64 protein-coding genes, 2 tRNA genes and 1 pseudogene (1 of these 67 cut by a window edge) are annotated in these 55,925 nt (G+C 51.6%); 30 read left to right on the top strand and 37 right to left on the bottom strand.

Going from position 1 to position 55,925, the window contains the following annotated elements:
- Positions 1-417: 417 nt before the first annotated feature.
- Positions 418-642 (top strand): DUF2594 family protein, encoded by a 225-nt coding sequence (locus NMD08_RS10395; protein WP_016153474.1) that lies wholly within the window; start codon positions 418-420, stop codon positions 640-642.
- A gap of 66 nt (positions 643-708) precedes the next feature.
- On the opposite strand, the gene sdiA is transcribed toward NMD08_RS10395, so the two are convergent.
- From sdiA to NMD08_RS10355, 8 genes are all read right to left on the bottom strand, one after another.
- The gene (gene sdiA / locus NMD08_RS10390) at positions 709-1,431 is read right to left on the bottom strand and encodes a transcriptional regulator SdiA (protein ID WP_151218900.1); all 723 of its coding nucleotides are present in this window, start codon (positions 1,429-1,431) and stop codon (positions 709-711) included.
- Between the two features lie 230 nt (positions 1,432-1,661).
- Positions 1,662-2,414, bottom strand: coding sequence for an L-cystine ABC transporter ATP-binding protein TcyN (tcyN, locus tag NMD08_RS10385; RefSeq protein WP_137397256.1), 753 nt, complete (start codon positions 2,412-2,414; stop codon positions 1,662-1,664).
- On the bottom strand, positions 2,411-3,079 hold the full coding sequence (gene tcyL / locus NMD08_RS10380) for a cystine ABC transporter permease (RefSeq protein WP_151218902.1): 669 nt from the start codon (positions 3,077-3,079) through the stop codon (positions 2,411-2,413). The genes tcyN and tcyL overlap by 4 nt, the downstream gene beginning before the upstream one ends.
- A gap of 21 nt (positions 3,080-3,100) precedes the next feature.
- Complete coding sequence (dcyD, locus tag NMD08_RS10375) at positions 3,101-4,087, bottom strand: D-cysteine desulfhydrase (RefSeq protein ID WP_151218903.1); 987 nt, start codon at positions 4,085-4,087, stop codon at positions 3,101-3,103.
- Between the two features lie 107 nt (positions 4,088-4,194).
- Positions 4,195-4,995, bottom strand: coding sequence for a cystine ABC transporter substrate-binding protein (gene tcyJ, locus NMD08_RS10370; protein WP_151218904.1), 801 nt, complete (start codon positions 4,993-4,995; stop codon positions 4,195-4,197).
- A 100-nt stretch (positions 4,996-5,095) separates the two neighbouring features.
- Positions 5,096-5,647 carry a flagella biosynthesis regulatory protein FliZ gene (gene fliZ, locus NMD08_RS10365; protein ID WP_048218004.1) on the bottom strand — a complete coding sequence of 184 codons (552 nt, stop codon included), beginning with the start codon at positions 5,645-5,647 and terminating at the stop codon, positions 5,096-5,098.
- A 57-nt stretch (positions 5,648-5,704) separates the two neighbouring features.
- Complete coding sequence (fliA, locus tag NMD08_RS10360) at positions 5,705-6,424, bottom strand: RNA polymerase sigma factor FliA (RefSeq protein WP_016153479.1); 720 nt, start codon at positions 6,422-6,424, stop codon at positions 5,705-5,707.
- 162 nt (positions 6,425-6,586) lie between these two features.
- On the bottom strand, positions 6,587-8,101 hold the full coding sequence (locus tag NMD08_RS10355) for a flagellin (protein ID WP_370620117.1): 1,515 nt from the start codon (positions 8,099-8,101) through the stop codon (positions 6,587-6,589).
- Positions 8,102-8,356: 255 nt separating this feature from the next.
- On the opposite strand from NMD08_RS10355, the gene fliD reads away from it, so the two are divergent.
- The 4 genes from fliD (at position 8,357) to amyA (ending at position 12,113) form a co-directional block, all read left to right on the top strand.
- Positions 8,357-9,763, top strand: coding sequence for a flagellar filament capping protein FliD (gene fliD / locus NMD08_RS10350; protein WP_210905231.1), 1,407 nt, complete (start codon positions 8,357-8,359; stop codon positions 9,761-9,763).
- Positions 9,764-9,778: 15 nt separating this feature from the next.
- Entirely contained in the window at positions 9,779-10,186 is a 408-nt protein-coding gene (gene fliS, locus NMD08_RS10345) for a flagellar export chaperone FliS (RefSeq protein ID WP_086503972.1), read from the top strand.
- On the top strand, positions 10,186-10,557 hold the full coding sequence (fliT, locus tag NMD08_RS10340; protein ID WP_151218906.1) for a flagella biosynthesis regulatory protein FliT: 372 nt from the start codon (positions 10,186-10,188) through the stop codon (positions 10,555-10,557). Before fliS ends, fliT begins: the two co-directional genes overlap by 1 nt.
- Positions 10,558-10,625: 68 nt before the next feature.
- Positions 10,626-12,113 (top strand): alpha-amylase, encoded by a 1,488-nt coding sequence (amyA, locus tag NMD08_RS10335; RefSeq protein WP_252837692.1) that lies wholly within the window; start codon positions 10,626-10,628, stop codon positions 12,111-12,113.
- A 40-nt stretch (positions 12,114-12,153) separates the two neighbouring features.
- On the opposite strand, the gene yedD is transcribed toward amyA, so the two are convergent.
- Entirely contained in the window at positions 12,154-12,567 is a 414-nt protein-coding gene (gene yedD, locus NMD08_RS10330; protein ID WP_151218908.1) for a lipoprotein YedD, read from the bottom strand.
- Positions 12,568-12,731: 164 nt separating this feature from the next.
- On the opposite strand from yedD, the gene yedE reads away from it, so the two are divergent.
- Together yedE and yedF are read left to right on the top strand one after the other, a co-directional pair.
- Complete coding sequence (gene yedE, locus NMD08_RS10325; protein WP_373276874.1) at positions 12,732-13,958, top strand: selenium metabolism membrane protein YedE/FdhT; 1,227 nt, start codon at positions 12,732-12,734, stop codon at positions 13,956-13,958.
- Positions 13,955-14,188: a sulfurtransferase-like selenium metabolism protein YedF gene (yedF, locus tag NMD08_RS10320; protein ID WP_000790504.1), complete on the top strand. Its 234-nt coding sequence runs from the start codon at positions 13,955-13,957 to the stop codon at positions 14,186-14,188. Before yedE ends, yedF begins: the two co-directional genes overlap by 4 nt.
- A gap of 55 nt (positions 14,189-14,243) precedes the next feature.
- On the opposite strand, the gene fliE is transcribed toward yedF, so the two are convergent.
- A complete protein-coding gene (gene fliE, locus NMD08_RS10315; RefSeq protein WP_370620116.1) occupies positions 14,244-14,558 on the bottom strand; it encodes a flagellar hook-basal body complex protein FliE in 315 nt (104 codons plus the stop codon).
- A 216-nt stretch (positions 14,559-14,774) separates the two neighbouring features.
- Here fliE and fliF point away from each other — a divergent pair, with 216 nt between their 5' ends.
- The 14 genes from fliF to rcsA all read left to right on the top strand — a co-directional run bounded on the left by fliF (position 14,775) and on the right by rcsA (position 26,284).
- Entirely contained in the window at positions 14,775-16,457 is a 1,683-nt protein-coding gene (gene fliF / locus NMD08_RS10310) for a flagellar basal-body MS-ring/collar protein FliF (protein ID WP_151224638.1), read from the top strand.
- Positions 16,450-17,448 carry a flagellar motor switch protein FliG gene (fliG, locus tag NMD08_RS10305; RefSeq protein ID WP_003030443.1) on the top strand — a complete coding sequence of 333 codons (999 nt, stop codon included), beginning with the start codon at positions 16,450-16,452 and terminating at the stop codon, positions 17,446-17,448. Before fliF ends, fliG begins: the two co-directional genes overlap by 8 nt.
- Positions 17,441-18,148 carry a flagellar assembly protein FliH gene (gene fliH / locus NMD08_RS10300; RefSeq protein ID WP_151218912.1) on the top strand — a complete coding sequence of 236 codons (708 nt, stop codon included), beginning with the start codon at positions 17,441-17,443 and terminating at the stop codon, positions 18,146-18,148. Before fliG ends, fliH begins: the two co-directional genes overlap by 8 nt.
- Positions 18,148-19,518, top strand: coding sequence for a flagellar protein export ATPase FliI (gene fliI / locus NMD08_RS10295; RefSeq protein WP_047410431.1), 1,371 nt, complete (start codon positions 18,148-18,150; stop codon positions 19,516-19,518). The genes fliH and fliI overlap by 1 nt, the downstream gene beginning before the upstream one ends.
- Positions 19,519-19,539: 21 nt before the next feature.
- Positions 19,540-19,983 carry a flagellar export protein FliJ gene (fliJ, locus tag NMD08_RS10290; RefSeq protein ID WP_016153491.1) on the top strand — a complete coding sequence of 148 codons (444 nt, stop codon included), beginning with the start codon at positions 19,540-19,542 and terminating at the stop codon, positions 19,981-19,983.
- Complete coding sequence (gene fliK / locus NMD08_RS10285; protein ID WP_210904641.1) at positions 19,980-21,194, top strand: flagellar hook length control protein FliK; 1,215 nt, start codon at positions 19,980-19,982, stop codon at positions 21,192-21,194. The genes fliJ and fliK overlap by 4 nt, the downstream gene beginning before the upstream one ends.
- A 104-nt stretch (positions 21,195-21,298) precedes the next feature.
- Positions 21,299-21,766, top strand: a complete 468-nt coding sequence (gene fliL / locus NMD08_RS10280) for a flagellar basal body-associated protein FliL (protein WP_016153493.1) — start codon at positions 21,299-21,301, stop codon at positions 21,764-21,766.
- A 4-nt stretch (positions 21,767-21,770) separates the two neighbouring features.
- Complete coding sequence (gene fliM, locus NMD08_RS10275; protein WP_048218013.1) at positions 21,771-22,775, top strand: flagellar motor switch protein FliM; 1,005 nt, start codon at positions 21,771-21,773, stop codon at positions 22,773-22,775.
- Positions 22,772-23,185, top strand: a complete 414-nt coding sequence (gene fliN / locus NMD08_RS10270; RefSeq protein WP_003030433.1) for a flagellar motor switch protein FliN — start codon at positions 22,772-22,774, stop codon at positions 23,183-23,185. Before fliM ends, fliN begins: the two co-directional genes overlap by 4 nt.
- A complete protein-coding gene (gene fliO / locus NMD08_RS10265) occupies positions 23,185-23,562 on the top strand; it encodes a flagellar biosynthetic protein FliO (RefSeq protein ID WP_370620203.1) in 378 nt (125 codons plus the stop codon). The genes fliN and fliO overlap by 1 nt, the downstream gene beginning before the upstream one ends.
- Positions 23,562-24,299, top strand: a complete 738-nt coding sequence (fliP, locus tag NMD08_RS10260; protein WP_151218914.1) for a flagellar type III secretion system pore protein FliP — start codon at positions 23,562-23,564, stop codon at positions 24,297-24,299. The genes fliO and fliP overlap by 1 nt, the downstream gene beginning before the upstream one ends.
- A gap of 9 nt (positions 24,300-24,308) precedes the next feature.
- A complete protein-coding gene (gene fliQ / locus NMD08_RS10255) occupies positions 24,309-24,578 on the top strand; it encodes a flagellar biosynthesis protein FliQ (protein WP_003030425.1) in 270 nt (89 codons plus the stop codon).
- An 8-nt stretch (positions 24,579-24,586) separates the two neighbouring features.
- Positions 24,587-25,372: a flagellar biosynthetic protein FliR gene (fliR, locus tag NMD08_RS10250; RefSeq protein WP_151218915.1), complete on the top strand. Its 786-nt coding sequence runs from the start codon at positions 24,587-24,589 to the stop codon at positions 25,370-25,372.
- A 288-nt stretch (positions 25,373-25,660) separates the two neighbouring features.
- Positions 25,661-26,284 (top strand): transcriptional regulator RcsA, encoded by a 624-nt coding sequence (rcsA, locus tag NMD08_RS10245; RefSeq protein ID WP_103771252.1) that lies wholly within the window; start codon positions 25,661-25,663, stop codon positions 26,282-26,284.
- A gap of 54 nt (positions 26,285-26,338) precedes the next feature.
- On the opposite strand, the gene dsrB is transcribed toward rcsA, so the two are convergent.
- Positions 26,339-26,527: a protein DsrB gene (gene dsrB, locus NMD08_RS10240; RefSeq protein WP_003030419.1), complete on the bottom strand. Its 189-nt coding sequence runs from the start codon at positions 26,525-26,527 to the stop codon at positions 26,339-26,341.
- Between the two features lie 163 nt (positions 26,528-26,690).
- Here dsrB and yodD point away from each other — a divergent pair, with 163 nt between their 5' ends.
- Complete coding sequence (yodD, locus tag NMD08_RS10235; RefSeq protein WP_003030417.1) at positions 26,691-26,918, top strand: YodD family peroxide/acid resistance protein; 228 nt, start codon at positions 26,691-26,693, stop codon at positions 26,916-26,918.
- Between the two features lie 206 nt (positions 26,919-27,124).
- Here yodD and NMD08_RS10230 read toward each other — a convergent pair whose 3' ends face one another.
- Both NMD08_RS10230 and NMD08_RS10225 read right to left on the bottom strand, forming a co-directional pair.
- Entirely contained in the window at positions 27,125-27,307 is a 183-nt protein-coding gene (locus NMD08_RS10230; protein WP_151224641.1) for a YodC family protein, read from the bottom strand.
- 77 nt (positions 27,308-27,384) lie between these two features.
- Positions 27,385-28,296 carry a DUF808 domain-containing protein gene (locus tag NMD08_RS10225; protein ID WP_370620115.1) on the bottom strand — a complete coding sequence of 304 codons (912 nt, stop codon included), beginning with the start codon at positions 28,294-28,296 and terminating at the stop codon, positions 27,385-27,387.
- Between the two features lie 178 nt (positions 28,297-28,474).
- On the opposite strand from NMD08_RS10225, the gene yedA reads away from it, so the two are divergent.
- On the top strand, positions 28,475-29,395 hold the full coding sequence (gene yedA, locus NMD08_RS10220; RefSeq protein ID WP_370620114.1) for a drug/metabolite exporter YedA: 921 nt from the start codon (positions 28,475-28,477) through the stop codon (positions 29,393-29,395).
- Here the strand turns inward: yedA and NMD08_RS10215 are convergent.
- The 3 genes from NMD08_RS10215 to NMD08_RS10205 all read right to left on the bottom strand — a co-directional run bounded on the left by NMD08_RS10215 (position 29,387) and on the right by NMD08_RS10205 (position 32,034).
- The gene (locus NMD08_RS10215; RefSeq protein WP_151224642.1) at positions 29,387-29,854 is read right to left on the bottom strand and encodes a very short patch repair endonuclease; all 468 of its coding nucleotides are present in this window, start codon (positions 29,852-29,854) and stop codon (positions 29,387-29,389) included. The two genes, yedA and NMD08_RS10215, sit on opposite strands and share 9 nt — an antisense overlap.
- Complete coding sequence (locus NMD08_RS10210; protein WP_370620113.1) at positions 29,835-31,265, bottom strand: DNA cytosine methyltransferase; 1,431 nt, start codon at positions 31,263-31,265, stop codon at positions 29,835-29,837. Before NMD08_RS10210 ends, NMD08_RS10215 begins: the two co-directional genes overlap by 20 nt.
- A gap of 76 nt (positions 31,266-31,341) precedes the next feature.
- Positions 31,342-32,034, bottom strand: coding sequence for a phosphohydrolase (locus NMD08_RS10205; protein ID WP_187252237.1), 693 nt, complete (start codon positions 32,032-32,034; stop codon positions 31,342-31,344).
- A 439-nt stretch (positions 32,035-32,473) separates the two neighbouring features.
- Here NMD08_RS10205 and ompC point away from each other — a divergent pair, with 439 nt between their 5' ends.
- Positions 32,474-33,643 (top strand): porin OmpC, encoded by a 1,170-nt coding sequence (ompC, locus tag NMD08_RS10200; RefSeq protein WP_151218919.1) that lies wholly within the window; start codon positions 32,474-32,476, stop codon positions 33,641-33,643.
- A 52-nt stretch (positions 33,644-33,695) separates the two neighbouring features.
- Here ompC and NMD08_RS10195 read toward each other — a convergent pair whose 3' ends face one another.
- The 4 genes from NMD08_RS10195 to tnaC form a co-directional block, all read right to left on the bottom strand.
- Positions 33,696-34,598 carry a transporter gene (locus NMD08_RS10195; protein WP_370620112.1) on the bottom strand — a complete coding sequence of 301 codons (903 nt, stop codon included), beginning with the start codon at positions 34,596-34,598 and terminating at the stop codon, positions 33,696-33,698.
- A gap of 97 nt (positions 34,599-34,695) precedes the next feature.
- Positions 34,696-35,946 carry a low affinity tryptophan permease TnaB gene (gene tnaB / locus NMD08_RS10190; RefSeq protein WP_187258794.1) on the bottom strand — a complete coding sequence of 417 codons (1,251 nt, stop codon included), beginning with the start codon at positions 35,944-35,946 and terminating at the stop codon, positions 34,696-34,698.
- Positions 35,947-36,054: 108 nt separating this feature from the next.
- Complete coding sequence (gene tnaA / locus NMD08_RS10185; protein ID WP_151224644.1) at positions 36,055-37,470, bottom strand: tryptophanase; 1,416 nt, start codon at positions 37,468-37,470, stop codon at positions 36,055-36,057.
- 258 nt (positions 37,471-37,728) lie between these two features.
- Positions 37,729-37,806, bottom strand: a complete 78-nt coding sequence (gene tnaC / locus NMD08_RS10180; protein WP_103771344.1) for a tryptophanase leader peptide — start codon at positions 37,804-37,806, stop codon at positions 37,729-37,731.
- 477 nt (positions 37,807-38,283) lie between these two features.
- Between tnaC and NMD08_RS10175 the strand changes: the two are divergent.
- Positions 38,284-38,496 (top strand): annotated as a pseudogene (locus NMD08_RS10175) (SAM-dependent methyltransferase); the annotation flags it as partial.
- A 294-nt stretch (positions 38,497-38,790) separates the two neighbouring features.
- Here NMD08_RS10175 and NMD08_RS10170 read toward each other — a convergent pair.
- Positions 38,791-38,880, bottom strand: a tRNA-Ser gene (locus tag NMD08_RS10170).
- Between the two features lie 93 nt (positions 38,881-38,973).
- Here NMD08_RS10170 and mtfA point away from each other — a divergent pair.
- From mtfA to NMD08_RS10145, 5 genes are all read left to right on the top strand, one after another.
- Positions 38,974-39,771 carry a DgsA anti-repressor MtfA gene (mtfA, locus tag NMD08_RS10165; RefSeq protein ID WP_151218921.1) on the top strand — a complete coding sequence of 266 codons (798 nt, stop codon included), beginning with the start codon at positions 38,974-38,976 and terminating at the stop codon, positions 39,769-39,771.
- A 99-nt stretch (positions 39,772-39,870) separates the two neighbouring features.
- A tRNA-Asn gene (locus tag NMD08_RS10160) sits at positions 39,871-39,946 on the top strand.
- Between the two features lie 260 nt (positions 39,947-40,206).
- Positions 40,207-41,244 (top strand): extracellular solute-binding protein, encoded by a 1,038-nt coding sequence (locus tag NMD08_RS10155; RefSeq protein WP_187252234.1) that lies wholly within the window; start codon positions 40,207-40,209, stop codon positions 41,242-41,244.
- A complete protein-coding gene (locus tag NMD08_RS10150) occupies positions 41,228-42,916 on the top strand; it encodes an iron ABC transporter permease (RefSeq protein WP_187258793.1) in 1,689 nt (562 codons plus the stop codon). The genes NMD08_RS10155 and NMD08_RS10150 overlap by 17 nt, the downstream gene beginning before the upstream one ends.
- A gap of 10 nt (positions 42,917-42,926) precedes the next feature.
- Entirely contained in the window at positions 42,927-43,610 is a 684-nt protein-coding gene (locus NMD08_RS10145; RefSeq protein WP_370620111.1) for an ABC transporter ATP-binding protein, read from the top strand.
- Positions 43,611-43,634: 24 nt separating this feature from the next.
- Here the strand turns inward: NMD08_RS10145 and ldtA are convergent, their stop codons facing one another.
- The 16 genes from ldtA to NMD08_RS10065 all read right to left on the bottom strand — a co-directional run.
- Positions 43,635-44,564, bottom strand: coding sequence for a L,D-transpeptidase (gene ldtA / locus NMD08_RS10140; protein WP_151219701.1), 930 nt, complete (start codon positions 44,562-44,564; stop codon positions 43,635-43,637).
- A gap of 116 nt (positions 44,565-44,680) precedes the next feature.
- Positions 44,681-45,745 (bottom strand): nicotinate-nucleotide--dimethylbenzimidazole phosphoribosyltransferase, encoded by a 1,065-nt coding sequence (cobT, locus tag NMD08_RS10135; RefSeq protein WP_151219702.1) that lies wholly within the window; start codon positions 45,743-45,745, stop codon positions 44,681-44,683.
- Between the two features lie 24 nt (positions 45,746-45,769).
- Positions 45,770-46,513, bottom strand: a complete 744-nt coding sequence (cobS, locus tag NMD08_RS10130) for an adenosylcobinamide-GDP ribazoletransferase (protein WP_210904630.1) — start codon at positions 46,511-46,513, stop codon at positions 45,770-45,772.
- Complete coding sequence (cobU, locus tag NMD08_RS10125; protein WP_187252230.1) at positions 46,510-47,055, bottom strand: bifunctional adenosylcobinamide kinase/adenosylcobinamide-phosphate guanylyltransferase; 546 nt, start codon at positions 47,053-47,055, stop codon at positions 46,510-46,512. The genes cobS and cobU overlap by 4 nt, the downstream gene beginning before the upstream one ends.
- On the bottom strand, positions 47,052-48,572 hold the full coding sequence (locus tag NMD08_RS10120) for a cobyric acid synthase (protein WP_370620110.1): 1,521 nt from the start codon (positions 48,570-48,572) through the stop codon (positions 47,052-47,054). The genes cobU and NMD08_RS10120 overlap by 4 nt, the downstream gene beginning before the upstream one ends.
- Complete coding sequence (locus tag NMD08_RS10115) at positions 48,569-49,384, bottom strand: energy-coupling factor ABC transporter ATP-binding protein (protein WP_370620108.1); 816 nt, start codon at positions 49,382-49,384, stop codon at positions 48,569-48,571. Before NMD08_RS10115 ends, NMD08_RS10120 begins: the two co-directional genes overlap by 4 nt.
- A gap of 8 nt (positions 49,385-49,392) precedes the next feature.
- Entirely contained in the window at positions 49,393-50,070 is a 678-nt protein-coding gene (locus tag NMD08_RS10110; RefSeq protein ID WP_151219964.1) for an energy-coupling factor ABC transporter transmembrane protein, read from the bottom strand.
- Positions 50,057-50,338 carry an energy-coupling factor ABC transporter substrate-binding protein gene (locus tag NMD08_RS10105; RefSeq protein ID WP_003030289.1) on the bottom strand — a complete coding sequence of 94 codons (282 nt, stop codon included), beginning with the start codon at positions 50,336-50,338 and terminating at the stop codon, positions 50,057-50,059. Before NMD08_RS10105 ends, NMD08_RS10110 begins: the two co-directional genes overlap by 14 nt.
- A 2-nt stretch (positions 50,339-50,340) precedes the next feature.
- Positions 50,341-51,078, bottom strand: a complete 738-nt coding sequence (cbiM, locus tag NMD08_RS10100; protein ID WP_003834098.1) for a cobalt ECF transporter S component CbiM — start codon at positions 51,076-51,078, stop codon at positions 50,341-50,343.
- Positions 51,075-51,788, bottom strand: coding sequence for a cobalt-factor II C(20)-methyltransferase (locus tag NMD08_RS10095; RefSeq protein WP_187252227.1), 714 nt, complete (start codon positions 51,786-51,788; stop codon positions 51,075-51,077). The genes cbiM and NMD08_RS10095 overlap by 4 nt, the downstream gene beginning before the upstream one ends.
- Positions 51,785-52,579: a sirohydrochlorin cobaltochelatase gene (locus NMD08_RS10090; protein ID WP_151224673.1), complete on the bottom strand. Its 795-nt coding sequence runs from the start codon at positions 52,577-52,579 to the stop codon at positions 51,785-51,787. The genes NMD08_RS10095 and NMD08_RS10090 overlap by 4 nt, the downstream gene beginning before the upstream one ends.
- Positions 52,580-52,589: 10 nt before the next feature.
- Positions 52,590-53,375, bottom strand: coding sequence for a cobalt-precorrin-6A reductase (locus NMD08_RS10085; protein ID WP_151224674.1), 786 nt, complete (start codon positions 53,373-53,375; stop codon positions 52,590-52,592).
- A complete protein-coding gene (locus NMD08_RS10080) occupies positions 53,372-54,097 on the bottom strand; it encodes a precorrin-3B C(17)-methyltransferase (protein WP_003030278.1) in 726 nt (241 codons plus the stop codon). The genes NMD08_RS10085 and NMD08_RS10080 overlap by 4 nt, the downstream gene beginning before the upstream one ends.
- Complete coding sequence (cbiG, locus tag NMD08_RS10075) at positions 54,097-55,152, bottom strand: cobalt-precorrin 5A hydrolase (protein WP_187252226.1); 1,056 nt, start codon at positions 55,150-55,152, stop codon at positions 54,097-54,099. The genes NMD08_RS10080 and cbiG overlap by 1 nt, the downstream gene beginning before the upstream one ends.
- Complete coding sequence (locus tag NMD08_RS10070) at positions 55,133-55,906, bottom strand: cobalt-precorrin-4 methyltransferase (RefSeq protein WP_370620105.1); 774 nt, start codon at positions 55,904-55,906, stop codon at positions 55,133-55,135. The genes cbiG and NMD08_RS10070 overlap by 20 nt, the downstream gene beginning before the upstream one ends.
- A protein-coding gene (locus NMD08_RS10065; protein ID WP_151219710.1) for a decarboxylating cobalt-precorrin-6B (C(15))-methyltransferase crosses the window boundary here: on the bottom strand, positions 55,899-55,925 show its 3' end. 543 nt of this gene lie beyond the right edge of the window; 27 of the gene's 570 nt are visible here — the last part of the coding sequence; the start codon falls outside the window, past its right edge — the gene reads right to left on this strand; its stop codon occupies positions 55,899-55,901. The genes NMD08_RS10070 and NMD08_RS10065 overlap by 8 nt, the downstream gene beginning before the upstream one ends.

Here is a 55,925-nt window from a genome sequence, read left to right as displayed (position 1 = left end):
CGGTCCTATGTTAACGGGTTTTATCTCAACTTTGAAATGTAAAAAACACCTGTCTTTCGATTTTGCTCTCGTTTTTGGAAATTAGATTGTACGAAGAGTGGAAACATTCAGTACTGATAACCTTTTGCCACGGTTATATCTGTGTAGCTGTTTCATAATGGTGACAAAAAGATCATATTCCTTCGCTGAATGCAAACCAAGCGGTCAAAGTTGTAACAATAATTAACGAGTAAAATACTCGAAATAAACAACAAGTGGAGAAAATATATGCGCTGCAACAAGTTGTTTATTTTAATGTCCGCACCTCTCAATTGCACAAAAAACAACCACTGATATTTTTAGCCTCGCTTATGGTATACTCCGCCGCCTTAAGATTTGACATCGCACTTTTTCATTGAAACATAACGAGGAAAATAAATGAGTACGCCTGACTTTTCCACTGCTGAGAATAACCAGGAACTGGCCAATGAAGTCACCTGCCTGAAAGCCATGTTAACGCTGATGCTGCAGGCAATGGGTCAAGCCGATGCAGGACGCGTGATTCTTAAAATGGAAAAACAGATCGCACTGATTGAAGATCAATCACAGGCTGCGGTATTTTCCAGCACTGTTAAGCAAATTAAACAGGCTTACCGCCAGTAATAAGAAACCGGCTGAGAGCATCGCTATCAGCCGGTTTTGCGTCTGAAACTCAGAACGGTAATTTACTCAGATAAGCCCGGTTGCAGCGGCATAACAGGCGATCTGCGTTTTGTTTGGTGCATTAAATTTCTTTTGCATATTTTTCTGGTGAAAGTTAACGGTATTTTCAGAAATCGACAGAATTATCGCTATCTCTGAAGAGGTTTTCCCCTCCGCCGTCCATTTCAATATTTCTTTTTCCCGCTTACTAAAGCGCATCTCTGGCGCCATGACCATGTCATCTTCCAGCCGCGTCAGTACCGACAAACTTTCCCGCACCAGTAGTTGCATCCTGAGCTCTACCTCATCGCTGGCAAAACAACTATTACGGACACTCGCACGCGATACCGATAAAAAACCCAACGCCCGATTAGGCAACATTAAGCATTGCGTCATTCCTTTCCGTAAACCGTGATTGCGCGCAGCATCCCACAGGGGCTGTGCATCGCGAAATAAGGAATCGTTCCAGGGTAAATGCCCCTGACTGAAGTTTTCAGGTTTCAGTACCGGGTCAATCGCAAAATAATTCTCGGACTGATAATGCGCCACCCAGGCTTTGGGATACGTCGTGTGAAGCGACGTTTTAGGCCGGGTAAAAGGTACGGGATGACGAACACAGAGCGCGTAAAAGTCGAACTCTAAATGCTGCGTCTGTTGTTGTAATTCGTTATAGACATCCTCTGCCGTCGCCATTTCCTGAAAGCGTAACAGCATGCTCCGTCGCCAGGTGAAGAAATCATGACCCTGCATACTAAGTGGTAATACCCCTGAGATTGATAATCATCCAAACATATGAAACAAGCTAACACATAAATGTATTTTATATATGTAAATTATCGGACAACTGAGCAATTACTTGAGCATTACTCAATGGCGGAAGAAAGTAACAGCATTAAACGTTAATAATAAAGCAATAATTATAAATAGTTATGCGAACAGCACTCGCTAAAAACAATTTAGACGAGTGCTGCATGCACTATTTATTGCATCAGAAACTTTTCAAGAAACTGACGGGTTCGTGGCTGCTGCGGATGCGTGAATAAGGATTTCGCTGGCCCTTGTTCTACTATCCGTCCTTGATCCATAAATATCGCCCGATCGGCCACGTCACGCGCAAAGCTCATTTCGTGCGTCACAATCACCATCGTACGCTTTTCCTGCGCCAGTTGACGGATGGTATTAAGTACCTCGCCAACCAGTTCAGGGTCGAGCGCAGAGGTCGGCTCATCAAAAAGAATCACCTCAGGGCGCATCGCCAGCGCTCGGGCAATAGCCACACGCTGCTGTTGTCCACCGGACAAGCGACGTGGATAGCTGGTTTCTTTACCTGCCAGCCCGACTTTTGCCAGCAGTTCGCGCGCACGCGCTATGGCTTCGGCTTTCGGCTCGCCTTTAACAATCACCGGACCTTCAATAATGTTTTCCAGTACCGTACGATGCGGGAACAAATTAAAGTTCTGGAACACAAAACCCACATGCTGGCGCAACTGACGAATCAGGCCTTTTTGCTGAGTTAACGAACGCGCGGTATCGATCGTAATCTCACCGACTTTAATGGTGCCCGCCTCCGGTTGCTCCAGCAAATTAATGCTTCTCAGCAGCGTGGTTTTGCCCGAACCGCTCGGCCCGATAATTGCCACCACTTCACCGGGTTTGACGTCAAGATCGATCCCATGAAGCACCGTTTGTCCATGAAATTTTTTGACCAGGTTTCTGACTTCGATAGCACTCATTTCGGCTCTCTCTCCTGGCGGTTCAGTTGCTCTTCAAAATAGTTTTGCAGTGCAGAAAGCACCGTTGCCATCACCCAATAAATCAGCGAGGCCGCCAGATACATCGTGAACACTTCCAGCGTACGCGAGGTAATCAATTGCGCCTGACGGAACAGTTCCGGTACCTGAATAGTCGCGGCCAGAGAGGTGTCTTTCACCAGGCTGATAAAGCTGTTGCTCAGCGGTGGAAGTGCAACCCGCGCAGCCTGCGGCAGGATCGCCCGACGCATGGTTTGCCAGCGCGTCATACCAATACTGGCCCCCGCCTCCCACTGCCCCTTATCGATGGAAGAGATTGCCGCACGCAGCGTTTCCGCAGCGTAAGCGGCTGTATTAAGCGACAAGCCAATCATTGCTGCCGGGATGGGGTCCAGCTCAATACCAAACTGCGGCAGACCGTAATAAATCATAAACAGCTGGGCAATCAACGGTGTTCCGCGAAAGACAGAGATATAAAAGCGCGCCAGCCAACGCACAGGCAGCAGCGGCGACAGACGCATCAGTGCCAGAATAAACCCCAGCACAAGGCCAAAGAACATCCCGCCGATACTCAGTTGCAGCGTAAAAACCGCGCCTTTGAGCAGATACGGCAGAGAATCAATCACCAGTTGGATACTTTCTTGCATTAGCGTTTTTCTACCTGGTCGTTACACGTGAGGATGGTAGGCAAACAGCGCAGGCGCCCCACCAGTATGGATAAAGAGAATTGGCCCTTCATCTTTGAAGCGTTTCTGGCTGATGCCGTCAATAAGACCCGCCATTGCCTTGCCGGTATAAACCGGATCCAACAAGATGCCTTCGAGGCGCGCCAGCAGTTTTACTGCCTCCATGCCCTCTTCGTTTGGCGTACCGTAGCCCGGCGCAAAATAATCATCCCATAACAGGATATCCGCAGTGGCCGTCAGCTCCAGTTCACGGGCAATATCCTGCTGCAGCGTAACAACTTTGGGTTTTTGATCCGCCACGCTGCGCGAGACGGTCACACCGATAAGTTCAACGTCTGGCATCAGTTGCTCCAGCCCCACCGCCAGTCCGGCATGCGTTCCAGCGCTACCCGACGCGACCACCACGGAAGAGAGCGAAACGGCCCCTTCACACTGCTGGGCAATTTCCAGCGCGCTTTCCACGTAGCCCAGCGCACCCAAAGCATTAGACCCCCCAACCGGGATCACATAAGGCCGAAACCCTTGCGCTTCAATCCGCGTCGCGAGCTCCTGCAACTGCGCATTCGGATCGGTTAGCGCATCGCACATTTCGATCTGCGTATTAAACAGGTCCAGCAGCAGACGGTTGCCATTGCTAAGATAGTTTTCCGCCGTGGTGCCAATCGGATTTTCCAGCAGCGCCACGCAGTGCAGACCAAGTTTAGCCGCAACCGCCGCTGTCTGGCGAACGTGGTTAGACTGAATCGCACCTGCGGTTATCAGCGTATCCGCGCCTTCACGCAGCGCGTCTGCGGCCAGAAACTCCAGCTTACGCAGCTTATTTCCGCCCATGGCCATCGGCGTGACGTCATCGCGTTTGATGAAAATATCGCGCCCGAGATAGTCTGAGAAGCGCGGAAGATATTCGAGCGGCGTTGGCGCGCCAATAAATTCCAGACGTGGAAAGCGCGTTAAGTTATGCAGTGGCATATAGCCTCCGGTATTCGTTGTTGTGATGTTCTTTTTATTATGCACGTTCAGGCGCAATGAAATAAAAAAAGGCGCTGTTAAAGGCGCCTTTTTTCATCGGGTGACGATTATTTCGTCACATCCGCTCCAAACCATTTTTCAGACAGAGCCTTCAGCGTACCGTCTTTTTGCATTTCAGCAATGGCTGCATCAACCGCTTTCAGCAGATCTTCATTGCCTTTACGCAGCGCCACGCCGGATTCCTGGCGGGAGAACGCTTCGCCAGTGACGGCCAGCGTATCTTTGGTTTTCTTGACCAGATCAAGCGCGGCCAGACGATCAACCAGAATGGCGTCAATACGGCCTACGCGCAGATCCTGATATTTGGTCGGGTCATCGTCATAGGTACGAATATCCACGCCCTGTACGTTCTGGCGCAGCCACTCTTCATAGTTGGTGCCCAGACCAACGCCGACTTTTTTACCTTTCAGATCGGCGGCGGTCTTAATAACGCCTTCATTGCCTTTCTTCACCAGTGCCTGAATGCCGGAGACCGTATACGGGGTAGAGAAATCGTATTTTTTCTTACGTTCGTCAGAGATGGTCACCTGGTTGATCACCACGTCAATACGTTTGGAATCAAGAGAAGCCAGCATACCGTCCCATTTGGTCGGTTTCAGCGTGGCTTTCACGCCAAGGTGCTTTGCCAGTTCCTCGGCGAACTCCACTTCGAAACCGGTCAGTTTGCCGTCATCGCCCTGAAAACTAAACGGGGGATAGGTCCCTTCCAGGCCCACCAGCAGCGTGCCGCGCTCTTTAACTTTATTTAACAGACCTTCATCTGCATAAGTCTTCACGCTCATTCCGGCGACAAGTGCAACAGCCATTACACCCATCAGAGCCTGACGTCCCAGAAGTGCTAATTTCATAGTTACCCCGAATATTGTCATTAGTGACTATCATTTATGACTAGAGTGTAAAGCGTTTGCGGTGATCCACAAACACGACTCTGTTACACCTTATTCGTTTTTAATATATATCAGAACTGGCTGTCCAGGAGGATTTCTGCATATGTCCCATATGGGTATGGGCTTTGAACTGCTCATACTTACGTAAGGCGATACGGTAATTGTTGGTGCTGGTTTCCGGCAGCCACGGGGCAAGGTTTTCGTCGAGGAAGCCTTCCTGCAGCAGGTCATGAGAGATGTTTTGTTCGGTGAGATGATTCCCGAGGCGGCGCAGGCGGACAACGTATTCGCGGACTGTACCGTGGCTCATTTCAGTCTGCTCAAATAAAAATTGTTTGAAACCGATAATGTCAAAAAAGTCGCTCTGCTCCTTGCAGTGCAAATCACCGCAAAAACGACATAGCGCCACCCACTCTTTTTTCTCCTGTTCCCACTCGGCTTCGTTCAGCAACGTGTCCAGGCGAGCGATGGCGATTTTATTGACAATTTTCCCGCGGCGAACCAGCGTGATCCGGTCGAGCAACTTGAGGCAATGGGCGCAATGCGTCTGGCTGTGTTTGAAATCTTTGAGATAGCGGCTTAGAGGCCGTCTTTTTGATTGCTGCACCGTCATGAGAACTCCTGGTAGTCAATTCGTAATGCGGCATTGTTCAGGGGTAATGATGTACCCCTATAGCTTACCCAGCTTGGTGCGTAGACGTTTGATGGCCTGACTGTGCAACTGGCTGACCCGTGACTCCCCGACTTCCAGTACCGCGCCAATCTCTTTCAGATTCAGCTCTTCCTGGTAGTACAGCGTTAACACCAGCTTTTCGCGCTCCGGCAACGCCTCGATCGCGTCCATCACGCGCTGGCGGAGGTTACCCTCAAGTAGCTGCTGTAACGGGTTTTCCTGCTGATGTTCTTCCGTCACCAGCTCAATACTATCGCCATGCTCTTCCCGCCACTCGTCGTAGGAGAAGAGTTGGCTGTTATTGGTATCAAGCAACATCTGACGATACTCTTGCACAGGAATAGCCAGACGCTCCGCCACCTCGGTTTCCGTCGCGTTACGCCCTAATTCCTGCTCCAGTTGTCCCATCGCCTGGGCCACTTCGCGAGCATTGCGCCGAACGCTACGCGGCACCCAATCCCGGCTACGTAGTTCGTCCAGCATCGCTCCACGAATACGCTGCACTGCGTAAGTGGTAAATGCCGTTCCTTGCAAAGCGTCATATCGGTCCACGGCATTCAATAACCCGATGCCGCCCGCTTGTAGCAGGTCATCCAGTTCTACGCTCGCCGGCAAACGCACCTGAAGGCGCAATGCTTCGTGACGCACCAACGGTACATAACGCTGCCACAGCGAGTGTTTATCCATTACACCTTCAGCGGTATACAGTGAATTCACGATAAACAGCCCTGCGTTAAATGAGTTATCGGCATGATTATCCGTTTCTGCAGGGGTTTTAATCGGGTGAATAGTGGGTGAAATGGGGGGTTATTTAGGGGTTATGGGTAAAGCCGAATGTAAAAAACCCCGCCGGAGCGGGGTTTGCACGATAAGCGTAAATTAACGCAGCAGAGACAGAACGTTCTGCGGAACCTGGTTGGCCTGTGCCAGTACAGAGGTACCTGCCTGCTGCAGGATCTGTGCTTTAGACATGTTGGACACTTCGGTCGCGTAGTCGGCATCTTCGATACGGCTACGAGCAGAAGTCAGGTTGTTAACGGTGTTACCCAGGTTGGTGATGGTAGAATCGAAACGGTTCTGCACCGCACCGAGGTCAGAACGCAGTGCATCAACCTGTGCCAGAGCTTTATCAAGTACAGCCAGCGGATCTGCAGTGCTGGTGCTTGCTTTAGCAACGTCTTCGTTAACCAGTTTAGGGCTACCGTTTTTATCGGTAGTAACATACATGGTTTTAGCGCCAGTGGTCACGTTACCATCAATATCAACGTTATAAGTTGCACCACTCGCTTTCAGCGTGCTGCCAGTTTTGGTTGCGTTAGCATTTTGCAAATCAGTAACCGTAGCGGCTTTGTTTGCGGTTGTTGCGCTAGTCGTCAATGTTCCGTTTTGAGAAGCATACAGCGCTACGTCAGTCTTAACAGTGGCCTTAGTACCCGTTGCATCCTCAGCAGCAACAGTAAAGGTAACCGTTTTGCCATCAACTTTAGCACTGTAGGTACCATTACCAAATGCGTCAGCATCAGCCTTAGCTGTAAATTCCATACCATCATAAGTGAATTTATCACCAGCTTTAGCATTAGCACCTAATTTTGCCATGCTCACGGCGCTACTGTTTTGTGTGGCAGTGGTCGTATAAATAGTAGAAGCTGTATTCGCCTGAGTCGCACTATCTGTTAAGCCACCATCTTTGGCACTAACATACATGTCTTTGCCGCCAACCTGTACACCCTGAGTTTTAACATCAACAGTAACAGTATTGACTACCGCGGCAGCCGCACCACCAACACTTACGGAAGCACTGTAGTTATCAGTACCAGTCGCACCAAACTTGGAGATCAGATCGCTGGCAGTGGCTTTCTGCGCACCGTTCACGCGGAAATCAGATACACCCAGGCTCTGAGTATCGATTTTTTTCAGGTCGATGGAGATAGTTTCGCCGTCGTTAGCGCCAACCTGAATTTTCAGGGTGTTGTCCTGAGCCAGCACTTTCACGCCGTTGAACTGAGTCTGACCGGATACGCGGTCAATTTCGCCCAGACGCTGAGTGATTTCGTTCTGGATGGAAGTCAGGTCGCTATCGGAGTTGGAGCCGTTAGTTGCCTGAACAGTCAGTTCACGTACACGCTGCAGGTTGTTGTTGATTTCGTTCAGCGCACCTTCAGTAGTCTGCGCGATGGAGATACCGTCGTTGGCGTTACGGGAAGCCTGAGTCAGACCTTTGATGTTTGCGGTAAAGCGGTTAGCGATCGCCTGACCAGCAGCATCGTCTTTCGCGCTGTTGATACGCAGACCAGAGGACAGACGCTCGATAGCGGAGCTCAGAGTAGACTGAGATTTGTTCAGGTTGTTTTGGGTCAACAGCGACAGGCTGTTTGTATTGATGACTTGTGCCATGATCTTTTCCTTATCAATTACAACTTGATGTTATTGGGCTGTTGCCCACGGTTTCTCACCGTAACCCATGTATCGGCACGTTAATTTCGAACTTTAGAAAATTTTTACTTTCCGCCCTCTTTTTTCTTAGCCCCTGAAATACCCTCTTTATATGCCATTATTCTGCGCATTATTTTTGCAAAACTATCATTAAACTTTGCGCGCAGATTGCCGATAACCCGCTTAACTACTGTTTGCAATCACAAGGAATTAGGCATGCCTTCATTTACATCATTGGGCGTCGGCTCAAACTTACCGCTGGATACATTGCTGACAAATCTGACGACTGCTGAAAAAAAACGTTTAACTCCAATTACTCAGCAGCAGAGTTCAAACACTGCGAGACTGACGGCCTACGGGACGCTAAAAAGCGCGCTGGAAAAATTCCAGACGGCAAATACCACATTAAATAGCGCTGATCTGTTTAAAAGCACCACCGTCACCAGCAGTACAGAAGATCTTACGGCATCGACCTCTGCCGGCGCAGCGGCTGGAACCTATATGATTAGCGTGACGCAACTGGCGCAGGCGCAATCATTAACGACGAAAAGCGGTATCAGTTCAGTGAAAGAGGCGTTAGGTGACACTTCCTCTGACACCCGCACGATTAAAATCGAGCAAAAAGGTCGTAAAGAACCTCTGGAAATTAAGTTAGGCAAAAACCAGACGTCACTTGAAGGAATTAGAGATGCCATTAACGACGCTGACAGCGGTATTTCCGCCAGTATCGTGAAAGTTAAGGAAAATGATTATCAGCTGGTATTAACGGCCGACAGCGGTGTCGATAATAAGATGACCATTTCGGTTAGCGGCGACAGTAAGCTCAATGATTTACTGGCCTACGACAGCACCGCTGGCAGCGGAAATATGAAACAGCTGGTGGAAGCCAAAAATGCGTTGTTAAAGGTTAATGGTATTGATATTGAACGCCCAAGCAACACCATTACCGATGCTCCGCAGGGCGTAACGCTGAATCTGACCAAAGTGGTCACCGACGCGCGCCTCACCGTCACCAAGAGCAATGATAAAGCAACGGAAGCGATCAAAGGGTGGGTTGATGCCTACAACTCGCTGCTGGATACCTTCTCAACGCTGACCAAATACACCGAAGTAGATCCAGGGGCCGAAACTCAGGACACCAATAACGGTGCTCTGCTCGGTGACAGCGCAGTACGTACTATCCAGACAGGGATCCGCGCCCAATTTTCCAACGGTGCTGGCGACGGTGCATTTAAAACGTTAGGCGAAATCGGGATTACCACAGACGGAACGTCCGGCAAACTGAAAATTGATGACACCAAGCTGAAAAAAGCACTGGAAGATAATACCGCGGCTACACGTCAGTTGCTGGTTGGTGATGGCAAAGAAACCGGGATTACCACAAAAATTGCCACTGAAGTAAAAGGTTACCTTGCCGATGACGGCATTATTGACGTAGCCCAGGACAATATTAACGCCACACTAAAAAAACTGACCAAACAATATCTGGCCGTCAGCAATAGTATCGACGATACCGTCGCGCGCTATAAAGCACAGTTTACTCAGCTTGATAGCATGATGAGCAAGCTGAACAGCACCAGTACTTATCTGGGTCAACAATTTTCAGCCATGAGTAATTCCTGATAACACGAGGTAAGCATGTATACCGCGAGCGGTACCAAAGCCTATGCACAAGTCAGCATAGAGAGTGGCGTGATGAGCGCCAGTCCGCATCAGTTGATCGAAATGTTGTTTGATGGCGCGAACAGTGCCCTGGTGCGCGCTCGCCTGTTTATGCAACAGGGCGATATCGTCGCTAAAGGCGAGGCCTTAAGTAAAGCCATTAACATTATCGACAATGGTCTGAAAGCGGGGCTGGATCAAGAGAATGGCGGCGAAATCGCCACCAACCTGTCCTCACTGTACGACTATATGATCCGCCGTTTACTGCAAGCTAACTTGCGTAATGATTGTCAGGCTATTGAAGAAGTCGAAGGGTTGCTCGGCAACATTGCGGAAGCCTGGAAACAGATCTCACCGAAAGCGACGTCCCAGGAGTCTCGTTAATGACCTCAGCCGTGGAGTTTATCAACCGTTGGCAGCGCATCGCGCTGCTCAGTCACTCACTGCTGGAACTGGCGCAGCGCGGTGAATGGGACCTTTTACTGGAACAGGAAGTTACCTATCTGCAAAGTATTGAAGTGGTCATGGAAGAGCAAACTCCACCAGGCATTACGCGAAGTATTCAGGATTTAGCCGCCGGGTACATTAAACAGACGCTGGATAACGAACAGTTACTCAAAACATTGTTGCAGCAGCGCCTGGATGAGCTCAGCAATCTCATCGGTCAATCGACCCGCCAGAAGACGCTAAATAACGCCTATGGCCGTCTTTCCGGCATGCTGTTAGTCCCCGACGCCCCCACTACCCCACAATAATTTCCCGTCTCGTCTGAATAATCTTCCATACTCCAGAGGTCGGCCAAACGACTTCTGGAGCACGGAAGATGAAAAATCCCACGTTATTGCAGTTTTTTCACTGGTATTACCCCGATGGCGGTCAACTGTGGCCCGAGCTTGCCGAACGCGCAGACGGGCTCAATGACATCGGCATCAACATGGTATGGTTGCCCCCCGCTTATAAAGGCGCTTCTGGCGGTTATTCGGTGGGTTACGACTCTTATGATCTGTTTGATCTGGGTGAGTTTGACCAAAAGGGAACCGTCGCCACCAAATACGGCGATAAGAATCAACTGCTGGCAGCGATAGACGCACTGAAACACAATGATATTGCCGTCCTGCTGGACGTAGTGGTTAACCACAAAATGGGCGCGGATGAGAAAGAGAATATCCGCGTCCAACGGGTTAACGCCGACGATCGCACACAAATAGACGATGAGATCGTTGAATGCGAAGGCTGGACGCGCTACACCTTCCCTGCCCGCGCAGGCCAGTACTCGCAATTCATTTGGGACTTTAAATGCTTCAGCGGCATTGACCATATCGAGAACCCAACCGAAGACGGTATTTTTAAAATCGTTAACGATTACACCGGCGAAGGCTGGAACGATCAGGTTGATGATGAATTGGGTAACTTTGATTACCTGATGGGCGAAAACATCGATTTCCGTAATCACGCCGTGACCGAGGAGATCAAATATTGGGCACGCTGGGTAATGGAACAAACCCAGTGCGACGGCTTTCGCTTAGATGCCGTGAAACACATCCCGGCATGGTTTTATAAAGAGTGGATTGAGCACGTGCAGGAGGTGGCGCCCAAGCCGCTGTTTATCGTCGCCGAATACTGGTCCCACGAAGTCGATAAGCTACAAACCTACATCAATCAGGTGGAGGGAAAAACCATGCTGTTCGACGCCCCTTTGCAGATGAAATTCCACGAAGCCTCCCGTCAGGGTCGCGATTACGACATGAGTCAGATTTTCACCGACACCCTGGTGGAAGCCGATCCGTTTCATGCCGTCACGCTGGTTGCCAATCACGACACCCAACCCTTGCAGGCGCTGGAAGCCCCCGTCGAGCCGTGGTTTAAGCCACTGGCTTATGCGCTGATCCTGTTGCGCGAAAACGGCGTGCCGTCAGTCTTCTATCCTGACCTCTACGGCGCACATTACGAAGACACCGGCGGCGATGGCGAAACCTATCCTATCGATATGCCGATCATTGAACAGCTTGATGAACTGATCCTCGCGCGCCAGCGCTTCGCGCATGGGGTACAGACGCTCTTTTTCGATCATCCTAACTGTATCGCCTTTAGTCGCAGCGGAACGGACGACGATCCAGGCTGTGTGGTTGTTATGTCTAACGGCGATGACGGAGAAAAGACCATCAATCTCGGCGCGAATTACGGCAATAAAACCTGGCGTGATTATCTGGGTAATCGCGAGGAAAGCGTGGTTACCGATGATAACGGCGAAGCAACATTTTATTGTAACGGCGGGAGCGTCAGCGTGTGGGTCATTGAAGAAGTGATTTAAAACTCAACCCCGGTGGCCATGGGCTACCGGGGCGTACGACTTATGGCAGTGGCGTAGCCAGCGGCGTTTTCTTTAACGCGTCAGCGCACTCCTGCGTTGGGCGATCGACCCGTTGCAGCGTCATACCGTCATATTCCAGCGTATTACCTTCACGCTCAATCTCATACAGCTCGCGTTTCACCGTCACGTTGGTGAGATCGCCAGAGAGCATCGTTAGCTTGCCCGGCAGCGCGATCACTCGCTGCCACTGGCGACAGTCCAGCGTATCGCCCTCTTTTGTTACCACCAGACTGGCGATCGCTTCCGGACTCACCAGGCTGCGTTGCGGACCTTTTGACTGCCAGTACCCTTCCAGACCCGCTGGCGCTGGCGTCTTCACCACGTCGTTATAATTTTCTACTTCGGCGCATCCGGTTAGCGCCAGAAATACACCAACGATTGCTAATTTTTTCATCATTCATCCTGCATGCGAAGAAAATGGGATTGTGGCATTAAAGGCCTGATGTCGCCAGCCTTTCAGCGGTGTTGATAAAGATTGATCCAGGCAGTGTTACCTCTTATTACTCATAGTCAAAAATTCTGATCGGTGTAGTATCCACACTTCTTGTTACATACCTTCTGAGTTCAGAGGCAAAACGCATGTCATGGCAACACTTCAAACAGGCCTGGTTAATTAAATTTTGGGCCCCCGCCCCTGCGGTCATCGCAGCGGGTATTCTCTCCACTTATTATTTCGGCATTACGGGAACCTTCTGGGCCGTTACCGGCGAATTCACTCGCTGGGGTGGTCAAATCCTGCAGTTGTTTGGCGTTCACGCCGAAGAGTGGGGATATTACAAGCTGATTCATCTCGAAGGTTCTCCCCTGACCCGCATTGACGGCATGATGATCCTCGGTATGTTCGGGGGCTGTTTTGCCGCCGCGCTGTGGGCCAACAACGTCAAATTGCGCATGCCACGCAGCCGGGTGCGCATTATGCAGGCCGTTGTCGGCGGGATGATCGCCGGATTCGGCGCCCGGCTGGCGATGGGCTGCAACCTGGCCGCATTCTTCACCGGCATTCCGCAGTTCTCGCTACACGCCTGGTTTTTCGCGCTGGCAACGGCAATTGGCTCTTGGTTTGGCGCACGCTTTACCCTGCTGCCGATGTTTCGTATTCCGGTCAAAATGCAGAAAGTTTCCGCCGCTTCTCCGCTAACCCAAAAACCGGAGCAGGCCCGTCGCCGTTTCCGCCTCGGCATGCTGGTGTTTATCGGCATGATCGGCTGGGCATTACTGACTGCGATGGATAAACCCAAGCTCGGTCTGGCGATGCTATTTGGCGTTGGGTTCGGTCTGCTGATTGAACGGGCGCAAATCTGCTTCACCTCCGCCTTCCGCGACCTGTGGATTTCCGGTCGCACTCATATGGCAAAAGCGATCATCTTCGGGATGGCGGTCAGCGCCATCGGTATCTTTAGCTACGTGCAACTGGGCGTCGAGCCTAAAATCATGTGGGCGGGTCCAAATGCAGTGATCGGCGGCTTGCTGTTCGGCTTCGGTATTGTGCTGGCGGGCGGGTGTGAAACCGGCTGGATGTACCGCGCCGTTGAAGGTCAGGTACATTACTGGTGGGTTGGTCTGGGCAACGTTATTGGCTCGACCATTCTGGCTTACTACTGGGATGATTTTGCTCCCGCGCTTGCCACCAACTGGGACAAAGTGAATCTGCTCAACACCTTCGGTCCGCTCGGCGGTCTGCTGGTAACCTATCTGCTGTTGTTTGCCGCGCTGATGCTGATTATCGGCTGGGAAAAACGCTTCTTCCGTCGCGCAGGGCTGACGCCTGCCAAGGAGTCTGTATGAAAAACATCGTGCCTGATTATCGCCTCGATATGGTCGGCGAGCCGTGTCCGTACCCGGCTGTTGCCACGCTGGAAGCGATGCCGCAATTGAAGAAAGGTGAAATTCTGGAAGTGGTAAGCGATTGCCCGCAGTCAATCAACAATATTCCACTGGATGCGCGCAATCACGGCTATACGGTGCTGGATATTCAGCAGGATGGCCCAACGATTCGCTATTTGATCCAGAAGTAACTGGTTGCCGGATGGCCGCTGCGCTTATCCGGCAAACAATCTCTGCACGTTAAACCTACACCTGCATCGACATCACTTCCTGATACGCCGACACCAGTTTGTTACGCACCTGAATCCCCATTTGCATTGAAACTGACGCTTTTTGCATATCGGTCATCACATCATTCAGCGCAATACCCGGTTCACCGAGGGTAAATTTCTCAGCCTGCACACGTGACGCGGTTTGCACATCGCTGATCCTGTCTAACGCCGCATACAGTTGACCGGCAAAGCTGACGGTCGGTTGTGGCTGCATATCCTGCATTTTTGCTGACATCGCCGTAGCCTGTAGCTGGCTGATAACCCCTTCAATCCCCTGTATTGCCGACATTCTGATCCCCTGGATGATTTTTTACGTAGTTGAGATTACCAGTTAGTCAATAAGATAAAGGCGTTAAATAACGATAAAAAACCACGGTTTTTAACGCATAGAAAAATTCGAAACCGCAAATAATGAGACCGTCAATTTTTCGAGTTTGCTGACCCGGGAGTGAGTCTTGTTCCACTTTGCAAAAAACGCCGTCCACGATAAGCCACGAGGTGCGAGATGAGTGCGACAGCATCGACTGCAACCCAGCTTAAACCTCTCGAGTGGTTAAATCGCCTGCGCGCGAATCCCAGAATTCCTCTGATTGTGGCGGGAGCCGCTGCCGTCGCTATCATCGTGGCGATGGTTCTGTGGGCCAAAGCGCCTGACTACCGTACGCTGTTCAGCAATCTTTCCGATCAGGACGGTGGCGCAATTGTTACCCAACTGACGCAGATGAACGTTCCCTATCGTTTCACTGAGGGAAGCGGCGCGATTGAAGTTCCTGCCGACAAAGTCCATGAACTGCGTTTACGTCTGGCGCAGCAAGGCCTGCCCAAAGGCGGCGCGGTGGGTTTTGAGCTGCTGGATCAGGAAAAGTTTGGTATCAGCCAGTTTAGCGAGCAGGTCAACTACCAGCGCGCACTGGAAGGTGAATTAGCCCGTACCATCGAAACACTGGGACCGGTAAAACGCGCCCGCGTGCATCTGGCAATGCCAAAACCATCGCTGTTTGTACGTGAGCAAAAAGCGCCTTCTGCCTCCGTCACCGTCAATCTCGAGCCGGGTCGTGCACTGGATGAAGGTCAGATCAGTGCGGTCACGCATCTGGTATCCAGCGCTGTTGCAGGGTTACCGCCAGGCAACGTTACGCTGGTCGACCAGGCGGGGCATTTATTAACCCAGTCGAACACCAGCAGCCGCGACCTTAACGATGCGCAGCTGAAATACGCCAGCGACGTCGAGGGCCGCGTTCAGCGTCGTATCGAATCGATTCTGTCGCCAATTGTCGGCAACGGTAATGTTCATGCGCAAGTCACCGCGCAGCTTGATTTTGCCAATAAAGAGCAAACCGAAGAACAGTACCGTCCAAACGGCGATGAGTCTCAGGCCGTGCTGCGTTCTCGTCAGTTGAACGTCAGTGAGCAGATCGGTAGTGGAGCACCAGGCGGCGTGCCGGGCGCATTGTCTAATCAGCCAGCACCCGCCAATACTGCGCCAATCGCCAACCCACCGGCGAATCAGCAAAACGCGCAAAATACGCAAAACGCGCAAGCGACGAATAACAGTAATAATGCGGGCCCGCGCAGTACTCAGCGCAATGAAACCAGCAACTATGAAGTCGACCGTACGATTCGCCACACCAAAATGAACGTTGGCGATGTGCAGCGTCTCTCGGTGGCAGTAGTCGTCAACTATAAAACCTTGCCAGACGGCAAACCGCTGCCGTTGACCGCCGAGCAGATGAAGCAGATTGAGGATCTGACCCGCGAGGCGATGGGTTTCTCCGACAAGCGTGGTGACACCCTGAACGTGGTGAACTCTCCCTTCACGGCGACTGATGACTCAGCTGGCGAACTTCCGTTCTGGAAACAGCAGTCCTTTATCGATCAGTTAATGTCCGCTGGCCGTTGGTTGCTGGTTCTGTTGGTGGCCTGGATCCTGTGGCGTAAGGCTGTTCGCCCACAGTTGGTCCGTCGTAACGAAGAAGCGAAAGCGATACAAGAACAAACACGTATCCGTCAGGAAACCGAAGAAGCGGTAGAAGTTCGCCTCAGCAAAGACGAGCAGACTCAGCAACGTCGTACGAACCAGCGTCTGGGCGCAGAAGTCATGAGCCAACGTATTCGTGAAATGTCAGATAACGATCCGCGCGTCGTGGCGCTGGTCATTCGCCAGTGGATGAGTAACGATCATGAGTAATGCCCTTACCGGTACCGACAAAAGCGTCATTCTGTTGATGACCATTGGCGAAGATCGCGCGGCGGAGGTGTTTAAGCACCTCTCCACGCGCGAAGTTCAGGCGCTCAGTACAGCGATGGCGAACGTACGCCAGATCTCCAACAAGCAGTTGACGGAAGTACTGGCCGAGTTTGAACAAGAAGCCGAGCAGTTTGCCGCGCTCAATATCAACGCTAACGAATATTTGCGCTCCGTACTGGTGAAAGCGTTGGGCGAAGAACGCGCCTCCAGCCTGCTGGAAGACATTCTGGAAACCCGCGATACTACCAGCGGTATTGAAACGCTCAACTTTATGGAGCCGCAAAGCGCCGCCGACCTTATCCGCGACGAGCATCCGCAGATTATCGCCACCATTCTGGTACACCTCAAGCGGGGCCAGGCGGCTGATATTCTGGCGCTGTTCGACGAACGTTTACGTCACGACGTGATGCTGCGTATCGCTACTTTCGGCGGCGTCCAGCCTGCCGCGCTGGCAGAACTGACCGAGGTACTAAACGGCCTGCTCGATGGCCAGAATCTCAAACGCAGCAAAATGGGCGGCGTGAGAACGGCGGCAGAAATTATCAACCTGATGAAAACTCAGCAGGAAGAAGCGGTTATTACCGCCGTACGCGAATTCGACGGCGAACTGGCGCAGAAAATTATCGACGAGATGTTCCTGTTCGAGAACCTGGTGGACGTCGACGATCGCAGTATTCAGCGCCTGCTGCAGGAAGTGGATTCCGAATCACTGCTGATTGCTCTGAAAGGTGCCGAACAGCCGCTACGCGAGAAGTTCCTGCGCAACATGTCGCAACGTGCTGCCGATATTCTGCGCGACGATCTCGCCAACCGCGGTCCGGTGCGTTTGTCGCAGGTGGAAAACGAACAGAAAGCAATCCTGCTTATTGTGCGTCGTCTGGCAGAAACCGGCGAGATGGTGATAGGCAGCGGCGAGGATACCTATGTCTAACGAATTGCCGTGGAAAGTCTGGACCCCGGACGACCTCGCCCCACCGATGGCGGAGTTCGTACTGGCCGACCACAGCGAAACGCCGCTGTCAGAAGAGACAGAAGAGCCAGAGCTTTCCCCTGAGCAACAGCTTGAACAGCAGCTCGCACAGTTGCAAATGCAAGCCCATGAGCAAGGTTATAACGCGGGTTTGGCAGAAGGTCGCCAAAAGGGTCATGAACAAGGTTATCAGGAGGGGCTGAGTCAGGGGCTGGAACAAGGCCAGGCCCAGGCACGCGCGCAGCATGCCCCCATCCATGCCCGCATGCAGCAGTTGGTGAGCGAGTTTCAGAATACCCTGGATGCGCTGGACAGCGTCATTGCCTCACGCCTGATGCAAATGGCGCTGGAAGCGGCGCGTCAGGTTATTGGTCAGACGCCAATCGTGGACAACGCTGCGCTGATTAAGCAAATCCAACAGCTGTTGCAACAGGAACCGCTGTTTAGCGGTAAGCCGCAGCTACGCGTACATCCCGACGATCTCCAGCGTGTGGAAGAAATGCTCGGTGCCACACTCAGTCTGCACGGCTGGCGACTTCGCGGCGACCCGACGCTGCATCACGGCGGCTGTAAAGTCTCCGCCGACGAGGGCGACCTGGATGCCAGCGTCGCCACGCGCTGGCAAGAACTCTGCCGTCTGGCAGCGCCAGGAGTCGTGTAATGACCACACGCCTGACTCGCTGGCTCAATACGCTGGACAACTTCGAAGAGAAAATGTCGCTGCTGCCTGCGGTACGCCGTTATGGCCGCCTGACTCGTGCCACCGGGCTGGTACTGGAAGCCACAGGTCTACAGTTGCCGCTGGGCGCCACCTGCGTCATTGAACGTCAGGACGGCAACGAAACACAGGAAGTCGAAAGTGAAGTCGTGGGCTTTAACGGCCAACGTCTGTTTCTGATGCCGCTCGAAGAGGTCGAAGGCGTTCTGCCCGGCGCACGCGTGTATGCAAAGAACATTGCCGGAGAAGGTCTGCAAAGCGGGAAGCAATTACCGCTTGGCCCTGCTCTGCTCGGGCGTGTGCTTGACGGCAGCGGAAAACCGCTCGACGGCCTGCCCGCCCCGGACACCACCGAAACGGGGGCATTGATTACACCGCCGTTTAACCCCCTGCAACGCACCGCGATTGAACACGTTCTGGATACTGGCGTACGCCCTATCAACGCATTGTTAACCGTCGGACGCGGTCAGCGTATGGGTCTTTTCGCAGGTTCCGGCGTCGGTAAAAGCGTCCTGCTCGGCATGATGGCGCGCTATACCCAGGCCGATGTTATCGTCGTCGGTCTGATTGGCGAGCGCGGTCGCGAAGTTAAAGATTTTATTGAAAATATTCTCGGCGCTGACGGTCGCGCACGCTCGGTGGTGATTGCCGCTCCGGCAGACGTTTCGCCGCTGTTACGTATGCAAGGCGCGGCTTATGCCACGCGTATCGCCGAAGATTTTCGCGATCGCGGACAGCACGTATTGCTGATTATGGATTCCCTCACCCGTTATGCGATGGCGCAACGTGAGATCGCGTTGGCGATCGGCGAACCACCGGCAACGAAAGGTTATCCACCCTCGGTATTCGCTAAATTACCGGCGCTGGTCGAACGTGCCGGGAACGGCATTCACGGCGGCGGTTCAGTCACCGCATTTTATACGGTACTGACTGAAGGCGACGACCAGCAGGATCCGATTGCCGATTCCGCGCGCGCGATTCTGGACGGCCACATCGTCTTGTCCCGTCATCTGGCTGAGGCGGGCCACTATCCGGCTATTGATATTGAGGCTTCTATTAGTCGCGCCATGACCGCGCTCATTAGTGAACAACACTATGCGCGGGTGCGTAACTTTAAACAGCTGTTATCCAGCTTCCAACGCAACCGCGATCTGGTCAGCGTGGGCGCATATGCCAAAGGCAGCGATCCGATGCTGGATAAAGCCATCGCCTTATGGCCACAACTGGAAGCATTCTTACAGCAAGGTATTTTTGAAAGAGCTGACTGGGAAGATTCTCTGCAGGCTTTAGAACTGATTTTCCCTGGTGTGTGATTAAGCAGGAGAGCATAGGTCATGGCACAACATGGTGCATTAGCAACATTGAAAGACCTGGCTGAAAAAGAGGTAGATGACGCCGCTGTCTTATTGGGAGAGATGCGTCGTGGCTGTCAGCAGGCGGAAGAGCAGTTGAAAATGCTGATCGATTATCAGCATGAGTATCGCAACAATCTGAACAGCGACATGGGCCAGGGTATTACCAGCAATCGCTGGATCAATTACCAACAATTTATTCAGACGCTGGAAAAAGCGATTGAGCAACATCGCCAACAGCTCAATCAATGGACGCAGAAAGTAGACCAGGCATTGAACAGTTGGCGCGACAAAAAACAACGTTTACAGGCGTGGCAGACACTGCAGGACAGACAAACTTCGGCGGCATTACTGGCCGAAAACCGCCTGGATCAGAAAAAGATGGATGAATTTGCTCAGCGCGCAGCTATGAGGAAACCCGAATGATTACTTTACCCCAACTGATTACTACCGACACCGATGTAGCCGCAGGTCTTCAGTCAGGCAAAGCGGTAGATTCACCCGAGGATTTTTTAGCGATACTGGCTGGCGCATTAGGTGTGGGCGACGCACAAGGTAAAGCCGCCCCGCTGTCGCTGGCCGATTTACAGGCGGCAGGCAGCAAACTGCAAAAAGGGTTGTTACAAAAAAATGGTGACCCAACACCGTCGCTCAAGTTAAGTGAACTGCTGGCGCAAAAAGAGATACATAGCGATGCATCCCTTGCCGACATGACTGACGCCCAGCAACTGTTGTCAGCCCTCACGCCATCGCTGAAAGCGAATGCTATGACAACATTGGGTAAAGTGACTCAGCAGGATGAAAAAAACACCTCGCTGAGCGATGACGATCTCGCCAACCTGAGCGCGCTGTTCGCTATGCTGCCAGGCCAACCGCTGACCACACCAGCCGTTGACAGCACGCCTGTACCTGTTGATGCGACGCTTTCAACGTTAACACGCGGCACGGCACATGGCGCTATCGCTGATAACGCGGGCGATTTGCTGCCCGGTGATGCCAAAAAAGGCAAAGCGAATAATGCGGCACCTGGTGGTAGCGTAGATCAGACCAACACTCCGACGCTAACCCCGCTGACGGCAGCGGCGGCGACCCGAGCAGAAATTGAAAGCACCCCTTCACCGACCAGCATTGGCGTGACGGCGGCGCCGTTAAGCGGCCCGCAGCCCCATGCACAACCGTTACCGACAGCCGCACCGGTGCTTAGCGCGCCATTGGGAAGCCACGAATGGCAGCAAGCACTAAGTCAGCACGTTACGCTGTTCACGCGCCAGGGTCAGCAAAGCGCAGAACTGCGCTTGCATCCGCAGGACCTGGGCCAGGTGCATATTTCCCTCAAACTGGATGATAACCTCGCTCAGCTGCAAATGGTTTCGCCGCACAGTCACGTGCGCGCAGCGCTGGAAGCTGCGTTACCAATGCTGCGAACTCAACTGGCTGAAAGCGGGATCCAGCTTGGACAAAGCAATATCAGCAGCGAAAGTTTTGCTGGCAATCAGCAATCCTCCGGGCAGCAACAGCAGGCGGGTCGCGCCCAGGGACAAGATATTTTTGCCGCTGAAGATGACGCCGTACTGGCAACGCCTGCCTCACTGCAAGCCGCAGCACGTGGTGATGGAGCTGTAGACATCTTCGCCTAACGCCAGAGGTAGCATGATTATCCGCGTCTTTTCCACGCTTTGTCGTGGACAGGACACGGGATAATCAGCCCATAAGCTGTACCGAAACAGGAAGCCCGTATCTGATGACTGACTCCGCGATTAACAAAAAAAGTAAACGCGCTATTTGGATCCCTCTGCTGGTATTAATTACCCTCGCCGCCTGCGCAACTGCGGGGTATAGCTACTGGCGCATGCAGCAGCAGCCGTCCGCCAGCGTCAAAGCGGAACCGGCTCCACCGCCTGCCCCGGTGTTCTTCGCGCTGGACACTTTTACCGTCAATTTGGGTGATGCGGACCGAGTGCTGTATATCGGTATCACGTTGCGCATGAAAGACGAAGCAACGCGTTCACGTCTGAACGAATATCTGCCAGAAGTACGCAGCCGCTTGCTGCTGCTGTTCTCTCGTCAGAACGCAGCCACGCTTGCCACTGAGGAGGGTAAGCAACAGTTGATTGCCGCCATCAAAGAGACGCTCGCGACTCCGCTCGTTGTTGGACAACCCAAACAGGTTGTCACCGACGTTCTTTATACAGCTTTTATTCTGCGGTAAAGACATGGGCGACAGTATTCTTTCTCAGGCTGAAATCGACGCATTGCTTAACGGCGATAGCGAGACTAAAGACGAACCCATTTCCGGTATCGCAAAAGAAAGCGATATTCGTCCTTATGATCCCAACACCCAGCGCCGCGTGGTACGTGAGCGTTTACAGGCGCTGGAGATCATTAACGAACGCTTCGCGCGCCAGTTCCGTATGGGATTATTTAACCTGTTACGCCGTAGCCCGGATATTACCGTGGGTGCGATCCGTATCCAGCCCTACCACGAATTTGCGCGTAATTTACCCGTTCCGACCAACCTGAACTTAATCCACCTGAAGCCACTGCGCGGTACGGGTCTGGTGGTGTTCTCTCCGAGTCTGGTATTTATCGCTGTAGACAACCTGTTTGGCGGCGATGGCCGCTTCCCGACGAAAGTGGAAGGTCGTGAATTTACCCATACCGAACAGCGCGTCATCAACCGCATGTTGAAGCTGGCGTTGGAAGGCTACAGCGATGCCTGGAAGGCCATCAATCCGCTGGAAGTGGAATACGTTCGTTCGGAGATGCAGGTGAAATTTACCAATATCACCACCTCGCCAAATGACATTGTGGTGAATACCCCATTCCACGTTGAGATTGGTAACCTGACCGGTGAATTTAACATCTGTCTGCCATTCAGCATGATTGAACCGTTGCGCGAGCTGCTGGTGAATCCACCGCTGGAAAACTCGCGTAATGAAGATCAGAACTGGCGCAATAATCTGGTGCGTCAGGTTCAGCATTCTGAGCTGGAGCTGGTGGCAAACTTTGCCGACATTCCGCTGCGGCTATCCCAGATTTTAAAACTAAAACCCGGCGATGTACTGCCGATTGAAAAACCCGACCGCATTATTGCTCATGTGGACGGCGTGCCTGTACTGACCAGCCAGTATGGCACTGTGAACGGTCAGTATGCGTTACGCGTAGAACATCTGATAAACCCGATTTTGAATTCGCTGAATGAGGAACAGCCCAAATGAGTGATATGAATAATCCGTCCGATGAGAACACTGGCGCATTGGACGATCTGTGGGCTGACGCGTTAAACGAGCAAAAAACCACGCCTACCAAAAGTGCGGCCGATGCGGTATTCCAGCAGTTAGGTGGCGGCGACGTCAGCGGTGCCTTGCAGGACATCGACCTGATCATGGACATTCCGGTCAAACTAACCGTCGAATTAGGCCGTACCCGTATGACCATCAAAGAGCTGCTGCGCCTGACGCAGGGTTCGGTCGTCGCATTGGATGGTCTGGCTGGCGAACCATTGGATATTCTGATCAACGGCTATCTGATTGCTCAGGGTGAAGTGGTAGTCGTCGCGGATAAATACGGCGTACGTATCACCGACATTATTACCCCCTCTGAACGTATGCGCCGCCTGAGCCGTTAATCATGAATACCCAGGCGACAGTTTCTCAGCCAGCCGCCGTCCCCGGCTCACCGCTGGTGCAGGTCAGCGGTGCGCTGCTCGGGATTATCGTATTGATCCTGGCTGCGGCCTGGGCCATTAAACGTCTGGGATTTGCTCCCAAAAGCGCCGGTACGCGCGGACTGAAAGTTGCGGCGAGTACCTCACTGGGCCCACGTGAGCGCGTGGTGATTGTTGAGGTTGAAGATGCACGGCTGGTGCTGGGCGTAACCGCCTCGCAAATTAACGTCCTGCACACCCTGCCCCCGGTCCTTGCCGATGCAGAAGAAAAAACGGCCTCCCCCGCGGATTTCCAGGCCATGATGAAAAGTTTGCTCAAGCGTCCCGGGAGACCCTGATGCGCCGTTTGTTATTCCTCACGCTGGCAGGCTTATGGCTTTTCAGCCCCGTTGCCCTCGCCGAGCTCCCAGGCCTGGTTAGCCAGCCGCTGCCAGGCGGCGGACAAAGCTGGTCTTTGCCAGTGCAAACGCTGGTGTTTATCACCTCGCTGACGTTCTTACCCGCCATTTTGCTGATGATGACCAGCTTCACTCGCATCATCATTGTTTTCGGCCTGCTACGAAATGCGCTTGGAACACCCTCTGCGCCGCCAAACCAGGTGCTACTCGGGCTGGCGCTATTTTTGACCTTTTTCATCATGTCGCCGGTAATCGACAAAATCTACGTCGATGCATATCAGCCCTTCAGCGAAGAGAAGATCTCCATGCAGGAAGCCATGGAGAAAGGCGCGCAACCGCTGCGTGAGTTTATGCTGCGCCAAACCCGTGAAGCAGACCTGGCGCTGTTCGCCCGTCTGGCAAACAGCGGTCCACTACAGGGACCAGAAGCCGTACCGATGCGGATTTTGCTTCCGGCCTATGTCACCAGCGAGCTGAAAACGGCATTCCAGATAGGCTTTACCATTTTTATTCCGTTTCTGATTATCGACCTGGTTATCGCCAGCGTGCTGATGGCGCTCGGGATGATGATGGTTCCACCCGCCACGATCGCGCTGCCGTTCAAGCTGATGTTGTTTGTACTGGTGGACGGCTGGCAGCTGCTTGTCGGCTCGCTGGCACAAAGCTTTTACAGTTAGAGGCGCGAAATGACTCCTGAATCGGTCATGATGATGGGCACAGAGGCGATGAAAGTCGCCCTGGCCCTTGCCGCACCTTTACTGTTGGTCGCCCTCGTCACGGGTCTAATCATTAGTATTCTGCAGGCTGCGACCCAGATTAACGAAATGACGCTGTCCTTCATTCCCAAAATTGTCGCGGTTTTTATTGCCATCATCGTTGCCGGCCCGTGGATGCTTAACCTGCTGCTCGACTACGTGCGTACGCTGTTCAGCAATATCCCTTATATCATCGGGTAGATGACATTATGTTGCAGGTGACCAGCGTTGAGTGGCTCCACTGGCTGAATCTTTACTTCTGGCCTTTGCTGCGCATCCTGGCACTCATCTCGACGGCTCCTATTCTCAGCGAGCGCGCCATCCCCAAACGGGTAAAACTGGGGCTGGGATTGATGATAACCGTCGTTATCGCCCCGTCGATTCCCCCGGTAGATGTCCCTATCTTTTCTGTTGAAGCGTTATGGCAAGCAATGCAACAGATCCTCATCGGCATCGCCTTAGGCTTTACCATGCAGTTTGCGTTTGCTGCAGTGCGCACCGCCGGGGAATTAATTGGTCTGCAAATGGGCCTCTCATTTGCAACATTCTTCGACCCTGGTAGCCGTCTGAATATGCCGGTCCTGGCGCGACTGATCGACATGCTCGCGATGCTGTTGTTCCTGACCTTTAACGGCCATTTGTGGCTGATTTCGCTGTTGGTCGATACCTTTCATACGTTGCCCATCGGCGGTAATCCGGTGAACAGTAATGCCTTTCTCGCGCTGGCGCGTGCGGGTAGCCTGATTTTCCTCAACGGACTCATGTTGGCCCTGCCGATAATGACGCTGCTACTCACACTCAACCTTGCACTCGGCTTGTTGAATCGCATGGCGCCGCAGCTGTCGATTTTCGTCATCGGTTTTCCACTCACCCTTGCCGTGGGTATTTCATTAATGGCGGCCCTGATGCCATTAATTGCGCCGTTCTGCGAGCGATTATTCAGCGAGATTTTTAATTTGTTGGCTGATATTGTCAGCGAAATGCCCGGGAAATAATAACCCTTAATTTTTATCCTGTTTTACTAAGGATTATCCTAAATTTAAAAAGCAGCAACATCCACCAGGATATACCTGTCGCGGCTTATTTGTTTTTGTCTCACTCACATAAAGCAACATTTACTTTACTTTAAGATGTTTCCTGGCAAATTATACGCAACTTTACGGGATAGTAATTTCGCCTGAAAAACAGCGAAAGCGTCATCTTAGGTCGTTATTATTCCGTTTAGTTGTGATGAAATAATCAGGTAAGGGGAATTATCGTTACGCATTGAGTGAGGGTATGCCATGTCAACGATTATTATGGATTTATGCAGTTACACCCGCCTAGGTTTGACCGGATATCTGGTGAGTCGGGGAGTGAAAAAAAGGGAAATCAACAACATTTCCAGCGTTGATGAGCTCAGCCTCGCCTGTGTCTCTCAGCAACCCGCTGTGGTGTTTATTAATGAGGACTGCTTTATCCACGATCCTGCTAACAGCCAGCAAATAAAGCAAATCATTAATCAGCATCCCGGCACATTATTTATTGTGTTTATGGCAATTGCCAATGTGCATTTTGATGAATATTTATTAGTAAGAAAAAACTTATTGATCAGTTCTAAGTCGATTAAACCAGATTCACTGGATGAACTCCTTGGCGATATTCTGAAAAAGGAAGTGGATATTGTCATTGATGTAAATCTGCCGACCTTGTCATTAAGCCGCACCGAATCCAGTATGCTACGCATGTGGATGGAGGGCCAGGGAACAATACAGATATCAGATCAAATGAATATCAAAGCCAAAACCGTGTCATCCCATAAGGGGAATATAAAACGAAAGATAAAGACGCATAATAAGCAAGTGATCTATCACGTTGTGAGACTCACAGATAACGTTACCAATGGTATCTTTGTGAATATGCGCTAAGACGTTCTGACTGGTGGCGACTCCACCAGTCAGAATCAAAAAGCTGAACTCACCTCACTCCACTTTTTCCACAAAGATACCATCCTGATGACCTGACTCATTAAAGAACCAGATACCGAGCGGGTAGTCTTCCAGCGAAACGAGGTACATGGTGCCTTCACTAAATTCTTCAATAGCCAGTACCACGCCCGGCCGACGAGGACCGCCGTCCGTTTTGACTGTAACCCGATCATTCACCTTCATCGTTTTCCTCCTGTGGCTTTGTGCCAGTGTAGAACAATTTCCTTTTTCTGGCAGCGCCCGGCTCGTGCGATTGCGGGTTTTATCGACGGTCTATACTTAAGTTGTGCGTATCTGATGTTGGGATACGCTCCCCCGGTATCCTTAACGGTTGAGAGGTATGAGGATGAAAACCGCGAAAGAGTACAGCGATACGGCCAAACGTGAAGTCAGCGTCGATGTGGACGCGCTGCTGAAGGCAATCAACGAAATCTGCGAGAGTGAGATTCATCGTAGTCAGGATGACCCGGAACGCGTCAGCGTCGATGGGCGTGATTACCATACATGGCATGAACTTGCCGACGCGTTCGAGCTTGATATCCATGATTTTAGCGTGTCGGAGATCAATCGCTGACTGAGGGCGAAAAAAATCCCGGCCCTTATCGGGTCGGGATCAAGCTTGCTTATGCAAGAAGCACTTGAAAATTCGTTACACCAGGAAATCTGATGTGAAACAAACCTTATCTGCAATTTTTTTGCCTGACAAGTAAATAATTCTCACCAAAATGATAAATATAACTAATGGTTGAGAGTTCACCAGGTTACCTTCAAGCCAGGTGTTCAGGCATCCTGGCAGAGCGATCTTCGCTCACCCGACACCAGTTCATCTTCACGGAATGCTTCCCGTTTGACGCCAAAGCCGTCGTACCAGCGACATTCCACCATTCCGCTGGCATACCCGGTAACGATCATGCGTGGGCCCCCCTCTTTGGAGGTGACTTCCTCACTGACAGAAAAGACCATACCTGCCTCCTGTATCAAGAGAAACCTTTACACCTTAGACGACAAAGAGGCGTTTTGCGTAATCATCTCTGCGACAATTAGTGCGAAACTCCGCGTAGTCTGGCGACGGCTTTCACCAGCAGCACCACGACCCCGCCAATGATAAAACCGAGCACCAGATTCAGCAGGGTCGGAAGCATTAGCGCAATCAATGCACTTTGCTGTTGGGAAAAATGTTCAATCGCATGATGCAACGGTGATATCCCGTGTACCACGATTCCACCACCGACCAAAAACATCGCCAGCGTACCCACCACAGAGAGGGTTTTCATCAGCCAGGGAGCGACCACCAGCAATCCTTTCCCCAGCAACTGGGCAAGCGCGCTACGTTTTTCTGCCAGCCAGTAGCCAATATCATCGAGCTTAACGATAATCCCAACCAGGCCGTATACCCCCACGGTTACGACTAACGCGATGCCTGATAACACCAACACCTGATTCAGCAGTGGCGCATCCGCGACGATACCCAGCGTAATCGCGACAATCTCGGCAGATAAGATAAAATCGGTACGTATCGCCCCTTTGATTTTATCTTTTTCAAAGGTGAGAGGATCCTGCGCCGCCAACGTTGTCAGACGCTGCTGGCGCTCCTCTGGAGTCTCTTTGTGCTTACGCGCTTGCAAGGAATGGAGAATTTTTTCTGCCCCTTCAAAACAGAGAAACGCCCCGCCAACCATTAATAAAGGGGTGATCGCCCACGGAATGAAGGCGCTTATCAATAGCGCCAATGGCACAAGGATAACTTTGTTAATAAATGATCCTTTTGCCACGCTCCAGACTACCGGGAGTTCACGGTTCGCCCGCACGCCCGAGACCTGCTGCGCGTTAAGCGACAGGTCATCCCCCAATACACCCGCCGTTTTTTTCGCGGCCAGTTTTCCCATGACTGAAATATCATCCAGCAGCGTGGCGATATCATCGAGTAAGGTCAGTAAGCTACTTCCTGCCAAAGTTTTAATCCTCAATATTATTTTTTTGCAGCCATAAGTATGAAGTAAAACACGCAATGCTGAAACTGACCTTTCTGGTCAACATTTTTTTAACATCAGTACGTAATTATAAATCTCGCCAGCACGATAGTTTTGACGTTTACTATGTTGCACCTTTTTATTTCCACCGTGAGGGATTATGCGTTTCAGGCAATTGTTACCGCTTTTCAGTGCGCTATTCGCGCTGTACATCATTTGGGGTTCCACATACTTCGTTATTCGTATTGGCGTTGAAAGCTGGCCGCCGTTGATGATGGCCGGCGTGCGTTTTCTCTCTGCGGGAGTGTTATTAACACTTTTTTTACTTCTTCGCGGACACAAGCTACCGCCTCTGCGCCAGCTCCTGAACGCCGCGTTAATTGGTATCCTGCTGTTGGCCGTGGGTAATGGGCTGGTTACCGTTGCAGAACATCAAAATGTTCCTTCCGGTATTGCCGCCGTAGTGGTCGCCACCGTCCCGCTGTTTACACTGTGCTTTAGTCACTTTTTTGGCATCAAAACACGCAAACTGGAATGGATAGGGATAGCTATTGGTCTCGCCGGGATCATCATGCTGAACAGCGGCGGCAATTTGAGCGGTAATCCATGGGGCGCTGTTTTAATCCTGATTGGCTCAATGAGTTGGGCGTTTGGTTCAGTGTACGGCTCACGCATAACCCTGCCCGTTGGCATGATGGCAGGAGCCATAGAAATGCTCGCCGCCGGTCTCGTGTTGATGTGCGCCTCACTACTTTCCGGGGAAAAATTGACCACTATGCCGACATTTTCAGGCTTTATAGCGGTAGCCTATCTGGCCTTGTTTGGCTCTATTATTGCCATTAACGCCTATATGTACCTGATCCGCAACGTCAGTCCGGCACTCGCCACCAGCTATGCCTACGTGAATCCGGTGGTCGCCGTACTGTTAGGTACCGGTCTGGGAGGAGAAAATCTGGCGCTCATCGAATGGCTGGCGCTTGGGGTGATCGTGTTTGCGGTGGTACTGGTCACACTCGGTAAATACCTGTTCCCTGCTAAAGCGGACGCCATTGTGACTCCATCGGAGAAGACGTTACAGTAAATGAATACCAAGCGTGTCGATCTGCGCGCTGGCGCCACCGCCGCAGATCCACTCGACGACACGTTCGGACAATGCTTCATCCCCCAGCTTTTCGCGCCCGCGCAGGGCGCACTCCCAGACAATCAGTACTCGCCAGCCCAGAGCCTGCAGCTTTTCGCAATCCCGCGCGTCACGCTGGACATTTTTGCCTATTTTTTCCAGCCAGAACGTCGTTCGTGTAGCGGGGACTTTGAATAAATAGCAGTGGTGATGATGCCAGAAACAGCCGTGGGTAAAGAGAACACAACGATACTCATCCACCACGAAATCAGGGCGACCGGGTAACGTCGCATCTTGCACGCGAAACGTTACCCCCTGCTCTGTCAGCACACTGGCAAGGCGTTTTTCAATTGCGGTATCACGGGTGGCAATCGCCCGCATATTTTTACTGCGCGTTGCCTTATCGTGAACGTCTGCCATGCAGGTTCTCTTTCTCGCGAAGGGTAACCGCTTGTTTGATTTTTGGCTCCAGCAGCCTGGCAACTGCCGCAAATGCCGGGACGACCACCGAATTACCAAACTGGCGATAAGCCTGGGTATCCGACACAGGGATCCTGAACTGATAGCCCTGGGGGGATTCAAATCCCATCAGGCGCGCGCACTCTCTGGGCGTGAGCCTGCGCGGGCGGTGTTGCTGATTCTGCGGGTCATCAAAATCCTTTTCCCCCAGCGCCATGTCCCAACCGCGGTCAATAAGGATCTCGGCGCCATCCTTATAATAACGCGCCGATAATGTGCGCGTTACACTATAGGGATTGCCAGGATACACCATACCATAGCCGAATCCATTCCCCCGCGCCTGATGCTTTTTCGCATAGCGATAGAGATATTTCCACAGCACCGGCGTCAGCACATATTTCGCCTCGACGGTTGGCTCAAGCAGCTCCGCCAGCGTAGTACGCCGCTGCGGATAACGGGAGACAATATCGCGCAGCGTGAAGTCTGATTTCAAATTCAGTTCGCGGCGAAAACCGACGAGCACAATCCGTTCACGGTGCTGTGGCAAAAAATGTTGCCCATCGATAATCTTCGGATCATCCGGACCGTTATCGTGCGCATCCGCCACGTCATAACCCAGTTCATCCAGGGTTTGCATAATGATACGAAACGTTTTTCCCTGGTCGTGACTCTTCAGGTTTTTGACGTTTTCGAGCACAAATATCGCTGGTCGACGCGCATCAATGATACGTACCACATCAAAAAATAGTGTACCTTGCGTATCGCAGGCGAAGCCATGAGCTCGTCCTAACGCGTTTTTCTTGGATACACCAGCGAGAGAGAATGGCTGACAAGGGAAACCCGCCAGCAACACGTCATGCTGCGGAACATGCTGACGAATATGCTCCGCCGCCTGTTGGTCGCTCACCCCATCATGATGGCTGAGCGTAATATCACGAATATCTTCATTAAAGTGGTGCTGTTGAGGATCACAGTAGTGATTCGCTTTATAGGTGCGCACCGCATGCTTGTTCCACTCGCTGGTAAAGACGCACTGCCCGCCAATCGCTTCAAAACCGCGACGAATTCCGCCAATACCAGCAAAAAGATCGATAAAGCGAAAAGCATAATGGGGATGATGCGCGGGCGGTGTCGGCAGCATAGCGTTCAGATGAGCCAGCTCAGCGTCGCTCAACCGATGCCACGTTTCATTGGCAACAACGCGCTTAAAGATGGCCGGACTCCAGCGATTCTCACCAACACCATTCAGATGAGCAACCAGCGTTTTCACGTCATATATTTCAAGCAACTTCGCCAAAATCACCTGTGCGGCGGCCTCGTTATCATCTGTCATTGGGTTCATGGAGCCTGCTACTGAAAAATTATCCTGCATACATTTAACCGGCCGAAATAGATGACTGACAGATTAACATAAAATAGCGCGGTTGACGTGGCGGCTGTACTGACGACTAACGCGCGGTAAAGGGTTGAATCGCGTCAAGATCCAGCTTTTCATATTCTCCTTTTAACTCCGCACTCAGCTTCGCCATGTATGTCAGCAAGAAGTCAGCATTATGCTGCGCCAAACGCCGCCCCTTTTCGGTTTGCATCGTCAGCGGCAACGTTAATAATTTGGTCTGGAAGTGATCGAGCGCGTACTGTTTATCATCGAGGCCACGTTGCCGGGCCAGTGGATCTTCCGCATCAAATAACGCCACGCCTAATGCGCCGGACACGGCAAATACCCGCGCTAAACCAATCGCACCCAGCGCCTCCAGCCGGTCTGCATCCTGCACAATTTTGGCTTCAGGGGTTTCTGGTACGATTTTGGCGCTGAAACTGTGTGCCTCAATAGCATGACACACGGCAAATAGCCGTTGTTGTGGAAAATCAGGGAAATCGCGCATCAAAACCCCACGCGTTTCCTGAGCTGCCAGTACCGACGAACGATGACGATCGGGATGGTTCTTCGGCAAACTGACGAGATCATGGAAGTAGCACGCCGTCAACACCACCAGCCAGTCAACGGCCGTATCTGTGTTCAGCTTTTGTGCCGTCGTCCACACCCGGCGAAAGTGAAAGATGTCGTGGGCAGCGTCGTGCTCTGAATGGTTTTCACGTAGCCAGGTTTCAAATCGCGACTGCCAGTCGTGGAGTTCCATGCTCTCTCCCTTTACATAAAGAAAACCACCTTAGCAACAATTTTTACTCCGAACCACTGTCCGCCCTCTTTTATATCAAAATTCAATTATTAAATAATATTTATAACGAATATCAATTTATAACTTCTGGATGTAGCATTGATAATAAATCATCAAGGAACCACGACCAGCAATAATAAAAACACATACAATATACATAGCAAATACTAAAACAAAAAGCATAAACCAGTTGATAACTATACATTTATACGTTGAATGAAAACGACATATATATATAGAAATGATTTAAAAAATCCAAATGGAAACATTCTGAAATATCTAAAATACAATTGTTACATGTTATATTTTAAATTAAATGAACTTCATGGATAGTATCGAAATGTAGTTTTCAGGACATCACTACATATTCATTTTAATTATTAAATAAAGGGAATACATAATGAAAAGAAAAGTACTGGCACTGCTTCTCCCTGCTTTATTAGCTGCAGGCGCAGCAAATGCGGCTGAAATCTATAATAAAAACGGCAATAAACTGGATCTGTACGGAAAAGTCGATGGTCTGCGTTATTTCTCTGACGATGCAGGTAGCGACGGTGACATGACCTATGCGCGTGTGGGTTTTAAGGGCGAAACACAGATCAACGATATGCTGACTGGCTACGGTCAGTGGGAATATAACATTCAGGCTAACGGCACCGAAGGTGACAAAGGCGACTCCTGGACTCGTCTGGCTTTCGCAGGCTTAGGCTTTGCTGAAAACGGCACCTTCGATTACGGTCGTAACTATGGCGTCGTTTACGACGTTGAAGCCTGGACCGATATGCTGCCAGAATTCGGCGGTGATACTTACACTCAGACCGACGTGTATATGCTGGGTCGTACCAACGGCGTGGCTACCTATCGTAACAAAGGTTTCTTTGGTCAGGTTGATGGCCTGAACTTTGCTTTGCAGTATCAGGGTAATAATGAAGGTAGCAGCGTAGGTCAGGAAGGTTCTGGTAATAGCGAAAACCGCAAACTGGCGAAAGAAAACGGCGACGGTTTCGGTATGTCTACCTCCTATGACTTTGACTTCGGTTTAAGCCTCGGCGCAGCGTACTCGAGTTCTGATCGTACTAACGAGCAAGTTTCTGCTGGCCGTGGCGATCGTAGCTATGCCAATAAATACGCAGGCGGAGATACAGCGGATGCCTGGACTGTTGGCGCGAAATATGACGCTAACAACGTGTACCTGGCTGCAATGTATGCCGAAACCCGCAATATGACCGCTTATGGTGATGACAAAGGCGGTATCGCCAACAAAACGCAGAACTTCGAAGTTGTTGCACAATACCAGTTTGACTTTGGTCTGCGTCCATCCGTTGCATTCCTGCAATCTAAAGGTGTCGACTTAGGTGGCTGGGATCACCATAGCAATGGCACCCCACGCTACACCGATAAAGACCTGGTCAAATATGTTGATGTGGGTATGACTTACTACTTCAACAAAAACATGTCCACCTACGTTGATTACAAAATCAACCTGCTGGACGAAGACGACAGCTTCTATGAAAGCAATGGTATCGCGACTGACGACATCGTTGCCGTTGGTTTAGTCTACCAGTTCTAATTGCTGCACAGACAAGCAAGCCCGTTTCTTCTGAAGCGGGCTTTTTACATTTTTAGAGTGGGACAGAAGCCTTAAGATATAGCTGGGAGCCTTCAGGTCGGTTACGCACATCCATTTCTTTCTGCCATTTCAACGTCATCAGCCAGCCCTTGTCATTGGCATAACGAATAGAAGGACCAAGAGAAAAGGCCCGCGCTTTAGCCGGCGCTGAATTCGGTCCGTTGTCATTGGTGGTCTGTATAAATGTGTACCCACCAATGCCAAACACCCAACCATTTCCCACTGCCCATCCTAATGCATAATCGGCATGAAAAGCCTGGCCTGACTTCGTATGACTCTCCTGATTACGTCGATTAAAGTCATACATCATTTTGATATCCGCATTAACACCTTGTTGCGGAATATAGCTAATTGCCCATACAGGTTGCACAGCCCAGTAGTTTCGCCCCAGGCTGGCGGGATCAGACTGGCTGTAATTACCTGTTGGTGCAAATACATCAACGCCCAGCACATAATGAAGGTCACGCAAGGGATGAAAACCTAATGCTGGCCCCAGTGTGATGTCTCCCAAACCCTGGCGGGTATATTTCCGCCCATATGATTTAGCCGTGATATCGAGCAATGGCAGGATGGAATGAAACGCCAACTGTCCCCCCAGAAGGCGCTGTTCCGTAACCCAAATAATACGCGGCGCTAGGATATTGACGTTCATACTGAAGCCCGGCCCTGAAATATCATGACCTCTGCTGTCACGCACGTGGTCATACCGTGCGCTGCCTCCGTACAACAGGGTATGTATTCCTTCGGCAGGAAGAAACCCTGACATATAGTTTTCCAGACCATCGGGATAAATACCCGGTCCGTTTCCCTCGGAGGCTACCACTGAAGGCTCTGCGAGCAGAAAAGCTACGCCTGGCAAAATCCTTTTCATCCTCTTTATCATTTTGCTATCCATTGATACTGTTTACCTGAAGGAAATACGGATCAATATTGATGCCCGAGGGCAAAACTGAGCAGTTTCACTAAAAATTAAGATTCTTGTCCGTTATCACTCACACCAGTTTTGGTAAAATATTCAGTACATTACCAAACCAACAGAAGATCACGACGATACCAAAAATAATAACTACGGCGGGGATAATCCGCCCTCCCCATACAGTAAACATCTGATTCGGAAACTTTTGCCTTGATTTCAAGGCCAGCACGGCCGGAATAATAACAGCCCAGATCGTTGCACATAATCCTGCCCCACCGATCCCATAGATAAATCCGTTAGGGAATAACAGGTAAAGCACCGTTGGCGGCAAAAACGTCAGCATTACTGTTTTAAATCGTCCAGAATGGGAATTGTCGAATTTGAACAGATCGGCAAGAAAGTCAAATAGTCCTAATGTAACGCCGAAGAAAGAACTGGCCACGGCCAAATTAGAGAAAACGAGTAAACAGAACTCAATCACGCCACTCTGATTAGTTCCCAAAAAGGACCCCACCAAAGCATCGACATTACCGCCAGAAGCAATTATACCTTTAAAACTCTCACGAGGGATGTTACCCATCGTACAATATAGCCAAAACAAATAAACAACCAATGCCAGAAAAGATCCCAGCACAACACTTTTTATCAATTTATCTTTTTTCTTTCCGTAGCAGATGATTAGGCTGGGGATATTACCATGAAAACCGAAGGATGCCAGGCATACCGGAATGGCCATAAATATATAAGGAAAAAACGAGCGACTTTCTTCGTTTACTCCACTTACCCCACTTAAAATTGAGTAATCGACCTGAAAGAAAAGCGAACCAAAAACAATCACGAAAGCAAGAATTTTAATCCCAAGAAATAATGATGTAATCCGACTTGCAGCCAATGAGCTAAACCATAATACAGTTGCTACAAACAGCGCGGTACAAACACCAATGATTCGTGGGTTAACATGACCATCAGAATGCATAGATATCGTTTCACTAATAATAGCTCCATTTGCTGAAATATATGCATAAGTCAATATATATAAAACAAAGGCAACTGTCGCACCGCTAATCACATTCCATTTATTACCAATTAAATCTTTTGTAATTGTGTTAAAACTGGAACCGACAGGATAATTTAAATTGGCTTCCAGAAGTAGCAATCCTGAGTGCAACATTGAAAACCAGGATATAATTAATATAAATGCCCCCCAGAAAAACCAAGCGCCGGCGAGATCAACGGGTAATGCAAACATCCCTCCACCTATTACGGTGCCAGCAATCACCATAATCCCCCAAAAGGATGAATGCTTTGAATTGGAATTTTCTTCCATACGAGCCTCTTTTCATCAGTTGTATTTATTCACTATCATATTAATTTTATAAAAATGTGAACCATGAATAGCTATGAGATATAACCATTCATGGTCAATTATTGACTATCAGATTTCTTTCAATCGAGCAGTAAAGTGACGTAGAACTTTAGGTTCATATGTAAAAGTTAATCCTTTAATATTTTTGGCATTTTCTTTCACATGACTAAAGGCTTCAATAATGAAATCCATATGCGATTGCGTATATGTCGCACGCGGAATGGTTAAACGTAACAACTCAGCCGGACACGGTAACTGAACTCCCGTTTTAGGATCCCTGCCGAGTAAAAATGAACCAATCTCTACAGCGCGAATGCCAGCGACTTTATAAAGTTCGCATGCCAGCGCCTGTGCCGGGAATTGTTCAGCAGGAATATGCGGTAATAATTTTCCAGCATCCACGAATGCCGCATGTCCACCAGCTTGCTGACAGGTCACACCAATAGCTTCAAGACCATCAACCAGATACTGAATCTGTGCAATACGATAGGCCAGCCAATCCTGGTTCATGCCATCAGTTAGACCGACGGCCAGACGTTCCATTGCTCCGCCTTCCAAACCACCATAGGTAGGGAATCCCTCCTGCACCACACAAAGCGTCCGGCATTCGGTATAGACATCAAAATAGCTGTCATCTTTAATACAGAGCAGCCCCCCCATTGGCACCATCGCATCTTTCTTCGCTGACATAGCCAGCATATCCGCATATTTATAGGTTTCGCGTGTAATCTCCTCGATGCTCCAGTCCTTATAAGCTGTTTCCCTTTGCTGAATGAAATATGCGTTCTCTGCAAATCGAGCGGAATCCATCACCACTGGAATATCGTATTTTTTCGCCAGCTGATATGTTGCTTTCAGGTTTGCCAGTGAAACCGGCTGACCACCGGCAGAGTTACACGTTATCGTAGCCACAATATAAGGAACATTATTTGGGCCTACCTCCTGGATACCTTCTTCCAGTTTATCCAGGTCGAAATCCCCTTTGAAATCACAACGGACTGCAGTATCAAATGCTTCTTTGATATAAACATTTCGGACAGTACAGCCATTAATTTGACTGTGTCCCTGAGTTGTATCGAAGAAGTAGTTTGAGAACACAACCATTTTACTTCTGTCCAATCCCTTTTCTTGCTCACGCTTACGGATTAATACAGGGATATAAATCTGCTCAGCACCACGGCCCTGGTGAGTCGGAATAGTATATTGATATCCAAAAATATTCTTAACCGCATCTGCAAGCGCATAATAACTGCGGCTTCCGCTGTATGCTTCATCTCCCCTTAGCATTGCTGCTTGCATATTTTGGGTAACAGCGCCAGTACCGCTATCTGTCAATAAATCAATAAAAACATCTTCACTATCAAGCAGGAATGGGTTCATTCCGGAATTAATAATCGCATTTTCACGGTGCTCCCGCGTTGTACGTTTTACGGGTTCAATAACACGAATACGGAATGGTTCTGGTAAATGTTTAAAGTTATTCATGGAATATTTCCTGTATTAGATATACACATACCACGCCTGCAGTAACTCATAGGCCTGAATTACTGAAGCATTTTAAATATTGATGAACAACCCATATAAATTTTATCCACACATCTCTACACCCGTTATCTACGCCTAAACCCACACGTAAACCAGGTATAACAAGATTATGCAGCAAATAAATTATGAATTATTCAAGGCATACAAAAAACAGAAAAAAGTTTCTGTTCACATTGTATGAATAGGAAGGAGTAAAACTTAAGGGCGATGATTGACAATCATCGTGTCGATGTTGAACCACTTAGAAGTCAGATATGTATTAAATAAGCTAATCATTAGATATCAACTCTTATTAAACATGACAACATCATTATAGTATGGCGATTTTTTGTCTATTAGCAGTTAAAGTTATTGTGATTAAAATCACGATAAATTAGACATGTGCGATATATCCATTACTCAACAGCATTGCATTCACATCAATGTAACATCACGCTAGTGCGCCAATATAGTAATTAGGATATCCCTAACCACCTAATCAAGAAAGCATTAAATGAACCATTGTTTTCATTTGGCATGTATACTGGAGAGAATTTTCAATTCAGATCACAAATTTCATTCCAGAGGATTATTGAGTTCCGAGGATACATTCGTATCTGTTGCCTCACCCGACTAAGGCAAACTGGACATTTCCTGGGCGAACAAATACCGATTGTTCCCAAGCATTTCCACGAAAAATGATTTAATACATAGTGAGAAGGATTTTATGAATATCAGTACGATTATCTCCTCCACAGATCGCATAAAACTCGTCGCTGGCTAATGCCTGTCGGTAAACTGCTGGTTGAAGTACATACCTTTGATGAAGTGAAACGTCAGGGCATGGCAAGCCCAGCCTGGCATGATGAAGAATATCTCCATCTTCTGAGTGACAACGGTTTCACTGTACTACAGCCCCCTGATGGTCACGTTTGGCCGGTTAGCGATACATTCGAAGGAAAACTGAACGCTTGGCTGGCAGAAAAGAAATAATCATGTAACTCCATGAGAAAGTATCGACCCAGTCATCCCCAGGGCTGGTACTAATAAGTCGAGCCGACGTACTTCAATGTCATACGACTTAGCTCACAAAATGAAGGACATAGTGGTAATTTCCTACCGGGAACGCTGGGTAAGTGATAACGTATTCGACGGTCAGTTTGTTCAAAATATACCAACAAGATATGGCAGATAGTTATTCGGAAGGGTATATCGAGTGAAAGACTGAGGAAGAAAATTTTAGATAGAAACCATTAAAAACAGCCAGTTACTGGTAAGTAGTGGCGGAGAGAGGGGGATTTGAACCCCCGGTAGAGTTACCCCTACTCCGGTTTTCGAGACCGGTCCATTCAGCCGCTCTGGCATCTCTCCGTTTTAGCGGTTGCCATGATGCCAGGTAATTTGGCATTTTAACAGACCCAGTTCCGTCAATTTCGTTCAAGTGACGAGTTTGCGAGCAAAACGATGATTAAGTGGCCCTGGAAAGAACAAGAAACAACCCGGAGTGATGACTGGCCGTGGGATGACGCCCTGGCCATTCCCCTTCTTGTAAATCTCACCGAGCAAGAACAAGCCAGACTTATCGCCCTTGGCGAGCGCTTTTTGCAACAAAAAAGACTGGTCGCACTGCAGGGGTTTGAGCTGGACCCGCTGAAAAGTGCACGTATTGCTCTGCTTTTCTGTTTACCTGTTCTGGAATTAGGGATCGAGTGGCTCGACGGGTTTCACGAAGTGCTCATCTACCCAGCCCCCTTCGTCGTGGACGATGAGTGGGAAGACGATATTGGGTTGGTGCATAATCAACGCGTTGTACAATCCGGACAGAGCTGGCAGCAAGGCCCGATAATCCTCAATTGGCTTGATATTCAGGATTCCTTTGATGCCTCCGGCTTTAATCTGATCATCCATGAAGTGGCGCATAAGCTTGATATGCGTAACGGCGATCGCGCCAGCGGTGTTCCGGCGATCCCCCTGCGCGATATTGCCGGTTGGGAACACGATCTGCATGCCGCAATGAACAACATTCAGGATGAAATCGATCTGGTTGGGGAAACCGCATGTAGCATAGATGCCTACGCAGCAACGGACCCGGCCGAATGCTTTGCCGTGTTATCCGAGTATTTTTTCAGCGCGCCTGAATTATTTGCTCCGCGTTTTCCTGCCTTATGGCAACGTTTCAACCAATTTTATCGCCAGAACCCTATGGAGCGGTTACGCGATACCCGAGAAGACGACGATTATCGCTCACCAAATGTGCATTAACACTGAATTTGAAGATTAATTAACCAATTGAAATGACGTACTAATTTTACTGTTGACACCTCATGATGAGGTCAGTAATATGCGCCTCGTTCACACGATTCCTCTGTAGTTCAGTCGGTAGAACGGCGGACTGTTAATCCGTATGTCACTGGTTCGAGTCCAGTCAGAGGAGCCAAATTTAAGAAGCCTGCTCAGGAAACTAAGCAGGCTTTTTGCATTTAAATCCGCCTTAAAACATCCCCTTTAAGCGGCCTGCCTGTCATAACATCCCCATTCCACGCCATATCACATCGTTGATTAAAGTTATGTAAATGTAAATTATTTACACTTTGCAATGATTGTAAGTGTTAGTGATTATCATTTATTGTACGCAAGCCATAAGAACGAGCCCTTGCTCGGTTCACTGTATGTTCCAATTACTCTGGGATAAAAACGATGAATGCTCTACCTCGCACCGGACTGCGCCGAATCACACTTGCCTCTGCCCTGATTTTCTCTGTTAGCCTGCCGGCTTTCTCTCAGGAAACATTAACGCTATACACCACCCGCGAACCGGGCTTGATCCAACCTTTACTTGATAGCTGGACTAACACCAGCGGTATCAAAGTGAGTACGGTCTACATCAAGGACGGTATGCTTGAGCGTGTTAAAGCTGAAGGCAAAAACTCCCCTGCCGACCTGCTGATGACCGTCGATGCCGGTAATCTCATTGACTTAGTGGAAGCGGGTGTTACCCAACCGGTAGAATCCGAAGCGCTAAAAACCGCCATACCTGCCAACCTGCGCGGTGCGGATAATCAGTGGTTTGCGCTTTCTATGCGCGCCCGCGTTCTGTATGCCGAGAAGTCGCTGCCAATCGATAACTGGCACTACGAACAGCTCGCCAGCCCCGAGTACAAAGGTAAGGTTTGTATTCGTTCCGGTCAGCATCCGTACAATACGGCGCTGATCGCCGCGATGATTGCCCATCACGGTGAAGCCAAAACGGAAGAATGGCTGCGCGGCGTGAAGGCCAATCTGGCACGTAAAGCGACCGGCGGCGACCGTGACGTTGCTCGCGATATCCTCGGTGGAATATGTGATATTGGTCTGGCTAACTCCTATTACGTCGGCCATATGAAAAACGCCAAAGAAGGCAGCGATGCTCGTCAGTGGGGCGATGCCATTAAAGTTGTAAAACCTACCTTTGAAAATGGCGGAACGCACGTTAACATCAGCGGCGCTGCCGTAGCCCGCTATGCGCCAAATAAAGCCGATGCGGTTAAACTCTTGGAGTACCTGGTTTCCGCACCAGCTCAACAACAATATGCGAAAGCGAATTTTGAATATCCGGTACTGAAAGGCGTGACGCTTGACCCGGTTATCAGCGCCACAATTGGTGAAATCGACGTTGATAAAACGCCGCTAATCGAAATCGTGAAGTATCGTAAACAGGCTAGTCTGCTGGTAGATAAAGTTGGATTCGATCAATAAACCTCTGCAGGTTCCGACGTTACGCGGCCTGGTTTCCGGGCCGCAGTCATTATTAACGCCACTGCATCTTGGCGCGCTGTGCATAGCACTTGGCGTCCTGACCCCTATCGTTGCACTGATCTGGCAAGCCACTCAGGCCGATTTATCCCACTGGGATAATCTCATGACATATGTACTGCCTTCAGCGCTAAAAAACACCGTGCTGTTGCTGGCAGGTGTCGCGGTAATGGTCGGCGTCATTGGCGTAGGCAGCGCATGGGCGGTAACGGCATGGGATTTTCCTGGGCGCAAAATTCTCAGTTGGGCGCTGCTGTTGCCGCTGGCGATGCCGACCTACATCGTTGCCTTTGCCTGGCTCGATCTGCTGCACCCAATTGGCCCTCTGCAAACCTTTATTCGTTTCTTATTGGGCTTTGACAGCCCGAGACAGTTTCGCTTGCCCGATTTACGATCCCTTTCCGGCGCAATCCTTCTGCTCGGCTTAGTACTTTATCCTTACGTCTATCTGACAACCCGTGCCATGTTTATCAGCCAGCCGGCCCATTTACTGGAAGCCGCACGTACGTTGGGATGTAGCGCTACCGGAACCTTTTTTCGCGTTGTTCTTCCCATGGCACGTCCGGCACTGGCCGTTGGGATCAGTCTGGCGCTGCTGGAAACGCTTAACGATATCGGCGCATCGGAATTCCTCGGAGTTCAAACGTTGACCGTTACCGTGTACACCACGTGGATCTCTCGCTCAGATTTATCAGCCGCTGCACAAATCGCCTGTATGATGCTGATGTTTATATTCTTGATTCTGACGCTGGAATTTTACGGCCGTAGAAAGCAGGGATTCAGCAGCAGGAGCCTGCGGGAAATTCAACCCACTCGCGTGCAGGGCTGGCGGGGCTGGCTACTTGGTATCGTTATTTCGCTGCCGGTTGTGCTGGGCTTTTTGGCCCCGGTCCTGTTTTTAATCTGGGAAAGCGCTAAACGCATAGGCGACGAGAACCCTGTTTCCTCCTCGTTACTGTCTGCATTACAAAATACGTTATCACTGGCAGCGGGAACCACGCTGGTGGTGGTTTGCGTCAGTATGTTAGTGGCCTGGAGCGCGCGTCATAGCGCCGCAGACAACACCATGCCAGGATTTCGTCGCGGCGTGATGCGTCTGGCCTCTTTAGGCTATGCGGTTCCCGGTACAATTCTGGCGATTGGGTTTTTAACCCCCGCCATGGCCGTCGACCGTTGGTTAGCAGATTTACTGGATGTTCGCGGCCTGCCGCTGATGTCTGCCGGGATCCTGCTGGTAATTTGCTGTGCCATGCGTTTTCAAGCGATTGCCATCGGCGCTCTGGACTCCGGCCTGGGACGTATTCCGCCATCCCTGGAACAGGCTTCGCGACTGTTGGGTGAGAATGGTATAGGGACATTTGCACGGGTTCATTTTCCATTGCTGCGCCCGGCGTTAGTGAGTAGCGCCCTGCTGGTTTTTGCCGATGCCATGAAAGAGCTGCCCACAACGCTGCTTTTACGACCAGTAAATTTCGAAACGCTGGCAACGTTGCTGTATGCAGAAGCTGCGCGTGGAACCTATGAAGAAGGTGCTATCGCCGCGCTAATGATTGTTTTAGCAGGTACGCTACCGGTTATTTTGTTGGTGCGTCACCAGATGACTCGCCGTGGTTAAGAGATCAACAATGTCAGAAATTGCATTACAACTCCGGGATGTGCACGTTGCCTACGGCAACAGCCAGCAATCGGTGCTGAACGGATTTTCAATGTCGGTACGTAAAGGGGAAATCGCCTGTCTGCTGGGCGCTTCAGGCTGCGGAAAAACCACGGTGTTACGCGCAGTTGCCGGATTTGAACGACTACGCAGCGGAGAGATCTTTGTGTCGCAGCGCCGCGTGGCTGGCCACGGTGTTCATCTGCCGCCGGAAAAACGGCATGTCGGCATGGTCTTTCAGGAGTACGCCTTATTCCCTCATTTGACGGCGCAGCAAAATGTGGCCTTTGGGTTGCGACGCATGCCGCGTGAAGAGCAAAAGTTCCGTGTGGAGGAGCTGTTAAAAATGGTGGAACTACACAGCCATGCCAGCCGGTATCCGCATGAACTTTCCGGCGGTCAGCAGCAGCGTATCGCGCTGGCACGGGCGCTGGCCCCGCATCCAGAAATCCTGTTGCTCGACGAACCTTTTTCCAGCCTTGATAAGCGTACACGTGAGCGTCTTGGCAACGAGGTGCGGGATATTTTGCGCGCGGCCGGGCAAACGGCACTGCTGGTTACCCACAGCGAACACGAAGCGCAGCTGATGGCAGACCATATTGGCGTGGTAAAAATGGGGCAGTATCAAATAAAAAAAGCGACCCATCCGACCTGAAGGTCACCAGGGTCGCCCTGAAAATTAATAATGTTTCTGTACCAGGCTGATGTTCACCGGCATACCGGAGCGTCTCTCCAGCGCCTGATTGCCGCGACTCACATCCACGTCATTCCCGCTAATGAAAGTGCGCAGCGCGGGAGTGACCGGCAAGGGAACCTTTCTGTCAGACTCGTATTCCGAACGGTTTCTTGACAAGGGTTCGTGCACTTCCACCCAGCGACTCCCGTCCGGCTCTACGCTGTATTTCACCGGTCGGTCTATCAGTTGCACACGCGTCCCTACCGGTACGGTATCAAACAGATATTTAATGTCGTCGTTACGCAAACGGATGCAACCCTGGCTTACCCGCAGACCAATACCGAAATTCGCATTTGTGCCATGAATGGCATAAAGCCTGCCGATATAAATCGCATACAACCCCATCGGGTTATCTGGCCCTGCAGGAACAAATGCCGGCAAACTTTCCCCGCGAGCCGCGTATTCACGTCGGGTATTAGGCGTCGGCGTCCAGCTCGGCGCTTCCTGCTTACGTTCTACCGCCGTCACCCAATTGCGCGGCGTTTCTCTGCCCGCCTGACCAATACCGATGGGCAAAACTTCAACCGTATTGCCGCCAGCGGGATAATAGTAAAGACGCATTTCTGCGACATTGATGACAATCCCCTCGCGTACGGTATCGGGTAATATCAATTGCTGTGGCACAACCAACGTTGAACCAGACTTAGGCAGAAAAACATCCACGCCGGGATTGGCTTCAAGCATGTTACTCAACCCCTGCCCGTACTGCGCGGCAAAGGCTTCCAGCGGTTGAGTATTGCCATCTGGAATAGTGATTGTCAGAGGGGTGCCCACCAGGCGACTGCCTTCTGGCGGCAGCGGATAACTCACTGCTTGTGATCCCTGACTCACAAGCAGTGCAAAAAGCGCAAAAATCAGTTTTACCCGACGCATTTTTTCCTTTCCTTCGTCGCAGCCGATATCCGTTAAGTATAGCTTTTTTATCTGTTTTAGGGAGTTACATCGAGTTGGCTGATGAAAACCCCGCACTCAAACGGGGTTACAGCTGGCTATGCTTCCTTCCCATCCGGAAGCACAATGTTGCTGGCGGCTAGCTGCCCCATGTTACTGTACATGGCACAGGCGGCTTCAATAATTGGCATCGCCAGAGCGGCCCCGCTGCCTTCCCCCAAACGCATCCCCATATTGAGATACGGATCCAGTTCAAGATGCGCCAGCGCGGTGCGGGCGCCCTTCTCAGCGGAGAAATGTGACGGTATCAGATAGGGTTTAATCTGCGGCGCAATCTGGCAGGCTGCCAGCGCAGCAGAGTAAGAGAGAAAACCATCCAGCACAACTGGAAGGCCACAGGAGGCTGCCCCCAACATCACACCCGCCATGCCGACAAGATCAAACCCACCAACTTTAGCCAGTACATCAATACCGTCATTGCGATCCGGTTGATTGACGGCAATGGCTCGCCGCACAACGTCTACTTTATTGCCTACTCTTGAAAGCGGCAGGTTAGCGCCGATACCGACCACATTCTCGGCATCGCTTCCAGTCAGCACGCTGACGATTGCCGCCGCGGGTGTCGTGTTGGCCATACCAAGTTCACCGACCCCAAACAGCGTTACGCCGTCCCTGGCCAGTCCATGAGTATAACGGATAACTTCCAGCAGTAGCTCCTCGGCCTGTGAACGGCTCATTGCCGGGCCCTGAGCAATATTGCCGCAGCCGCGCGCCACGCGCATATTTACTACGCCAGGAATAGGTTCAGCATCAATACCGACATCAATCACATGTACCTTTGCCCCCGCCTGAGCAGCCAGCACGCAAACACCGGTCGTCCCACGCGTCATATTAGCAGCCTGAATAGCCGTGACGATTTTAGGCGAAACGGCAACCCCTTCATCCCACACGCCGTGATCGGCGCACATCACCAGCATCGCTTTGCCATTCACATGCGGAACGCCCTTCAGGCCGGGCATTCCGGCCAATTGCACAGCGAGTGACTCGAGCCGACCAAGACTTCCCGGTGGCTTAAGCAAGCCATCGATATGCTGCTGTGCACGCAGCATCGCGGCACTATCAGGTGAAGGTATGGTGTGGAGTAAAGAGGTTAAAGTCTGCATAGGGGTTCCAGTATGTTGGCTGACTCAGAGCAGAGCCAGCAGGAAAATCAACTCGCCAAGTTCAATGGCTGCGCCCAGCGTATCGCCGGTTTGCCCACCCAACGTGCGTTTTAATAACTGCCCAAGAATGAAAATCGCCACTATCGTGACAACCAGTGCTGCTACGCCGTGCATACCGGGAAGCAGTACGGCGGCAAGGACTGCCGCAAATCCCAACGTAACGCAGGTTTGACGCCCGGAGACTTTGCCGATAAAGACATTGCCCAGCCCTTCTTCGCGAGCGTAACGATGTCGATACATCAGCAAAACAGCGGTACCCCGCCCGGCAACACAAGCCGCAGCAAGCGCCGCCAGCATCGGTGTGCCACGCAAAGCCAGTTCGCTCACCACCAGCACTTTCGCCAACAACACGAAAATCAACGCCAGTCCGCCGTGGGTTCCCAGGCGGCTGTCGCGCATGATTTCCAGCATCCGTTCGCGTCGACGGGCAGAGAAAATACCGTCACAGGTATCCGCCAGACCATCGAGATGAAAACCACCGGTCAGCAGCGCGAGGGTCAACACTGCAAACAGCGCCGCCAGGGGGATACCGCACCAGGCCTGCAGCGCCATAAAGACCAGTCCCGTTATCCCGCCCAGCACCACGCCAATCAGCGGAAACATCACAATGCCACGTGAATAGTGCTCGAAATCCAGTCCTTGCGACCAGCGAGCAGGAACGGGCAAGCGACTGATAAAAGAGAGCATTGCCCAGAACAACTTACTCATTTAATTTTGACTCCAATTCCTGATACCACCAGCCAGACCTCATCGGCTGCTGCTGCCAGTCGCTGATTCACACGTCCTGCAATATCGCGAAAATGCCGTGCCAGACGGTTCTCCGGAACAATCCCCATTCCTACCTCATTCGTGACCAGCACAACCTTTGCCGGGCATCGCTGACAGGCGGCAATCAGCGAACGGATCTCATCCTCGATCGACTGTTCCATCGCCGCGTAATCCCAGTTATCCGGATTGCTGTCACCGCCCAGCGCAAACAGCAGGTTGGTCACCATCGTGGTGATGCACTCCAGCAGAATGGCTTCTTGCGGATCGTTTGCAGCCGTTATCAGTTCATCGAGATGTTGCCAGCATTCGGCTGTACGCCAGTGCGCAGGGCGTCCATCGCGATGATGCTGAATTCGTGCCGCCATCTCCTCATCAAAGATCTGCGAAGTCGCGATATACAAAACGTTTGGAGAATCCGCGATCAGCGCTTCCGCATGTCGACTTTTACCGCTTCGCGCGCCGCCGGTAACCAGAATCATCATACTGGCTCCCGGTGTTGCTGCATGATGGTATAAATTTTATCAATATCGATGTGTTGCCGCATCGCATCCGCCAGCAGATCAAACTGCTGCGATTTATATTGCGCGTAATGGAAGGTGGAATCCAGCGGTGCTAACCCTTTACGTACGCGCAGGCCATTAACCAGCGCCCGGGTAAATTCATCGCTGTCAAACAGACCGTGAAGATAAGTACCAAACGCCAGGCCATCCGGCGTAACCGCGCCGTCAGCCACGTTGCCACCGTCCTTGCACAGCGTCATCACCGCCCGGCATTCTTCAGTTAAGGTCGTTTCGCCCATGTGAATTTCATAACCACGAACGGATAACCCCGCCGCGCCCGCCAGCCAGTCAGGCAGCGAGGAGGACATTTTTCCCTCAACCAAAGTGGTAGTTTTGTGCTGGGCAAAATGCGTTACAGTATTGAGCAAGCCCAGCCCCGGCAGCGTGCCGAGTCCTGACTCCACTTCATCGATGATCGTATCGCCGAGCATTTGATAGCCACCGCAAATCCCCACCACCGGCACGTTGTTACTATGCAATTGCACGACACCGTGCGCCATCCCGCTCTCACGCAGCCACACCAGATCGCCCAGCGTATTTTTACTGCCCGGCAGAATCACCAGATCGGCCCCCGCCAGTTCTTCAGGCTGACGCACATAGCGCACACGTACATCCGGCTGTGCGGCAAGCGCATTGAAATCAGTAAAATTCGAAATGTGCGGTATTTGCACAACGGCGATGTCGATGTCGCGCTTATCAGTGCGCAAATATTTACCCTTTTGCAGCGCTACGCCATCTTCATCTTCCAGATCCACATCCAGCCATGGCATGACGCCCAGAACCGGCACTCCGGTCAGCGCTTCAATTTGCTCAATACCGGAATACAGCAACGCCACATCACCGCGAAATTTATTGATGATCACCCCTTTGACCCTGGCGCGTTCATGATCGTGCAATAGCGCCAGTGTGCCGTAAATGGAGGCAAACACCCCGCCACGGTCGATATCCGCCACCAAAATAACAGGACATCGCGCCATTTCAGCCATACCCATATTGACGATATCGCGATCGCGCAGGTTAATCTCTGCCGGGCTTCCCGCCCCCTCCAGCACCAGCACATCGAACTCTTGCGCCAGACTGTTATAAACTGACAGGATTTGATCCCGCAGACGCGGTTTATACTCGTGGTAGCTCACCGCATCCATGTCGGTCGCGACTTTGCCCATCAGCACAACCTGCGCTTTACGGTCGCTGGTTGGTTTAAGCAGCACCGGATTCATACGCACATCTGGCGTAATCCCTGCAGCTTCGGCCTGAAAAATTTGTGCGCGCCCCATCTCCTTGCCTTCTGGCGTAATGCCAGAGTTCAGCGCCATGTTTTGCGATTTGAACGGCGCAGTACGCAGTCCATCCTGATAAAAAATTCGACACAGCCCGGCGACCAACACGCTTTTACCCACATCAGATGCCGTTCCCTGCAACATTATCGCCTGCGTCATGACGCCTCCTTCAGTGCGTTCTCTCGCATACAACTAAAAAATTCAGCCTCTGTTTTACACAGCGGGAAGCCCAGCTCTGTATGCAGCTTCACCAGCCAGGGCTGAGTTAATCCCGCTTGTTCAATCAGTTCCGTACGGGCGAAAACGTCCCCCGGCGTGCCGTGTGTTAGCACCTCGCCCCGGCGTAAAACGTAAACTGCATCACTGACTTCATAGATAAGATCGATATCATGGCTGGAGATAACCACGTGGTTGCCTTGCGCTACGATGCGTTTGATTATCTCAATCATCTGCGTACGGCCTGATGGGTCAAGCCCTGCTGTAGGCTCATCCAGCAACAGGTATTGCGCCTGCAACACCAACGCCCCGGCAATTGCCACACGTTTTTTTTGCCCGTGACTTAAACACTGAATCGGTTGATGGCGAAAATGCTGAGCATCGACCAGCGTCAGCGCATCTTCCACCCGGCGGGCGATTTCAGCTTCATCCACGCCAAGGTTGCGCAGGCTGAAAGCAATGTCACTGTCGATATCGGTGTAAAAGATTTGCTGATCGGCATCCTGAAATACAGTAGCCACCTGCTGACGCAGTGCCAGTAGGCCACGCTTGCTGTAATCCAACGGTTTGCCTTGCCACATCACTGCCCCTTGCTGCGGGCGCAGTAAGCCACTCAGATTCATAAATAGCGTGGATTTTCCGCAGCCATTGGCACCAACCAACCCCGTAACGGCATGCGTAGAAAAGTCCAGCGTTAGCCCCTTGAGGATCGGGTCATCCTGATAGCGAAACCAAAGCGCTGAGGTGGCAAGCATACTTTTCCTTACAGGTGAAAATCACCCTGATAAAGTTTGATATCCAGTGTGGTAGTCATTTGCTGGTAGCGGATCAACACGCGGGTAAACAGCAGTCCCACCAGCATCGCCAGCGAGCGATAGCCCAACGGCAAGCTACGATACCCAAAACGCAGCGTTTGTGCGCGATGAATAGCCAGCGCCTCGTCTAACAGGATAAAAATAAAGCGCCAGGTTAACAGGATCTGCTCAGTAAGCAGGCGAGGAACGTGCGCGCGTTTGAGTAAGATAATCAGCTGCGGAAACGGTAGATTCAGCACCAGCCAGAGCGTTGCCGCCAACGCAGCCAGGCTGCGCCAGAAGGTTTCATTGGCGGTGAAAAGTCCTGAGGCACTAACGCCCAACCAGTAGCTGCCAACGGGAATGCTGGCCAGCAGAGTCTGCGGATCGCGACTAAAACTAAACAGGATGGTCACTACCCCTATCGTCAGAAAACCAAACGGTAATGCCATCCAGCGGCACCAGCGCCAGAACGAAATGCGTAGCAGCCAGCAGCTCAGCGCGGCAATCAGTAACAGCTCGATACCCTGCCCCAACGGGGGCAGAGTAAACGCCAGAATCATCATCATTAGCCAGAGCAGAAATTTCCGCACCGGTGAGACATGAAACCAGCGGCTTTGATAGCTAAGCCTGTCAAGCCCGGTCATCACGACGTTGCCTGCCTTTGGTGTAACCCAGTATGTAGAAAATTACGGCTGCACCCAGCGATCCCTGGAGCGTAAACAACAGGCTTTCAATCTCACCGCTTGCCGGTTCATACAACGGCTGGAACCATGGCTCATAATGCGGGGCAATAGCCTGAATCTGACTCTCTGCTTCACCGTCTGAACCGCCGTATTCTCCACCGTGGTTGATAAAGAACGGCAGGATCACCAGCGCCACTACCATGCCCAATATAATCAGCGTCTTTTTCATCGTTAATGTCCTTGTGCGGTTATTAACTGGCGTTTGGTTAGCTGATCGTAAATCAGCACGGTGAGTAACCCTTCCGCAATCGCGATGGGGATTTGTGTCAGACAGAAAATCCCCATGAATTTAATGATTGAACCGGTAGCGCCAGCAGACGGATCCGGGAATGCCACGCCCAGTTGCACAGAGGTGACGAAATAGGTGACAAGATCCGCCAACATCGCGCACAAGAAGACGCAAACATCACGACGCAGCCCCGCACGGCAGGCCATTTTCCACACCATGTAACCCACTACCGGGCCAATCACCGCCATCGACATGCCGTTAGCGCCGAGCGTCGTCAAACCACCGTGCGCCAGCAGCAGTGCCTGGAACAGCAAAACGATCGCCCCGAGGATAGCTACTACACCTGGCCCGAACAGAATAACCGCCAGGCCTACGCCGGTAGGGTGTGAACAACTTCCGGTAACGGAAGGAATTTTCAGCGCCGACAGCACAAAAATAAAGGCGCCGCACAGTGCCAGTAAAACTTTCTGGTGGTTATCTTCCTGCACGATTTGGCGCAGGCGCACCAGCCCGTACCACAGGCAGGGTAAAAACAGTAGCCACCATGCCAGCGCCCACATCGGCGGCAGGAAACCTTCCATAATGTGCATCGCGAACGCTTGCTCAGGAACAATCATCAGTAATAGCGCCGCAGCCAACCCGCTGAAAGACAGCTGTTTTAGCTGTTGTTCAAGCTTCATTGTGCATACTCCCACTGTTTGTTGACCAGAATGGTCGAGAAATAAGGCAGCGGCTGATCGTCGCTCACCTCGTCGAGATGGCGCCAGCACTGCTCGCCCGGCAGCGTGGCTTCAGACATCATCAGCGCGTAGTCCAACAACCCCTCTTGCTGCAGCAACGCTTTGATGCGCGCAAAGCGACCGTAAACTTTCATCAGCACCAGGCTGTCATGCTGCTTTAACGCCTGCTGAATTTCAGCTTCCGGCGCGGTACAGGAGACCACTGCCAGCGATTGTTGCTCCATGGCGAGCGGAGTTTTCGCACGCGCGGCAATCGCAGCGAAAGAGGTCACGCCCGGGACAATTTCTAACCAGTCAGGCGAACCAATGCGCTGCAGTAAAAAGACCCAGGTGCTGAACAGCATGGCGTCACCGAGCGTAATAAAGCCTACCCTCTTCCCGGCTTCAACTTCCTGAACCAGCGCGCTTGCCACCTCATCCCAGACGGCCTCTTTTTCCGCGCTGTCGGCACTCATGGGAAAATGGCAGCAGCGAACCTCGGTCTGCTCGCCGATATACTCCCGTACAATCGACAGCGCCAGGCTATCGCCGCCTTTGCGTCCGGCGGGCGCATAGAGAATATCCAGCATCCCCAACGTGCGTGCAGCACGTACGGTGATCAGATCGGAAGCGCCAGGTCCGGTGCTTAATGCGTACAGTTTTCCGCTCATGCTGCTTCCTCCAGCGCCACATTAAGCGCCTGCTGTAAATGCGCCACAAACATCGCGCGAACCGCCGGGTTTTCCCCCAGTCCGCTGAGCCACGGCGTAGCCGGTATCCCTGCTGCGTTGAACAACGTTTTCCACGAATCGTCTTCGTCGGAGGCCATATCGTTAATCGCATGGTCACCGGCGACTAACATCAGCGGCATCAGATGTACCGCCGTGACGCCTTCCTGAGATAAACTTTCAATCAGCACATCCACTTCCGGGTAGCTTTCCACCGCCCCGACTCGCGCCGGGAAGCGCTGCGCCGTCATCATGTGGTCAAGACAGGCATAGGCAGCAAAAGCGTGATGGCTTGCCCCGTGTCCCATAAACACCACTTTTTCTTTTTCACCCAGCGCCGGCATCTGCTGTTGCAAAGCCAGCATCAACTGTGCGTAATCTTCAACGCTGCTCAAAAGCGGTACACCCAGCGTCAGGCGAGAAAACAGCGAGCGCATACTTTGCACTTCGCGGACAATTTTTTCGTACTCATCACCATTGATGATGTGCAGCGACTGAATTGCGACATCCTGATACCCCTGCTCCGCCAGCTTTTGCAGCGCCTGCAGCGGTGTGTCGATTTCAATGCCGTCACGCTGTTTGAGCTTGCGGATTATCATCCCTGAGGTAAACGCCCGGAACAGGTCACGGTCAGGGCAACTGGCTGCGAGATCGCGCTCACAGGCCACAATATTTTTCTCACAGGTGTCGTGATAGCTGGTGCCAAAGCTGACCACCAGAAGCGCCTTTTTCATCTCTAACTCCTTAAGCAGCGGCCAGCCAGCGCGTTAAACGCGCCGCAAAGGCGGCCTGACTTTCCAGTAACTCTTCTCCCGTCACCAACGGTGCCGGACGTGTAATCACGATGCAGGGGATACCGGCATCCAGACAGGGTTGCACTTTTTCCTGATACCCCCCTTCCGCGCCTGATGCCTTAGTAATCACCACATCAGCCTGACACTGTTGATAAAACGCAGCGTTGAACTCGGCGCTAAACGGCCCACACAGAGCAAAGATCTCACCGACGCCAAATCCCAGGTCCGCGCATTGCTGAATGACCTCAGGTACAGGCAGGACGCGCGCCAGCAGCGTTTTCTCTGGCAACTCTTTGCGCCAGATCGCCAGATCTTTACTGCCGGTCGTCAGCAGCACTCGTTCACCGAAACGCCGCGCGACCTCGCTGGCTTGCTGAATACTCTGTACGGTATACAGGTGCGAGTGGGTTAAACCGCTTAACTGTTCGGGGCGCTGATAGCGGCTCAGCAGTACGCCCGCCGCTTCGCAGGCATTCATGATGTTGCGACTTACCACCTCGGCGTAAGGATGCGAGGCATCAATCACCCAGCGCGTCCGATTTTCCTGCAGCCAGGCAATCATTTGCTCACGTTCCAGACGCCCGCAGCGCACCTGACCTTTGATGTCTCCCGCCAGTTGCTTTCCCGTCGGGGTCGCAACTGACAGGGTGTAGGCCACGTTTGCCGCATCCAGTTGCTGGCACAGCATGCGCGCATCGCTGGTGCCGCCCATGACCAGCACATCACCATAATTCACAGCACATAACCTCGGGGTGTGATCATCAGCCCGTCCTGAACATAGGTGGTTTTGTTGCCCACGATCACAAGACTGGTCATATCAACCGGCTCAAAATCCATTTCACCCAGCGTGGTCAGCCATTTTTCCTGCTTTTTACGTCCGGCCGACTTCACAATACCGACCGGTGTTTGTGCACTCTTGCTGGCAGATAACAGCTCAAATGCGCGCGCCAGATGTCCTTCGCGACCCCGACTGCGTGGGTTGTAGAAACAGATAACAAAATCGGCCTCACCGGCGGCAACGATGCGTTTTTCGATAACCGGCCACGGCGTTAACAGATCGCTTAAGCTGATGTGGCAGAAGTCGTGCATCAACGGCGCGCCCAGCAAAGAGGCGGCGGCAATACTGGCGGTCATACCTGGTATCAACCTGACCTCAACGTCCAGCTTTTGCTTGCTGACCAGTTCGAGTACCAGTCCGGCCATACCGTAAATCCCCGCGTCACCGCTGCTGATCAACGCCACATTGTGACCCGCCTGCGCCAGTTCGATCGCCGCCTGACAGCGTTCAATCTCTTTGCACATTCCGGTTTTGATCACCTGCTTGTCACCTGTGAACGCTTTTACCAGGTGGGTGTAGGTTTTATAGCCAACGATGATTTCCGCTGCCTGCAATGCTTCAACAGCTTCCATGGTCATCATTGCCTGCGAGCCAGGGCCAATTCCAATTACGCTTAACATCAGTGTGAAACTCCCAAAGTGATAGTGACGCCCTGTTCTCGCAGGGTCTCGCCTAACAGTTGTCCGTGGCTAAGCAGCCAGGCTGCAGGACCGGAAACGCTTCCTGTGCCCACCGTTTTGCGCACAAACGATGAAGCCGGAAAACGGTGTTCATGCTCACGCAGCGCGTCAGCAGTAAAGGTTTCGAAAGGAACCCGACAGCACGAAGCTAATTGGATAAGTCCCTGTTCATTTTTTTTCAGCGTGATGCTGCCAATAGCTTTTAACGCCAGCGGATCGAGCTGCTGGGCTTCGAGTTGCCTGGCCAGCAGCGCAGCCAGCAGCGGAAACGGCGTATCGCGACGACAACCAATTCCGGCGACTACCCGCTGCGGCACCAGCTTCCAGTGAGGAACCGGCAGGTCGGGTAAATTAGTGCGTAAGGTGATGCACACCAGCGCATCCAGTTCAGGAAGCGAGTTGAGATCGGATACCGTGATAAAACCGCGTCGATCGCAATGGCTGACATCCTGCGTCAGTTCGTCATCCCACCACAGTCCTACGCGCTTGTTACTAACCAGCATCTGATTGACGATCTTCACCGCCGAGCGGAAATCGCTCATCCGGGCATTCAACTGAAATGCCAGCGTATCCAGTGCCGCCATATCATTGACATCTGTCGCCGTGGTGATCACCGGGTCAGCGCCCAACATACCCGCCAGATAACGAGCCAGCGCATTCGCGCCCCCGGCGTGACCGGAGAGCAGGCTGATAACGTGCTGGGCACGTTCATCAATGACCACCACCGCCGGATCGCAAAATTTGTCGTTGACCAGCGGGGCCAGCACGCGCACCGCGATACCGGTCGCGCCGATAAAAATCAGCGCCGAATAATTTGCAAACGCTTCGCGGGCGGTATTGGCAAAGCCGTTTTCGAAGGGAATAAACCCCTCCTCCAGCAGCTTTTCACTGGTAAAACAGGTCACCGGCAGCATGGCCGCCAGACGCTTCGCCAGCACGACACCACCGGGCGTCAGGCAAAAAAGCGCAATGGATTCAGGCTTTACGGTATTCATGGGTAAAGTCCGCCGCATAGAGTTTGGAGTAGTGATACTCCGAGCCCAGGAAATTACCGACCAGAATGAGGGCCGTTTTGCGGATACCCGCATCGCGTACCTTGTCGCCAATATCCGCCAGCGTACCGCGCACAGTCTGGCTTTCCGGCCAGGTTGCTTTGTAGATCACCGCCACGGGCGTGGTCGCAGGATAACCGCCTTCAACAAGGCGTTCAGCCACCCGATGAATACGCTGGACGGACAGATAAATCGCCATTGACGTCTGGTGACTGGCAAATGACTCCAGCTGTTCGCGCTCCGGTACCGGCGTGCGCCCTTCCAGACGTGTGATGATCAGGCTTTGTGAGACCTCTGGCACGGTATACTCAACGCCCAACTCCGCCGCCGCGCCGAGAAATGCGCTGACGCCAGGCACCACCTGCCAGTCAATCCCACGCTTGGTCAGTTCCTCGCCCTGCTCGCGCACGGAACCGTATAGCGAAACATCGCCGGTTTGCAGACGCACGACGGTCTTCCCTGCTTTCACGCCGGCCTCCATCAGGTCGAGGATCTGCTCCAGATGCAGTTCGGCGCTGTCGTGACATTCTGCGCCGACAGGGCAATATTCCAGCAGTTCGGTGTTAATCAGCGATCCAGCGTAGATAACAACCTGCGCCTGCTGTAGCAACCGGTAACCTTTGAGGGTAATCAGCTCGCGATCGCCAGGACCTGCGCCGACAAACCACACGCTACGGGGATCAAAAATCTCAGACATGGTTTCCTTCCTTCTGACA

This window comes from Citrobacter meridianamericanus (assembly GCF_041320245.1).
Lineage (GTDB): Bacteria > Pseudomonadota > Gammaproteobacteria > Enterobacterales > Enterobacteriaceae > Citrobacter > Citrobacter meridianamericanus.
The sequence above is the reverse complement of the archived record's forward strand: the minus strand, read 5'-3'. Positions and strand labels throughout refer to the sequence as shown.

Coding starts and splice junctions, on each gene's coding strand:
- fliS (WP_086503972.1), top strand. CDS start 9,779: ATGTATACCGCGAGCGGTACCAAAGCCTATGCACAAGTCAGCATAGAG.
- yedF (WP_000790504.1), top strand. CDS start 13,955: ATGAAAAACATCGTGCCTGATTATCGCCTCGATATGGTCGGCGAGCCG.
- tcyN (WP_137397256.1), bottom strand. CDS start 2,414: ATGAGTGCTATCGAAGTCAGAAACCTGGTCAAAAAATTTCATGGACAA.
- fliQ (WP_003030425.1), top strand. CDS start 24,309: ATGACTCCTGAATCGGTCATGATGATGGGCACAGAGGCGATGAAAGTC.
- yedD (WP_151218908.1), bottom strand. CDS start 12,567: ATGAAAAAATTAGCAATCGTTGGTGTATTTCTGGCGCTAACCGGATGC.
- amyA (WP_252837692.1), top strand. CDS start 10,626: ATGAAAAATCCCACGTTATTGCAGTTTTTTCACTGGTATTACCCCGAT.
- cbiG (WP_187252226.1), bottom strand. CDS start 55,152: ATGAATACCGTAAAGCCTGAATCCATTGCGCTTTTTTGCCTGACGCCC.
- ldtA (WP_151219701.1), bottom strand. CDS start 44,564: ATGCGTCGGGTAAAACTGATTTTTGCGCTTTTTGCACTGCTTGTGAGT.
- fliH (WP_151218912.1), top strand. CDS start 17,441: ATGTCTAACGAATTGCCGTGGAAAGTCTGGACCCCGGACGACCTCGCC.
- NMD08_RS10095 (WP_187252227.1), bottom strand. CDS start 51,788: ATGAGCGGAAAACTGTACGCATTAAGCACCGGACCTGGCGCTTCCGAT.
- sdiA (WP_151218900.1), bottom strand. CDS start 1,431: ATGCAGGGTCATGATTTCTTCACCTGGCGACGGAGCATGCTGTTACGC.
- dsrB (WP_003030419.1), bottom strand. CDS start 26,527: ATGAAGGTGAATGATCGGGTTACAGTCAAAACGGACGGCGGTCCTCGT.
- NMD08_RS10215 (WP_151224642.1), bottom strand. CDS start 29,854: ATGGCAGACGTTCACGATAAGGCAACGCGCAGTAAAAATATGCGGGCG.
- cbiM (WP_003834098.1), bottom strand. CDS start 51,078: ATGAAGCTTGAACAACAGCTAAAACAGCTGTCTTTCAGCGGGTTGGCT.
- fliL (WP_016153493.1), top strand. CDS start 21,299: ATGACTGACTCCGCGATTAACAAAAAAAGTAAACGCGCTATTTGGATC.
- yedA (WP_370620114.1), top strand. CDS start 28,475: ATGCGTTTCAGGCAATTGTTACCGCTTTTCAGTGCGCTATTCGCGCTG.
- tcyJ (WP_151218904.1), bottom strand. CDS start 4,995: ATGAAATTAGCACTTCTGGGACGTCAGGCTCTGATGGGTGTAATGGCT.
- fliD (WP_210905231.1), top strand. CDS start 8,357: ATGCCTTCATTTACATCATTGGGCGTCGGCTCAAACTTACCGCTGGAT.
- cobT (WP_151219702.1), bottom strand. CDS start 45,745: ATGCAGACTTTAACCTCTTTACTCCACACCATACCTTCACCTGATAGT.
- rcsA (WP_103771252.1), top strand. CDS start 25,661: ATGTCAACGATTATTATGGATTTATGCAGTTACACCCGCCTAGGTTTG.
- tcyL (WP_151218902.1), bottom strand. CDS start 3,079: ATGCAAGAAAGTATCCAACTGGTGATTGATTCTCTGCCGTATCTGCTC.
- NMD08_RS10090 (WP_151224673.1), bottom strand. CDS start 52,579: ATGAAAAAGGCGCTTCTGGTGGTCAGCTTTGGCACCAGCTATCACGAC.
- fliT (WP_151218906.1), top strand. CDS start 10,186: ATGACCTCAGCCGTGGAGTTTATCAACCGTTGGCAGCGCATCGCGCTG.
- tnaA (WP_151224644.1), bottom strand. CDS start 37,470: ATGAATAACTTTAAACATTTACCAGAACCATTCCGTATTCGTGTTATT.
- NMD08_RS10080 (WP_003030278.1), bottom strand. CDS start 54,097: ATGTTAAGCGTAATTGGAATTGGCCCTGGCTCGCAGGCAATGATGACC.
- NMD08_RS10395 (WP_016153474.1), top strand. CDS start 418: ATGAGTACGCCTGACTTTTCCACTGCTGAGAATAACCAGGAACTGGCC.
- NMD08_RS10155 (WP_187252234.1), top strand. CDS start 40,207: ATGAATGCTCTACCTCGCACCGGACTGCGCCGAATCACACTTGCCTCT.
- mtfA (WP_151218921.1), top strand. CDS start 38,974: ATGATTAAGTGGCCCTGGAAAGAACAAGAAACAACCCGGAGTGATGAC.
- NMD08_RS10205 (WP_187252237.1), bottom strand. CDS start 32,034: ATGGAACTCCACGACTGGCAGTCGCGATTTGAAACCTGGCTACGTGAA.
- NMD08_RS10230 (WP_151224641.1), bottom strand. CDS start 27,307: ATGGTCTTTTCTGTCAGTGAGGAAGTCACCTCCAAAGAGGGGGGCCCA.
- NMD08_RS10145 (WP_370620111.1), top strand. CDS start 42,927: ATGTCAGAAATTGCATTACAACTCCGGGATGTGCACGTTGCCTACGGC.
- fliG (WP_003030443.1), top strand. CDS start 16,450: ATGAGTAATGCCCTTACCGGTACCGACAAAAGCGTCATTCTGTTGATG.
- cobU (WP_187252230.1), bottom strand. CDS start 47,055: ATGATGATTCTGGTTACCGGCGGCGCGCGAAGCGGTAAAAGTCGACAT.
- fliI (WP_047410431.1), top strand. CDS start 18,148: ATGACCACACGCCTGACTCGCTGGCTCAATACGCTGGACAACTTCGAA.
- fliR (WP_151218915.1), top strand. CDS start 24,587: ATGTTGCAGGTGACCAGCGTTGAGTGGCTCCACTGGCTGAATCTTTAC.
- fliP (WP_151218914.1), top strand. CDS start 23,562: ATGCGCCGTTTGTTATTCCTCACGCTGGCAGGCTTATGGCTTTTCAGC.
- NMD08_RS10105 (WP_003030289.1), bottom strand. CDS start 50,338: ATGAAAAAGACGCTGATTATATTGGGCATGGTAGTGGCGCTGGTGATC.
- fliF (WP_151224638.1), top strand. CDS start 14,775: ATGAGTGCGACAGCATCGACTGCAACCCAGCTTAAACCTCTCGAGTGG.
- fliN (WP_003030433.1), top strand. CDS start 22,772: ATGAGTGATATGAATAATCCGTCCGATGAGAACACTGGCGCATTGGAC.
- dcyD (WP_151218903.1), bottom strand. CDS start 4,087: ATGCCACTGCATAACTTAACGCGCTTTCCACGTCTGGAATTTATTGGC.
- NMD08_RS10115 (WP_370620108.1), bottom strand. CDS start 49,384: ATGCTTGCCACCTCAGCGCTTTGGTTTCGCTATCAGGATGACCCGATC.
- NMD08_RS10355 (WP_370620117.1), bottom strand. CDS start 8,101: ATGGCACAAGTCATCAATACAAACAGCCTGTCGCTGTTGACCCAAAAC.
- tnaC (WP_103771344.1), bottom strand. CDS start 37,806: ATGATTAGCTTATTTAATACATATCTGACTTCTAAGTGGTTCAACATC.
- cobS (WP_210904630.1), bottom strand. CDS start 46,513: ATGAGTAAGTTGTTCTGGGCAATGCTCTCTTTTATCAGTCGCTTGCCC.
- fliK (WP_210904641.1), top strand. CDS start 19,980: ATGATTACTTTACCCCAACTGATTACTACCGACACCGATGTAGCCGCA.
- fliZ (WP_048218004.1), bottom strand. CDS start 5,647: ATGACGGTGCAGCAATCAAAAAGACGGCCTCTAAGCCGCTATCTCAAA.
- NMD08_RS10195 (WP_370620112.1), bottom strand. CDS start 34,598: ATGGATAGCAAAATGATAAAGAGGATGAAAAGGATTTTGCCAGGCGTA.
- fliE (WP_370620116.1), bottom strand. CDS start 14,558: ATGTCGGCAATACAGGGGATTGAAGGGGTTATCAGCCAGCTACAGGCT.
- NMD08_RS10110 (WP_151219964.1), bottom strand. CDS start 50,070: ATGACCGGGCTTGACAGGCTTAGCTATCAAAGCCGCTGGTTTCATGTC.
- NMD08_RS10210 (WP_370620113.1), bottom strand. CDS start 31,265: ATGCAGGATAATTTTTCAGTAGCAGGCTCCATGAACCCAATGACAGAT.
- yodD (WP_003030417.1), top strand. CDS start 26,691: ATGAAAACCGCGAAAGAGTACAGCGATACGGCCAAACGTGAAGTCAGC.
- fliJ (WP_016153491.1), top strand. CDS start 19,540: ATGGCACAACATGGTGCATTAGCAACATTGAAAGACCTGGCTGAAAAA.
- ompC (WP_151218919.1), top strand. CDS start 32,474: ATGAAAAGAAAAGTACTGGCACTGCTTCTCCCTGCTTTATTAGCTGCA.
- tnaB (WP_187258794.1), bottom strand. CDS start 35,946: ATGGAAGAAAATTCCAATTCAAAGCATTCATCCTTTTGGGGGATTATG.
- NMD08_RS10120 (WP_370620110.1), bottom strand. CDS start 48,572: ATGACGCAGGCGATAATGTTGCAGGGAACGGCATCTGATGTGGGTAAA.
- fliM (WP_048218013.1), top strand. CDS start 21,771: ATGGGCGACAGTATTCTTTCTCAGGCTGAAATCGACGCATTGCTTAAC.
- NMD08_RS10070 (WP_370620105.1), bottom strand. CDS start 55,906: ATGTCTGAGATTTTTGATCCCCGTAGCGTGTGGTTTGTCGGCGCAGGT.